The following is a 57,671-nucleotide window of genomic DNA, read 5'->3' on the forward strand; positions in this document are numbered from 1 at the left end:
CGACGTGCTCACCCGCCTGCCCAAGATGCTCATCACCGAGGTTCCCAGCATCACCCCGCAGGCTTGGGCCAAGGCCCAGCGCCAAGCGCCCGACCTCAAGGCCGCATCATAAGTTGCATAGCGTGAAGCTATGCAATCTACGCGAGCCCGCCGATCGATTGCGTCGTCAACCAAATCCGCATGGAGCCACGGATACCGCTTACGTTGGCACGGTCTTCGGTGCTGAACCGTCTAATTGCACCGGCGGGACTCTCACCCGCGTTGGCATTCCCTTCACGGGCGCACCAATAAATGTCGCCTGACCCCTATTTGCTATTTTCCTATTTTCTCTGACCCCTATTTTCTCCGGCATCGCCATCGCTCAGGCTTCATCAAGCTGCCCCGTAAGACATCGATGTTCACCAGTCACACCTTGAACCGTAAATCTCATACAACCGCGGCACGAGCCGCTTCGCTAAGTCCGGAGTGATTATGTCCACGCCTTTCTTGCCGCCTAGCTCGATGCGATCATAGTCGGTCGGCAGCACCTTCCAGCGCTCTTTTTTTGATTCGTCCCTCCACTGCGCACCAAATTTGCGCTTTCCAACTGCGACTGGCGCTGACGCAAAGGGATGGCTATCAAGGTTCAAGACTGTCTTGTAAATTGAGTAATCAAGCAGTTTGTCCGGATCTTCTTTAACGTCCAAATACGCAGCATTTGTCGCACCCACAACTCCTTCAGTGTACACGCCGAAATCTTCGTCATCCAGCGTCCCCTCATGGAGTAGAAAAGCGGCGGTCAAATGTGCCGGTGTAAACAAGGCCTCCTCACAGCGCGAATAAATTTGAATGAACTCCAGCAATTCCTCCAGTTGCATTGGCTCAAGGGACTTCTCCAATGTGGTATAAGGATTAGGCGACGCAACAGCCTCACCTATAAGTCTCCAGAATAATTTTTCGTTCATTGCGAGTTTTCCGCGTGTTTCATGAATGACTGCTGCAGCATCAGCGTCACCGAATCCGGCGCCCCAAACGCATTTCCAACCAATACTCCGAGGTACGCTCCGGTTGCCGGGTTGGGATTACGTTGATACATTTGCAATTGCTCGTGAATTTCATCCGCTGCGGCCTGATTTCCTCCAGTCACCTCACCAGCAACCATGAATGCCAATCCTATTGCCAGCCCGTAAGCGGTGCCTCGTCCTGGCTTTAGTCGCACCTTTTCAGACGCCGTCCATTTGCCTTCGATATTGACTTCAGTCCGCGGTTTTCCGGCCATCTTGGGTTCGAACATCTCGGTGTATTGCGCCGCCTTTTCTTCACCGATAATGCCTTTGCCCAGGCTGCCCTCCTCCTCACCGATTTTGTTGATGACTTTGTAGTCGGGATACTTCTCCATGGCTGCTTCCAGTTGCGCTCGTTCCATGGATTTCACGGTGTTCGCACGGGCGGAATTCTCGGGAATCCCGTTCTCCTTCGCAACCTGCTTCCATTTATCATCCACGACAACATCGTCATAGGTCCTGATGGTACCCTCTTTATCCAGCAACTCCCTGGCCTGATGTCTTGAGTTCTCGTGTCTGGATGGAGTTCCTCCCTCGGCCATAACACCCGGCCCATTCACCTGGCCAACATACAACTCCTTCGACTCGTGATTGATAGCCGTATAAACTTGTCCAATTGTTTCTTCCGCCAACCCCTCTGGATCAAACCTGGTCCAAGGATTCTGTCGGACATAGGCATACACATTCGGGCCGTCGATGAAGCCGGCCGGATCGCGGGTGATGAAGGTGCCGGTCTCGAGGTCCCGGTAGCGCATGCCCTCATCAAGCAGGCCGGTGGGGTCTTCTTCCTTGGTGTTGGCCTTTTGGCGATCCTGGGTGGTGCCGAATTCGGCGGGACGGGTGCCGAAGGCTTCGTAGCTGGCCTGCCAGGTGACGGCGCCGCTGCTGTCGGTCCGAGCGGTGACATCACCGCGGCGGTCGTAGTGGTCGTAGCTCGGGTTGCCGCCACGCATGCTGTAGAGGACGCCGCCCACTCCGCCGCCCCAATCGCTGCCCCGCACGTACTCTACGGAAAGTTGAGAGGTGAGCGGTGAGAGTTGAGAGTATTCCTGGACGCTGGTCCCGCCACTGAAGACCATTTGCGTCGTGCTGGCATTCTCCGTCCGCGCTACCCGCCGGGTGCGGTAGTCGTAGACGTAGCTGTAGGTGCCGGGGACGGTTGAGAGTTGAGGGTTGAGAGTTGAGAGACTCAGACTCACCAAGCGGTTTTCAACGTCGTAGCGATAAACGTCGGTCGTGCCGCTCACCGTCCGCGATATCCGGTTGCCATTGAAATCGTAACCGTAGGAGGCGCCCTTGCCGGCGGTATCGCTCCAGGTGGTCAGCTGGTTGAGATTGTTGTAGGTATAGGTCGCCACCACGCCATTGGCCGTCTTCTTGAAGCGGTTGTTGGCCGCGTCGTATTCGTAGCTGATGTTGCTCACCAACTGGCCGCTCGGTCCGGTGATGACCTCGCTGGTCAACCGGTCGGCATTGTCGTAGCCCATGCTCACCGTGCGCGGGGCGACCCCGGCGGTGTATTCGGTCGAACTGCGCAGGTTGCCCACCCCGTCGCAGAGCGACAGGTAATGGTAGAGAGTCCCCCGGGCGGAAACTCCCTCTTCCTCATACGCCCGTCCAAGGCCGTCGTAAGACGTCGTCACGGCATCGGCATTGGGCAGCGTCTTGATGACCACATTCCCGCCCAAGTCGTAACCGTAGGTCGTCGCGCGGGCCCCTTCGGTCAAGGTACTCAGACGATTGAGCGCATCGTAGGTGGAGAAGATGAGCCGTCCATTGCCGCCACCGGCCAGCCCATACTGCACCCCCAGCCGGTTGCCGGCCAGGTCGTAGCGATAGGTGTGCGTCGCGCCATTGCTCGTCTCGGTCAATACCCGGTGCAGGGCATCGTAAGTGTAGCCGGCGTCGGCCGTGCTGCCCTTCGCCGGTTCGGTCACCGACAACAGATTACCCGTCAGATCGTAGCCATACGTCCGATTATCCGTCCCCGGCGCCGGGTAGGTCACGGAAGTCAGCCGATTCCGCAGATCGTAGCCATAGCTGGTGAGTTGCCCCAGCGCATCGGTGCGCGAGACCTTGTTGAGCGCATCGTAGCCCAGCGTGGTCGTTTTCCCGGCCGCATCGGTGGTCGTCGTATTCCGGTTCAAGCCATCGTAGGCAAAGGTCGTCTGTTGATTCAGCCCGTCCTTGACCGAAATCCGGTTGCCAACCTCATCGTAGCCATAGGTGACGGTGATATTCGCGGCGTCGGTGGTCGTTTGCAGACGATTGACAAAATCATACGTGTTCGTGGTCGTATGATGGTTGGCGTCCGTCACCGTCAGCACGTTGCCCACGGCATCATAGCCCTTCGTCGTCGCGGGACGGACAGCTTGCGCCCCTCCCACCAGCAACACCGGAGGCGCCGTCACCGTCACCGGTCGGTTGGCTTCGTCGTAGGCCGTCTCCGTGGTAAACCCACGTGCATCCTGGACCCAAAGCACATTCCCCACGTAATCGTAACCGGTGTAAATCGTCGGTCGCGAGGCTGCCCCGTTCTCCGCATTCGTCACGGAGGGCTGGTCTTCCTCGATCTTGCGATTGCGGACGTCGTAGACGTAGTCCCATTCATTACCCAAGGGGTTCTTCGTCGAGATGACGTTGCCGGCATCGTCATAACCCGTGTGGGTCGTCGGCTGCTTCAGGTGTCCGGTCCGATCGACCTGTTCGGGGTTCAACCCATCGTCCACGGCCGGTCCGAGCACCTCGACCGGCCGGCCGGCAGCGTCATACTGCGTCTCGGTCACATTTCCCAGCTCATCCTGGACCAACCACTTCAGGCCCGTGGAGGTGTAGGTCGCAAATGTCTCCGTATTGTCCGCATATTTCACATGCGTCGGCCGATTCAGCGCATCGAAATCCGTCGTCGTCGTATGCAGGAGCGGGTCAACCACCGAGGTGGGATTGCCCACATTGTCATAACCGGTAGTAGTTGCGGAAAACAGTGGCGGAGTCAGCCGGTATTGAACGCTCTTACCCGTGGCGTGATACAGCTGATCATAGGTCATCGTCGTCACATAGCCGCGCGGATCCTGGATCGTCGTCGGCTTGAACCCGGAACTGTCGAAGGCGTGGGAACCTGAATTTGGACCGCTATAATCGTAAGTGGTGGTATGGTTAAGAGCGTCCGTAACCGAGGTCAGACGCATCAGACCGTCATATCCAAACGTGGTTTGGTTACCATCCGGGTCGATAACCGATTGTTTGGGTTCGACGGCATTCCTATAACCGTATTGCGTCACGACGTCACCGGCGGCCACGGTCCGGGTTTGTAGGGTCACCCGATTCAGGGCGTCGTATGCAAAACTGGTTTGATGGCCATTTTCATCTACCTCATGCCATTTTGTTCCATTCGCATAGTACTCGATCGTTTTTGCCGAACCATCAGCATACACGACCCTCGTCAGCCGATTTCGTGCATCGTATTCGAAACCGGTAGTATTCCCTCTCGGATCCGTCGCCGAAATCTTATTCCCGTTGTTATCGTAGGTGTAAGAAGTCGTCAGTTTCAAGCCGTCGGGATCCACGACTTCCTGCTGCACACGCCCATTCCCATCGAGGACATATTGCGTGACCAAATCATGCACCCAATCCGCCTCCCCAAAGCTGCGCACGGTTTTTAGGGTTACGACGCCCGGGAAAGTGTCGCTGTAGGCAAAATCCGTCTCCTGCACCAGCGGGGTGTCGTCACCGTGTTGATAGACGTATTCGCTCGTCCGCCGTCCGGAGGGGTCTATGTCGTAGGCTTTCTTGCGGCCATTCTCATCCGTGACCGAGGCCATGATCCGGTAGGGCCCATAGGTAAATGATTTGGTGTTCCCCGCCGCATCGGTTTGCGAAGTCGGATCCGGATAGAAGGTGGCAAATCCGGCCCAGGGGAAAACAGACGCATAAAGACCTCCGGCGGGAGCGGAATATTGTTCCGTATAAGCATAGCTCGTCGTGTTCGTACTGAGATCAGTCACCGCGGCCAGCGCCAAACCAGCCTTGGGATCGAACTGAAACGACTCGCCCTTGCCACCCCCATAATCGATGCTCATGGATTGGTAGAATACCACTCTCGGTGGCGGCCCAGTGCTCACGAGTTCTCCCACGGTGAAGATCGTGCCTCCTCCCCACGAATAGGTAATGCCATTTCCGCCGGCATCCGTTATCACTGACTCACGGAGACTGTCATCAGACAAAACCATCTGGATCTGGCCATTCACTGGCGGTACCAGGGCCACTTTCGACGCACCTTTCGAAAACGTCGCGTGCCCCAGCCCTCCTGGAAGTAAAACCGATGTCACATACGAAGAACCACCCGTCTCCTGAAAGGGACCGCTTTGGGTGTCCCAAGCAAAGCGAGTATTGTCGAATGCGTAGGTAAATTCATACCCATTCCCGTTGGGATCGGTAATTTTCGTAACATCGATATGATACTTGTCGGTCGGATGACTCTGCGTGACATCGATCGGCGACTGGTCTGGCTCGATAGTTAGAGCAGCATCGTAATTGGTGACCTGGCCGTCCGGACCGGTCACGCTGGACAAAACGGTTTCGTTAAAAATGATGTCGTTGTAGGTGTACTGAAGGGTTTTATACCCATAGGAATATTGGTTCCCGTTCGGGTCCCAAACATGGGTGATGTGCCCACTGGCATCCTGGTCAATGGAAAGGACCAAACCCGAACTTGACGTGATCGTCTGTGGGATTAGCGTCGTCGCGTTTGGGGGATAGGCGTAGGTCAATGTATTGCTTAAGCGATCGGTAATGGTCAAAACAGGATAAGAAATTGTCACAGTCTCACCGGTTCCAGCATCGCGGTCCCCCTTGATGTCCTGCGTGATCCCCTCCGTCGAAAAGACGATTTTCGTTCCGTATCGATCGGTAAACGTGGCTCCGTCCGAAGAAAGCGTGGTCAAATAGTCGCTATTTTCGCGGCTATCGGAGGGAATGGGGACGTAAGCCTGCCCACCGCCGGTGCCGACGCGGACAAAGCGGTGCCGGGCGCCATTCTGGTCCACCACAGAGGTATAGGCAACTCGATCAGAACCCACACCGACCTCTTTGTGTGCGCCGAGATTGGAAGTCCATCCCGCTCCAAATGGGCGGTCGAAGCGCTCGTGCGGCCGAAGACCGCTCTTCATGTTCCATACCTCGGAAGAGGTGTCGCGACGGGCCGAAAGGGTCAGATCGCTTCCAGCCAAGGGCACGTAGACATCCGTGGTCGAGTGCCGCAACTCAAGGGTAAGAGCATCAATATACGTTTCTTCTTTTTCTTCGTCGGACTCCGCCGTTTGTTGCGGTTTTTCATCCGCCAAAGGACGTCCGTTCAAACCGATCTTGCGATAGCGTGAGCCCGAAGCTTCGTCGAAGGGTACGGTGTAGACATTAGGAGACGGAGGAGTGTCTCCGACAGTGGCGACTTTCGTGAAAGTGACATGGTCCGTGCCGAGGTCTACTCCCGCCCAGTCTTGAGAAACCGTAATCGTGACCGATTCCCCCACCGCCGCCCAGCCATCGGGCGTCACTATCAAATGCGGCGCTGTCTTGAAGACCTCCCCATCGTAAACGGGGTTTCCCGAAGCGTCAGTGACAGCGAAGTCGCCGGGATCGGAGATTTGCACCGTCCAAGTGCCTCCGACCGCGGCCACGGTTTCGACGTCAACCGTCCCATTCAGCCCATTTTGGCCAGTTGCATCCGGCGACCGGACCACCGGCGAGACGGTCTTGCGCATTTGCGAGTTCAGAACGACGGCAGTAACCGCGTTGGGGTCGGGAGAGCTGGGATCGCCGACGTAGCCCGTTCCGGCCAGGTTGATTCCAGTGGTAAGCCAATAAGTGCCTATGGCGCCGTCCGGCTTAAACACGTCTGGCTTAGTCGTAGGGTCGATGCCGATCACACCGCTCTCCGTGTTCGTTCCGCCGGTGATTGTGTCAGTTCCCACGATCTGCGGAGGCGGCGGATTATCGTTCCACGTCTGAAAATCCTCGGGATCCAGTCCAGGCGGTGGTAACTGCACAAAGATCTTGTATACCTTCAAACTCGCCGGCGCAGATGGGCAGAGGCTGGCTTTGTAATAGTTTTGACCGAAACCGATTTGATCATTGTCGGTATTTCTGCTCCGAAAGGTTGGCGCATAGCCAGCCGTCCAGTCCCGGGAGTCGGCATAGACGGCAGAATTTTGAATCGTATCCTGGAAAAATTGGTCCGGAGTATACTCGTTGTCCAGATCGACTGTCAGAGTTTGGCTATTTCCTGTTCCCCCTCCCGTCAATTCATACTCGTAGTGTGTTTGCGTCGTAGTTTCTGTCCCAAGCCCGATTTGCTCTAACAAATCAAAGCCGCCCCAGTCAGATCCGTCCAACGTCCCCGTCCAAGTTCCGTCTTGATTTTGAGTCGCGGAACCGTCGGTTTCCTTGGTGGAATTTTGACTTTTTACAATTTCCGTATAAGTTTCGTTGTTACCGGTGTTATATGTTATTGAGCCGTCGAGGGACATCGTTTCTATCGAGCTGCCGCTTTCCGTGATAGTAGTATCGCTATCCGGCTTTTGCGTGTCTTCCTCTTCGGTATCGCGTTTCAGATAATGTGTAACCGGAGTTCCCGCAAAACTCTTGAAGCCAGGGTTCCCACGGGTAACGTTATTCGTCTGCGAAAGCCAACCTTTAAAGAACGGGACTGAGAACGCAACGCTGTCTGAAGCAACGGTCTTCCCATCGGCCAAAGTTACGACGATCTTATAGGTATAAGATTGATTCGCAAGGCGATCTCCGTCATAAAAATCCACCGTCGACGGGTCAGCCGCACCCACCGTTTCCCATCCGTCAACTCCCGTACTACGCAGAACCGTGACAGAGACAGCCGTGCTTTGGAACACAGTCCACTCCAAATCGGCCATCGTCGGATCATAGGTGGTAATCCCCGTATCGAAGTCAGTGTTTAAGGTGCCACTTACCGTCAAAACCGGTGGAACCAGTTTACTCTTGCCCGTGTCAGGAATGGAACCATCGGGATTCGGATCGAGTTGCGGGCCTGCGCCGCCCCCTCCCGGCGAAGCAGTCCCGTAGGTGGGAGGCAGTGCAGTATTCCCTCCATTGCCAAGCCGTCCGGGATGCGCATTCGGGTTCGACATCCCGCCTTCGATCGACCGCAGGATCGCCGGCAGAAGGCTGCCGTCCGAATTCAGAGCCACGTCAAAACTAAACGCCATCTTCAACTGGCCGATATTGGCCATGACGTAATTCGGAGTCTTGTCCCCCGCCCCGGCCTGGTTCCACGGATCGTTCGGATTCCAGGGATAGTCATAAGCCCAAGTGCCCGGATAGCCGTGCAGGATGAGATTGAATTGGGTGTTGTAACCCACCGCCAGCAGCCGCCGGTAAAACGGGGCGACCACGGCTTTGAGTTGACCTAGATTAATCGGCGCGTAGTTGGCCGCGCGAAACGCGGCGATTTGCTCCGGGGTGTAATTCTGCCCCGCCCGCGGCTCAAAGCCGGCCACCAAGGCATTGATTTCATTGCCCGCTCCGCCGACCGCCGCCAGCTTCTGGTCGAGATGCTTCTTGGCCTGGCTGGCGACATACTTTAGCTGGCCGAGATTCGCCGGCGCAAAATTACTCGGCGCCGCCCCCGCGCCAATGATGCGTGTCTGGGCGCTATCATCCACCCACCAACCCGGGATCGTCGCCGCGTATTGCGGCACGATCAGTTGCGCCATGACCAAGCAGATGACAAAAAAACGAAGAATCCGTACGAGCACCATATGCCAGGCTGGTTTTTTCGACCTTAATTGCCGAAGTCGCCCATGAGGATGTCCCCTTGCGGGGCAATCCGGATGGCGCCGTTGATGTAGGACACTCCTTCGGGATCGAAAATAATCGTCGGGGTCGTGCCATCCGTTGGGGCAAATAACGAGAGCCGGTTGGACGAATCCAATTGCATGACCGCTTGGTGATTCGCGGAGCCATCGGTTATCGCATGACTCCAGATCCAATTCGCCGAAGCCAGCGAACTACCCAAACGGAACAAAGCCTGTTGCCCGCCGGCGGGCGGCGTAAAGGAGAGCAAAAGGCCGGGATTCGAAGCTTGGCTCAGGTCCAACCAGCTTCCCAAGGTGAAGCTGTTCCCATGCACATCGAGGCTGCCGGCCACGTCGGTAAAACCGCCACTATTCGATACTCCAGTCGAAGCCGCCAGATTGTGCCCGCCAGTATCCGTGGCCGTGATCGTCGCCGTGTTGCTGCTGCCATCCGCACCAGTCACGGTCACGGTATCGCCCCCACTGCCGAAGGCGAATTGGTGGGTCGTCGCGTTGTAGCTGCCCGTAATGGCGGCCGCTCCCGCACCCGGAACATAACTGACCGAGCCGTTCTGATAAATCGTCAGACTTTGGCCCAGCGGTCCCGTATACACATCCCCAGGCGTGCCCGCATTCGTGAGGGCCGCTGATGCCAGCGAATCATATTTCAGCGCGCTACCATTCACCGCTATTTGTGGCGGATTTCCATCCGTAGGGACGCTTGACGGAGGCGACACGCTCACTATCGCACCATTCGTCACATTCGTGAAACCAATCAAACCGTCCCAATTTCCCTGGAACGAACTGCTCTGACCATACTTTCCGGTCACAAACCCCTGAAAGCCCGTGCTCGCATCCACCCAATTCCAACTCAACACCACTGTCAGATCATACGCGGATGCCCGATAGCTGACTCCACCGTTGCGCGGAAAACCAGCACCAGAATCATACTGGCTCCCAGAAACCATCGCGCAGATGATACCGTTAATGTAAAGCTGCTGAGGATAGATATTCGTCGCTGGCCAGCCGCCAATCGCGTTGATCATCGTTTCACCAGACGCCGCCTGGAACTTGTAGGGCGGAGCTGTGTAGTTGCCGTTCTCATCCTGCACCAAATAAACTCCGTCCGAAAGATTGGCATATTTCACGCCCCAAGAGGCAGGTCGGCGAAAAGTATACACCGTCGACATGGACGCTCCCGTTCCAACAATATTGTGTCCGGGGCCGTCGGAACCAAAAAGAAACGTCATTCCCAAGCTAAGTTCCCCTGGGAGTAGATCGCCATTGGAATCCAGCGCTAGAATGTCGGCCGTGCCGGGCGCACCCTGAAAATTAAACACCCCGGGAGAAGTCCACGTTCCGCCGGTAGAAAATGAACCGTGCAACGCCACTACTGTATCATCTGAAGCGACTATCACGGTGTAATCCCCACTGCCGTCGCCCGCATTCCAATAGACGCTCTTTCCATCTGCTGTAGTGAAATAATATGAAAGCAGATGGTTATCCCAGGAAATGAGCGCAGGCCCATTGGTACTACTTAAGGTTGCCGGCGAAAAGGTGATGGCCACCCAACTCGGCAAACCAGAAATGACCCCGGAACTCGGGTCTATTGACCCGGTAAACAAAGTTCCATTCCAGTAGCCCCAAATGGAAGAACTCGAATAGTAGAGTGTATTGGAACCCCCAATATTGGCCGAAAGGGTAATCCCCACCGTCTCGCCAGTGGCCGAATCCAGATAGGTGACATTTTCGGAAAGGCTCCCCGTACCAGGCGAGTAGCTCGTCGTCTCATAATCATACTCACGGCCGTTCACATACATCGCCTGGGCGAGATCGATGAAAACGTTGGAAACGGGCCACTCCCCCCTCCCATCGAAGGTGACGTTCGAGGAGCCGTCATAAAAATACCAAGGCGAAGAGCCTTCTTGAAAGAATGTGGCGCCAATATTCTCCAACCGAGCCACATATGCCGTCCCATTGTAAAATGGGCCGGCAGTGGCCCAACCCTGAATCGGACTGTGATCAATGACCGTGATTCCGGGTAAATTATCGAGGAAGGTGACGCCGTCCGCCGCCACTGCAAACGCCGCGGACGGTTGGGGACCTATCTGGTGGCTCGAAGGGTCGTAGATCCCGTACCAAGTACCATTGTTATCGTAAACATTATACGACGAATCAACGATCCAGTTGCTATCGTAAATATCTCCGTAGAGCGTGACATCTTCGCCGTTGATGGGAACAACCAAATAATCCGTCGTCCCGGTATAACTGACAAAATCACTTCCATAGACGATCTTCGGCGGGCCATAGGTCTGCGCCCTCGCCTCCAAGGAACAAAAGCCGAGAAGCACGACAGCCAAGGCCAGATACACCGCGAGGCGTCGCGGGAGAGTGCCGTCCCGGTTGCGAGGCTCTTTCCAAGCGCTAGACTCCGGAAAGCATCGAGGAAAAAAGGGCGTGGAGGTCATCATCGTATGGAGAAATGAAGTACCAATCGTAACGAGCGGGAGTTGATTACGCAGTGGAGTGAACATAGGTGCGCGAAGGACGTTGGGTGTTGCCGGGGAGACTGCCAGACGGGGCGCTGCGGTGTGGGGGCTTCTGCAGACAGGGCACGCAGCCGAAGAACCTTGAGGAACAACCGGCGAGTCGGCTCCGAAGAGTGTGAAAGCGAAAGGGCAACGGATTCATTGCCCAGCCTCTCCTGCAGGGAAACACTCCGTAGGGAAAAGCAGGAGGAACAAAGAAATAGCTGGAGCACCCCAAGTCCGCCGGACGTTGACCATCTTACCATTTGCCTTACAATCTATGTAATGGGCCTCCATGAAACGGGCTGGATTTAATCCGATCGATCGCAATCCCGTCAACCATTTTTAATCAAAAATGTTATGTAGGTATTACTCTGCAATTATTTTGCCGTTGGCGGAAAATGTCGCCAAACGGCGACATGATGCCTTGCGAGACCATGGGGAGACAGGAGCAGTCAACCATGGGCTGCTGCCCAAATGGTGACTGCTGCTAGTCGCTGAGATTTAAGTCACGGGATAGAGTTTTTGCGTTCCTTCGCCAGTGGAAGAAAAGCCCGAATCGACCCGATTGCTGGCAGTTGCCCCGAAGTGAATGCTTTTCCCGAATTTTCTCTACCCCCTTCCCGAAACGCCCATTTGGCTGGGGAGGCTTTCAGCTTTTAATTGCTCGAGGCGACGAAGGCATACGAAGCCTGATCGAATTCAAACCGGACCACTATGAGGCTCACAATAATCAGGATGTTTGCCCTTTTCGAAATGGGGCAGACGGCCGCGGCAGTCCAATCTTGTCAGCGCGCGGTCCACCTCCAACCCGACTAAAGTTCTGCTCACGACAACCTTGGCAATGCATTACGAAATGCAGGGAAACTGGACGGCACCGTCGCGGCCTTCCACCGGGTGCTCCTCTTGAAACTGGAATTCGTCGACGCCTGAAACAATCTCGGCGTGGCCCCCCGAATTCACTTGCGTTTGGGCGCCGCAAACTATGGTTGGTAAATTCTATCGAATGCGCCCCGTAACAGTCCACGACATGCTGGAAGTCGCTCGCCACCACCACAGGGCCGGGAGATTGGCGGAAGCCGAGCAACTTTACCGCCAGATCCTGGCGTTGCAGCCTCGTCATGCAGAGGCACTGCATCTTTTAGGGGTTCTTGCCCACCAGGTGGGCCGCAACGATCTCGCGACAGATTGGATTCAGCAATCCATCGCTATAGATGCCAACAATATGGCCGCTTATTCCAGTCTCGCCCAGGTTAAGTGCGCCCAAGGGCTATTGGAAGACGCAGCAATCACGTTGCGACAAGCGGCCCAAAAATGTCCCGCCTCGGCGGAGATTTACGGAAACCTCGGGGTGATACTTCTTCATCAGAAGCACTTTGAAGAAGCGATTCTCGCTCTGCGTCGCGCCATTCACCTCAATCCCGATTTTGCAGACGCATTCAGCAATCTCGGCGCCGCACTTGCACAAACAGGAAACCTCAACGAGGCACTCGGCGCGTATCGTCGCGCGATCGCTCTCAAACCCAATTTCGCGGAGGCCCACAATAATTTTGGCAACGCGTTGCGGGAACTCGGAGAATTAGCAGGCTGCTGAAAAAGCGGGGAATTTTGAGGTGAGGCCACTCAAATTCACGAAAAGAGGTTAGTTTTTGCGTTTTGCGGTGGCCGTGCACCGCGTTTTCTCGCCCCGTGCGCCAACTCCGGGCGCACTCCGCCACACCCGGGCGCTCACGCGCCCACCTCCGTGGGTGGTGGGGCCGCCATCATCGCTTCCAAGTTGAGTTTGGCCAGGCGCAGTAAGTTGTAGGTTGCTACCACCATTTGCCCGCAAAAGTGGGTCCGCTCCACACCGCGATAGCGCGTCTTGCGGAACCCGCCGGTGGTTTTCATCCAGCCGAAGATTTCTTCGATCCGTTTGCGGATGCGCTGACTGGTTTGGTAGCCCTTCTTTTTCGTTCGCCCATCAAAGCCTTCAACCCGTCGGTCTTTGACTTCGGCGACGTGCGGGGCCACCCCCAGTTCGCGGCAACCCTGGACGAAGTCCTTGCTGTGGTAACCTTTGTCCGCTCCCACCGTGCGGGGCGCAAACTCCCGGTCGGGCAATTCCCGGATTTGCGCCAGCGCTTGGCCGCTCTCGGTCACCCCCACCGAAGGCGTGACCTCGAAGTGCACGCACAAGCCAGTGCGATTCTCCATGACCGCGTGACCGGCAAAGCAGAGCTTGGCTTCTTTGCCCGCACCCTTGCGCAGTAACTTCGCCTGCGGATCGGTCGTGCTCTGATGGGTGTCATTGCTGCGTTTCTCCCCATGGAAGTCCTGCCACGGATTGCCTGCTCCAGGGCCCTGCGGCGGCTCGTCCTTCGGGCGAAAGCTCTTCATGCTCGCCCACGCTTCGATCAGGGTTCCGTCCACGCTGAAGTGCTCGTTGCTCGCCCAGCGTCCCGCGCGCGCCAACTCCACCACCCGGGCGAAGAAGATTTCCGCGGCGGCATGCCGGATCAGCCGCTCCTGGTTCTTACTAAAGCTACTGGCATCGAAGATCGCTTCCTCTTCATCGGGATTGATCTCCAAAAACCATTGGAAAAGCAGGTCATAGCGCAGCCGCTCACAAAACTGCCGGTCACTGCGCACCGTATAGAGGGCCATCAATACTTTGGCGCCCAACAAGCGCTCCGGCGGAATCGAGCTCCGCCCGCCCTCGGCATAAAGATCATCAAAGTAACTATCCAATTCCCGAAAGACTTTCCCGATCAGACGCTTGATCTCGCGAATCGGATGCCGCTCCGGAATCCGGCTCTCGACGTTGAGCAAAGTAATCAGGCTGGTTTGGGCAGTGGAACGTCCTCGCATCCCTGACCAACCCGCTCGCGCAGGTAAGGTTGTACTTTTTCTGACGAACTCCTTCTTTTTTCAGCAGCCTGTTAGAGCCTGTTATGCACTTTGGAGAAGGGCGAAGAGTCCGCTGAGCATGAGGGAGACGGCGGCGATCCAGTTGAATCCGGCCAAAGTTTGACTGAGCCGTTCATAGTCTCGCGCCAAACGGCGGAAGCGCCCCAGCCAGGCAAAGGTGCGTTCGACGACCCATCGGCGGGGCAGCAGGACAAAGCCCTTTTTGGTTTCCTCCAGTTTGACGACCAACAAGTCGATGCCGTGCTCCTGGGCCTGCTGCGCGGCTGCTTGACCGGTGTATCCTTGATCGACAAAAGCGACCTGCACCGTCTGCCCACTGGCTTCCTGGACCTGCCGGCACAATTCGCCAACCTGGGCACGCTCCTGCTCGTTGGCTGGGGTGACGGTCAGCGCGAGCAGATGACCCAAGGTGTCCACGGCCGCATGAACTTTCGAGCCGCGTTTGCGTTTGTAGCCGTCGTAACCGGCCCGGGCACCGCTCTCGGGGACCGACTGCAAAGTGCGTCCATCGAGAATCACCGCGCTGGGCGCGCCGGCTCGCTCCTGCAACAGGCGCAGCAATTTGCGCAGATCGGCGGCGAGGCTCTCGAAGACTTGGGCGCGCAGCCAGCGCCGTCCATGCTGATAGACCGCGTGATAAGGCGGAAAATCCGCCGGCAAATAGCGCCACTGCACACCGGTCTTGGCCACATAGCGCAGGCCATTGAGGAGTGCCCGCAAGGGATATTCTCGCTGCGGCGCTTCTGGATCCATCAAGGTCACATACGGTGCACAAAATTCCCACTCCGCATCGCTCACGTCGCTCGGATAATGGGTCGTGTAATCTTTGGAGGTTTCGGCCATCCCCAGCTTCCAAAGCTAAACCATTCACTCGTACCAGCAAAAAGTGCATAACAGGCTCTAGGCCGGAAGCCTCAGCCAGTTGACTCGGCCATTTTTCCAGACGATGGTCCGGCACAGAGGAGCAACGTGGATCGACTCCCAAATTCTAAGAGGACGCGAGGAATTACCTCCGGCCACATGTCGGGGATCTCGTGAAAAGAATACCTCCAACTAGACCACCTCGTACTCAAATGGATAGGTGATCCGAACATCGCGTAAGATAAACCCGTTCGACTTCAGATACTCATATATGTCGCGAAACAGGGCCTGCCCCTTGTAAAGGCTCCGCAACTGCGTTTCCAATCGAATGCCCAGAACGTTTTGCAGTTTGGCCCCGAAACCGCGCAGGACATTATACTCAAATCCCTGTGCGTCGATTTTCATGCGTACGCATTCGCGCCCGTAAAAGCGGGCGAAGAGATATGTGTCGCCGTCGAGTGCGTCCAGGACGCAGCAGACAGGACTTTCTCGTCGTCGTCGGGACTCGCTAACCCAATTCAGGCTTTCTGGCTCTCACACCACTGCCACCACATCGAACGGTAGCAGGCTTCGATCTGTCGGGCGAAATGAGGGCCGTCCATCAATACCGATTTTTCCATTCGTTGGCGCAGTGTAGCTCGGAGTTCTCTCAGGCGTGGAATGTCGTTTGCGAGTTTCGTGGCGATCTCAACGTATTGATCCTCGGTGAATGCGACCAGTTCTGGCAGGCCGAGATTGTTTAATTGGCTCAAGCCCGCGCGGGAAACGGGCCGTTCACCGCAGAGGCTTACTACCGGCACCCCCATCCAAAGCGCATCCAAGCTTGTGGTGTGGCCGTTGTAAGGGAATGTGTCGAGGACGATGTCCAAGCGGTGATACAGTTCCAGGTATTCTTTACGCGGGCGTTGGGTAACGAATTCTATACGCTCTGGCTCGACGCCTTCTTGTGTGAAAAACTCGGACGTTCGTTGGCGATGGCTGCCTTCGTGGGCCAGGATGATTAAGCGGGAGTTATTCACCGCTGTGAGCACTCGTGCCCACAACTTGAGAAGCGGCTCGTTCACCTTGCAAAAATTGTTCAGGCTGCCAAATGTGATCCAGTTCGTGTTAACGGCTGACGAGCCATTCGCTTCAAGTTCGATGCCACACGGGTCGTAGCACCAAAAGCTGTCAATCAGATAGACATGTTCGTAGTCGGCAGTCTTCACGAGGAGACCATCCGAGTTCGGCGCCGCGCCTTGTTCGAGCCACTTATCACTGATCCGATAATTGATCGCTCTGACGCCGGTGCTTTCTGGATATCCGGCAAAACTAACTTGTATAGGAGCGGGTCGCTGCGAAAACGTTCGCAGTCGATTTCCACGCATATGCTGGGTAAGGTCCACGAGGATATCCACGTTATTTCCGCGAATCATGGATGAAAGATCTTCATCGCCGGTGTCTGCGATGTTATACCAATTGGAGGTGTGATCACGCAATCGTGCGGTCATGCCGTCGGTCATTTTGCTATTTGAATAGCAAAAAATCTCAAATCTCTCTGGGTCATGGTGCCTGAAGAGGGGGAGGAGATTTTGTCCTACGACATGCCCACGAAAATCGGGAGAGACGTATGCAACTCTCAACCTTCGGCTAGGATCGCGATTTGCCTCGTATGCGGGTTCGGTGGAGGGCGATGGAATTGCGATCTGAGTATTCCAGAGACGCTGTTCCTCTCGGATTTGCTCTTCGTTCCAGTCGGGACTGAAAAGGGAAGTGTAAATGATATTGGAGCGGAGGTGCGTAACGGACGAGTTTGACGAGAGGCCTCGACGATAGATGGCCAGCGCTTCGTTCACTTTGCCGCAGTCCCTGAAAACGTTCCCTAGATTGGTTATGGCCTCCATAAACATCGGCTCCAGGGTGAGGGCACGCTGATATTCGTCGACCGCTTGATCAAGGTTCCTCTGGTCTCTAAAAACGTTTCCCAAATTGAAATGCACGGTTGCATTGTCAGGTTGGAGTTGGAGCGCTGACCGAAACGCAGCAATTGCCTCGGCGAACCTGTTTAACCCCGCGAGGGCGACGCCTAGATTACTTTGGGCATCCGCAAAATCTGGATCAAGTGCGAGCGCGTGGTTGCATGCCGTTGCGCCTTCGGTGAACAACCCCTGTTCGATCAGCGTTGTGCCTAGATTGTTCCACGGCTGCGGAGCATTGGAATTCAGTTCGAGCGCACGACGGTATGCCTGTGTGGCTTCCTCGAGACGACGCTGCTCGGCGAGAGCCATTCCAAGATTATGGTATGCTTCAGGGAATTGCGGTTTTAATGAAATAGCATTTAGGTAGGCCGTGATCGCCTCGGCCGATTGCCCGGCCTTTGATAGAGCTGTGCCCAGGTTATTGAAAGCTTCTGCATAGTTCGGCCTGATTTGAATGGCTCTGCGATATGCAGCAACCGCGCTTTCGAAGTGTCCGCGTCTGGCCTCCGCATTTCCGAGATTGTTGTGAGCTTCCGCGAAATCTGGCTTGTACCGAATTGCACAGGCATAGGCGTTTATAGCCTGGTCGAGTTTGCCGCATTCCATCATGGTGATGCCCATGTTGTAGTAGGCCTCCGCATACTCCGGCTTGAGGACGATCGCTTTGCAAAAGGCCGCAAGAGCTTCTTCGAGCTTACCTTGGCTCCGCAGGGCGTTCCCGCGATTGTAGTGAGCCTCTGTGTAATCGGGTTTCAAAAGAATAGCGTGGTCGTAAGCCGCGATCGCTTCGTCAGTCCGGCCCTGCGCGGCAAGCGAATTGCCAAGGTTAGAATACGCCGCGGCATCCTCCGGATTTAATGCGATCGCCCTTTGCAGCAATTCCTGGCCCGTCTCATGCATTCCCAATTGGACCCGCAGAAGGCCAAGAAAATGAAGTGCCCTCACATGGTCGGGGCAAGCTTGGACAACCTTTCCGTAAAAAATCGCCGCTTCATCAAAATAACCAGCGCGGTGATATTGCTGGGCTAATTCAAAAGCTTCTCGAACCGAAAAATTTGGCATGTAGATTGCCTCAGCGTTAAAGGATGAGTGAATCTGTTTAAAAGGCAAAGGGAATGTGGGCGTTGGGGGGGAGCGGTGGAATGGGGTAAGGGGGCAGTCAAGAATGGTACTAAAGTAAGAACGCTTACGAAGATTCAAACCTTCCCCGGCTTATTAGCGGGTTCCGCAGTTTCGCACTGCTGTCGCCACGAATGGACAGACGCTTGGAGCGGCAAAAATGTTCAACTCGGGCATGTTTTCCGAGTTGTGGCCAATACAGGTTTTGCGGACGATCAGACGAAAATTCGTTCGAAGCAACTCAGTGGGATGCTTTAGATCGGGAGCGTCAGCCAGTTGACTCGGCCATTTTCCAGACCAATTGTCCGGCCCGAGGGGATGTCGTGGATCAGTTCCCAAATTCTAAGAGGACGCGAGGAATTACCTCCGGCCACATGTCGGGGATCTCTTGAAAAGAATACCTCCAACTCCACCACCTCGTACTCAAATGGATAGGTGATCCGAACATCGCGTAACATAAACCCGTTCGACTTCAGAAGCTCGTAAATGTCGTGAAACAGGGCCTGCCCCTTGTAAAGGCTCCGCAATTGCGTTTCCAATCGAATGCCCAGAACGTTTTGTAGTTCGGCCCCGAAACCTCGCAAAACGTTATACTCAAATCCCTGTGCGTCGATTTTCAAAAATGTCGGCACGGGAACTGTTCCGGTCGCGATGAGCGTATCAAAACGACGCATCGGCGCGGTGCCAGTACTGACAACCCGAAATATATCTCGATGCGGAAGACCGGCGAGGGCGTCCAAATCTGGTTCGAGAAATGATGAGTTGGCCGCGAACGCGGTGACGTAAAAAGGCCTCATGGCGTCGACGTCGCCCACCCCAAAGGCAAGATACGTGTCATTGGGGCTTATCGCCTTCAGTCGCTCGCACTCTGCGGGATCGATCTCAAATCCGATAATCTTCATTCGCTGTTGATCTCGCAGCATTTTGAGCAGGGGACTGTCTACGCCCCAGAGGGCCCCGACGTCGGCGTAAATGAGCGGAGCAGTAAGTTGTTCAGAAAGAGCAAGCACGGCTTGAATACGCGCTTTGAGATGATTCCGTGAGGCAAGATCGAGAACCGTTTCCATCTACTGTATCTCCGAACAAATGTATTGAGTAGTCAAGTCGTCGCCTCGAAGCCTGAATCCCCCTTTAGAACCGGTGGGAGGACTCGTTGAAATTTCCCCAAAAGACCGTTCTTGGACGCCTGAAGGGACTGAGTTCTGGTTTGAACTCGCATGGAGACGAGGTTCGGGGGTGATTGAGCCAAAATAGAGGCATACGCATTCGCGTCCGTAAAAGCAGATGAAGAGAGATGTGACGCCATCGAGTGCGTCTAGGACGCAACAGACAGGACTTTCTCGTTGTCGTCGGGACTCGCTAACCCAATTCAGGCTTTCTGGCTCTCACGCCACTGCCGCCACATCGAGCGGTCGCAGGCTTCGATCTGTCCGGCGAAATGGGGGGCCATCCATTAAGACGGACTTTTCCATTCGTTGGCGTAGTGTGGCGCGGAGTTCCTTCAGACGTGGAATGTCGTTGGCGAGTTTGGTGGCAATTTCGACGTATTGATCCTCGGTGAACGCCACAAGCTCGGGTAGGCCGAGATTGTTCAGTTGGCTCAGGCCGGCACGGGAAACGGGACGTTCGCCGCAGAGGCTGACTACCGCACTCTCATCTAGCAGGCTGCTGAAAAAAGAAGGAGTTCGTCAGAAAAAGTACAACCTTACCTGCGCGAGCGGGTTGGTCAGGGATGCGAGGACGTTCCACTGCCCAAACCAGCCTGATTACTTTGCTCAACGTCGAGAGCCGGATTCCGGAGCGGCATCCGATTCGCGAGATCAAGCGTCTGATCGGGAAAGTCTTTCGGGAATTGGATAGTTACTTTGATGATCTTTATGCCGAGGGCGGGCGGAGCTCGATTCCGCCGGAGCGCTTGTTGGGCGCCAAAGTATTGATGGCCCTCTATACGGTGCGCAGTGACCGGCAGTTTTGTGAGCGGCTGCGCTATGACCTGCTTTTCCAATGGTTTTTGGAGATCAATCCCGATGAAGAGGAAGCGATCTTCGATGCCAGTAGCTTTAGTAAGAACCAGGAGCGGCTGATCCGGCATGCCGCCGCGGAAATCTTCTTCGCCCGGGTGGTGGAGTTGGCGCGGGCAGGACGCTGGGCGAGCAACGAGCACTTCAGCGTGGACGGAACCCTGATCGAAGCGTGGGCGAGCATGAAGAGCTTTCGCCCGAAGGACGAGCCGCCGCAGGGCCCCGGAGCAGGCAACCCGTGGCAGGACTTCCATGGGGAGAAACGCAGCAATGACACCCATCAGAGCACGACCGATCCGCAGGCGAAGTTACTGCGCAAGGGTGCGGGCAAAGAAGCCAAGCTCTGCTTTGCCGGTCACGCGGTCATGGAGAATCGCACTGGCTTGTGCGTGCACTTCGAGGTCACGCCTTCGGTGGGGGTGACCGAGAGCGGCCAAGCGCTGGCGCAAATCCGGGAATTGCCCGACCGGGAGTTTGCGCCCCGCACGGTGGGAGCGGACAAAGGTTACCACAGCAAGGACTTCGTCCAGGGTTGCCGCGAACTGGGGGTGGCCCCGCACGTCGCCGAAGTCAAAGACCGACGGGTTGAAGGCTTTGATGGGCGAACGAAAAAGAAGGGCTACCAAACCAGTCAGCGCATCCGCAAACGGATCGAAGAAATCTTCGGCTGGATGAAAACCACCGGCGGGTTCCGCAAGACGCGCTATCGCGGTGTGGAGCGGACCCACTTTTGCGGGCAAATGGTGGTAGCAACCTACAACTTACTGCGCCTGGCCAAACTCAACTTGGAAGCGATGATGGCGGCCCCACCACCCACGGAGGTGGGCGCGTGAGCGCCCGGGTGTGGCGGAGTGCGCCCGGAGTTGGCGCACGGGGCGAGAAAACGCGGTGCACGGCCACCGCAAAACGCAAAAACTAACCTCTTTTCGTGAATTTGAGTGGCCTCACCTCAAAATTCCCCGCTTTTTCAGCAGCCTGCTAAAGCTTCCCACTCAGTTGCTTCGAACGAATTTGCGTCCGATCGCCCGCAAAACCTGTATTCATCAGGACCAGAGAGAAAATGCCGGGGAAGGGACTCGAACCCTTAAGGATTGCTCCACCAGATCCTAAGTCTGGCGCGTCTGCCAATTTCGCCACCCCGGCTTATCTGATTATGAAGGACTTGTGCAATTTCGAAGGGTCGAAATTGTCCGTGTGCCACTTTGACGTCCTGCCACGCCCCGACAGGCCGTGCACAGCTCCCTGGGAGCCGGCGCGCCGAGTCTGGATTTGGCAGGTCGTTCATGAGTGTTCCATTCCTAGCCGTCCGCGACACCAACCGCAAGCGCATCCGTGGTCTTTGGCAGCGCGGTGATAAATTCCACCTGCCGGTCCGGCTCCCGGGGAAAGTCCACACCCGCAAATTTCCGCTGCAAGCCGTTTCTCTTTCCGAAGCCAAAGAAGCGATGGAGGGAAAAATATCCTGCTGAATATCCGCCTCCGGCTTGGCAAGAGCATCCAATATTGCCGCACGAACTCCTGAAACAGTATTTCCCGACGCTCAAGAGCCGCTGGGTGCTGCCGAACCCAGCGGCTAAACCAGCCTAAGAAATCACCATTTAACGGCTCATCTTGGGCAACCCGTCGAGTCCGCAAGTCGTGGTGAATCCCCCCTCCTCTCAAGAACCGACCTTGACCCAGTGCTTCAGCCCTGCCGCGGGCGATGTGCTGCGCGTGGGGTCCACCCGCCGAGGTTTTCTCCAAACTGGGCTGGCGGGACTGGCGGGACTTTCCCTTCCCGCTCTCCTCAGGCAACACGCCATGGCTGCGGCAGGCGGAAAGGCGAAGAGTAAAACGAATGTCATTCTTTTCTGGCTGTCCGGTGGACCGAGCCATCTGGATATGTGGGACCCCAAGCCGGACGCGCCGCGGGAAATCCGCGGACCCTTCGGCCACATCCCCACGAAACTCCCCGGCATCCACGTTTGCGAGCATCTTCCTCTGACGGCGCGGCTCATGGACAAGCTAACGCTCATCCGCTCGGTGGATTGCAGCGCCAGCGATCACACCCCGATCACGATGCAGGCAGGTAATCCGCTGGCCCGGCGCACCAATGACGGTAAAGACGGCGCGGGTTATCCTTCCATGGGGTCGATCGCCGCAAAATTCCGCGGCTCGAATGCCCCCGGAATACCGGGCTTCATCGCCCTGGCGCCATCCTTGAAATCCGATGTGTGGGGCGCCGGCCACATGGGCAGTGCTTACGAGCCGGTGGATGGCAAGGATTTGGCAGGGCGGCTCGCGTTGGTCAATGGACTTACCGTCGAGCGGCTCGGCGACCGCCGCACGCTGGCCGAGCAAATGGACCAGTGGAAGCGTCAGCTCGGAGCCAACCCGGAAATCACCGCCACCGATCAATACACCCAGCAAGCCTACGATGTGCTCCTCACCGGCCGGGCCCAACGTGCCTTCAATCTCGATGAGGAGAAGCCGGCGCTGCGCGATGCGTACGGTCGCGACAGTCTCGGCGAGAAGGCTCTGCTCGCGCGGCGCCTCGTCGAGGCCGGCGTGACCTTCGTCACGGTCAGCGGGGCTTGGGGCTATTTCGATCATCACGGCGACAATGTCCAGTGGGGCGGTATCGAAAAGGGGCTCAAGCCTCTCCTCCCAGTGGTGGATCGTACTTTGCACGCCATCGTCACGGATTTGGAAGATCGCGGTTTGCTGGACAGCACGCTGGTCCTGATGATGGGCGAATTCGGCCGCAGCCCGGTCATCAATGCACAGGCGGGCCGCGATCACTGGCAACGTGTCATGTCGATGGTCATGGCGGGCGGTGGCTTGCGTCACGGTCAGGTAATCGGCAGCACCGACCGCAAGGGTTACGACATCGAAAGCCGCCGGGTTGGTCCGTCCGACCTGGCCGCCACGGTCTTTCATCATCTTGGCATCGAGCAAAACTCCCAGTGGATCGACCCGCAGGGGCGCCCTCGGCCGATCGTTACCGAAGGCGGGCGGGTTATTGAGGAGTTGTTGTAACGATCTTCAGCATCGCTGGAGCGCACTCCACAGCTCTGCACCAGTCGCAGGATTTCATCACTATGATTGCCCGCATATTGCTTCTGTTCCTCGCGATGGCCGCCATGGTTCTCGCCGCGGAGCAACCGCGCGCTACCCTCGGCGATTCTGTCGTGGAGCCGGATTGGACCCAGCGTCTCACCATCACCGTCGGGCCCGCGAATGCGGACCTGGTTGGCACTACGGAAAAGCCGATCCAGGCCGCGGTCGATTACGTCGCGCGGCTCGGAGGTGGCACGGTGAAGATTCTTCCCGGCACCTACCGGCTGCGAAATGCCGTGTATCTGCAGTCCAAGGTCCGCCTGCTCGGCAGCGGCCCGGACACGGTGCTGATCAAGCAGCCCTCTTCCACCACGACGCTCGCGGCGGATAGCGATTGGTTCGATCAGGAAATCACCCTTACGGATGCAAGTGGTTTCGAAATCGGCGACGGCATTTGCCTGCGCACCAAAAACGGCGGCTCTGGCGATGCCGAAACGGTGAAGCGCACCCTCGTCGCGCGCATCGGCAACCGCTTCAAGCTCGACCAGGGGCTGCGCAAGAATTTCTGGCGCGCCGGCGAGTCGAAGGTTTCGACGCTCTTCCCCATTCTCTCCGGCGAAAATCTCGCCGATCTCGCGATCGAGAATCTCGTCCTCGACGGCGACCGCGCGCACAACGAAAACCTCGATGGCAACTATGCGGGCTGCATCTTTCTGCAGGAGTGCAATCGCGTGACGATCCGTGGCGTGACCGCGCGCAATTACAACGGCGACGGAATCAGTTGGCAAATCTGCCACGATGTCCTCGTCGAAAATTGTGTAAGCGAAGGCCACGCCGGACTCGGCCTGCACCCCGGCTCCGGCTCGCAACGTTCGGTCATCCGCGGCAATCGTATCGTCGGCAATCGCATCGGCATTTTCTTTTGCTGGGGCGTCCGCGACGGCCTCGCGGAAAAGAACCATGTCGAGGGCAACGAGACGGGCATCTCCATCGGCCACCACGATACGGACAACATCATCCGCGGCAATGAAGTGATCGATAGCAAGAAAAGCGGTGTTCTCTTCCGGCCCGAGCGCGGCAAGGATTTCACCGGCAACCGCAATCGCATCGAAAACAACCGGCTGGTGGACAACGGCGCGGATAATGGCTTTGCCGTGGACATTCAGGGCGGGACGGAATCCATCGTGCTCGCCGGCAACGAGATCATCGAGACACGCAAAGGGACGCGCACCGCGATCCGCCTGGGTCCGGATACGCGTGACATCACGATGGATGGCAATCGGATCGAAGGTTTCACGAAGAGCGTGGAAGGCGAAAAGCCCGCCGCAACGCACTAAATATGCTCTATTTTTCGGCAGCGACTGCCTGCTGAACGGGGACTGGCGTGAGGGACTTGATCAGCTTGCCCGAGGTCGTGTCCCACACCTGCACGACACCGGTCTTGCTGCCGAGGATGAGGCGGCTGCCGTCGTGGTTAAGAGCGACGCTGAGCACCGGCGCCGGGACGTTGGGGATGGTGATTTTGCGTTGCCGGGTCTCGGTCAGGTAGATGCGGACTTCGGGCGCACGGGTGGCGACCGCCAGCAGCTTACGATCGCCGCTGGTCGCCAGGGCCATGACCACGTCGGGTTGCGCCTCGAAGGTGCGCACGTACTGGGCGCGGTTGCTCACGGGGCGGGCGCCGTTACCCGAGCCTGTCACTTCGACGCCCACGAGGGGCTGCTTAAAGTCGTAGCCGAAGGAGAACCCCCGCCTTTCCGCCGGAGATGGCGGTCAGCGGGTCGGCGGCGACGGCGTTGATCATCTCCGGGGATTGATCTACGGAGCGCAACAGGTTCAGGCCTTCCACGCTGCTGAGCTTCGTGGTCTTGTCGCGGCTGCCGGTGATGAGTTGCTTGCCATCAGCGGTGAAGGCCACCGCGGTCACCCAGTCGCTGTGCAACTCGATGTTTTTGACCGGCGCCTTCTCGTCGACCGGAATGAGGTAAACCGCCCCGGTGGGGCCGCCAACCGCAATCGTCTGGCCGTCGGGCGCGAAGTTGCCCTTGAAGAGCGTGTCGGTGCCCACGCGGCGAGCGGACTCCCGAGTCCCGTCGGCGGCGTGGAAGAAGATGATGCCGCCAAATTGCTGCGGCGAACCACCGGCCACAGCCAGCCGCTGGCCATCGGGACTCAGCTCGACGTGATTGATGAGGTCGAAGTCGGTCGGCAACCGGCGCGGCGTCACGTCGTCATCCACATTGAACGTCACCACTTCGCTGCGGCACGCGACCGCGGCGAACTTGCCGTCAGAGCGGATGGTCACGCTCGAGATGGCCGGGGCATAGGCGTAAAACTGCGGGATGGTCACTGGCGGCACATCGGACTTCGGCGGGCCGTCGATTTTGCCACCTTGCGCGATCCAGTCTTGCAGGACCTTCACCTTGGCGCGCGAGAGCGGCGCATCATTCTGCGGCATCTCCGGCTCGTCGCCGGTGACCTGGTCGATGAGTTCGCTGTCGTCCGGCTTGCCAACGACGAAGAGCGGGCCGCTTTTGCCGCCCTTCAGCAAGGCGGCGACGTCATCGAGGCGCAGTCCGCCCTTCTTCTTTTGCTCGCTATGGCAGCCGATGCAGTGGCGCTTGAAAATCGGCCAGACCTCGCGCTGAAAACTCACGTCGGCGCCACTGGCGTGGACGGCCCAAAATAACCCGAGGATGAGAGTGAGACGACGCATCACGATTATTGCAGCATGGTGAAGTCGCGGCTGTTGAGCAGCGCCCACATCAGGTCCTGCGCGGCCTCGTTGCGCTTGTCACCCGCGTCGGTGATGAACTGCGCCGCGATGGTGTGTTCCTTTTCCGTGGGCCGGCGCGCGAGCGACCAGAGATACAATTGGTCGATCAATTCATCGTCGTTCGGTTTTTTGGCGAGCAACAGCGCCGGCCGGCCGGCGGGATTCGTCACGCGGTTGAGGATGGCCTGGCCGTTGATGAAGTGCAGGGCCTGGAGCATGTTCGTGCTCAGGTCGCGTTCGCACTCGCAGGCATCCATGCGCTGCGGTTTGCCGAAGATTCCGAGGAAAGTGCTCTGGACGTTTCCATCCGGGAATTGCGCGGCGGTGAACCCCGCGGGGACACCGCCGAAATTCTCCTTCACCCCGGTGGCCTGCACCACCGAGTCCAACATGGCCTCCGCTGGAACACCGCCCGGAATAGCGTGGGAGAAATTCATATCATCGTGCGCGTTGGTCTCGTTGGTCAGCGAGCTGCGCTGGTAGGTTTCGGACATCACGATGACTTTCATCAGGTGGCGCATGTCGAAGTGATGCTCCACGAATTCCTTAGTCAGCGAATCGAGCAGCGGGCCGTTGATGGGCGGATTCGTGGAGCGCAGATCATCCACCGGATCGATGATGCCGCGGTGGAAGAAGTAGCTCCAGATGCGGTTGGTGAGGCTGCGGGCGAAGTGCGGATTTTCCGGCGTGGTCAGCCAGCGGGCGTACTCGGCGCGCCGGTCGGTGCCGGTGTCCAGCTTCGGCTCGCCGCCACCGAGATAGCGCGGAGGCTGCACCTTGGTGGTGCGCGGGTTGGTGGAGTACGGCGCGGCCAGGTTCACCAGGATGGTCTTCGCGTTCACGACCCCCACCTGGTGCGGGTCGGGCTTGATCGACACCTGGTTGAAGAAGCTGTGCAATCCGTAGTAATCGCCCTGTGTCCAATGCTCGAACGGGTGTGGATGACACCGCGCGCAGAGCATGCGCACGCCGCAAAAAACCTGGGTCACCCGCTGGATGGTATCATCGGGATCCTTGCTCACCGCGTAAAAGGCCGAGGCGGGATTGTCTATCGAGCTGCCGCGCGCCGTGATGACCTCGCGCGCAAATTCGTCAAGCGGCATGTTGCGAGCGATGGCGGCGCGAATCCACTCGCGGAAAGCGTATACGCCGCGGTCGCTGGAGGTGTTGCGGGAGTTTTGCAACAGGTCACCCCACTTGAGCGACCACCAGTCCACGAACTCACTGCGCTCCATCGTGGTCTCGATGATCTTCTCGCGCTTCGCGGGATCCTGATCCGCGACAAAGGCCAGCACCTGCTCGGGCGTGGGTTGAATGCCGATCAGGTCCACCATCAGCCGGCGCAGGAAATGTTCGTCGTCGGTCACCTCGGAAGGCGTGATCCGCAGGTCATTCAACTTCGCGACCACGTCCCGGTCGATGATATTGTCCTGCGGCACCGGCGCCGGCTTGAAGCCTTTGTCCGGCGGCAGCACGATCAGATTAGCCCACGGCGAAAATCCCCTCGTAGCGCGCGACGATCGCGGTCTCGCCAAGGCTGTTCACGCTTACCAATCCCACGTCATCCACCTTGGCCACGCGCTCGATGTTCACGTTGAAAATGCCCGTGCGCGAGACATCCCGCACCGAGCCGTCGCTGTATTGCGCGACGAGCTGGAACTGCTGTTTCGTTTTCGGAAGGCTGACGATCTTTTCCGGATGAATGGTGACCGAGACGAGCTTGGGCAAGTCGGGCGGATCGTCCTTGGCGCTCTCTGCGATCCAGCGCCGCAGCGCCTCGTGCATCACGCTGCCGCGGTCCATGCGCACGCCGCCTTCGTGGGGTAAATCGCCGAGGGGCTTGAGCAGGAGGAGACTGGCGTCGGGGTTATTCCGGTTGATCCGGCGCTCGGCAAATTCGTCCGTGAGCGCGAGATAGTCCTTCTCCGGATCCGCGCCGCGCAGGGAGAGCTTGAAGCCGTTTTTTCCGAGGGAATAACCGTGGCAGGCGCCCGCGTTGCAGCCGGCCTTGGAGAGCACCGGCATGATGTCCTGACGGAAGCTGATATCCACCGGGGTGCTCGGGAGTTGCACCGTCACCGCCACGGTCGCGATGCGATCGCCGGCTTGCGCCGTGATGGTGGCCTGCCCGTTGGCCACCGGCTGGATCCAGCCGGTGGAATCGACCTGCGCAACTTGTTCGTTGTCGCTACGAAAGGTCGCGTCCGAGGTAAGATCGACATCGTAACCGCGCTGCGTCCGCCCGCGGACGAGCACAGAGTGCGGGCGCTGGAGATTGGTGAGAGTCACCGAGGAGGGAGTGGCCTCGAGGTTGCCGGTGAGATCCGGAGGAATTGCGGCGACGGCTGGCCAGCTCGGCAGCAGGGCGCAGAGAAAAAGAAGGCACGGTCTCATATCAAGGTTTAGTGGGGCGGCGCGGCAATGGGGAGTTCCGCCTGGAACGGGCGTCTCGCCTGCCGCTTTCGGCGTATCGCTGGAGACAGGTGTGCCACTCCCCTTCCCGGGCGACAGGATCGTCAGTGTCACCGGGTTATCGCGGCTGCGCACCTGCAAGGGACCAAAAGGCTTGCCGGTGCCAAAGATTTTCGGGCCGGCATATTCGCCCGGTTTGAAAGTCGGCGGGATTTTCAAGGTGAATTTGAAATCCGTGGCGCCGGCCTTGACGGTGACGGCGGGCGGCGCCGCGATGCCGGGAGGGAGATCGGACATGGTCAGGAGAATATCGCCCACGGCGCCTTCGAGTCGTTCGACCTTGCCGGTGATCTCCACGGTGGCTCCGGCTTTTGGGTCGAGCTGGATCGGCGCCGGCGCATGGGGCTTCACGGCCAGAGGATTCACCACCGGAATCTCCTGCACCGGTGTGTAGGCCACCGCCTCGACCGTGCGTCGGTCGCGCTTGAGCAATTCGGCCTTGAAGGCGATCTGGTGCGGGATCTCCGGCAATTCCGCGGGAACCGCCACCGCAACCTCGACATCGTTCTTCGCCTTCTGCGCCGCTTCGTCTGCCGCCGCCTTCGTCTTCTCGATCGCGGCCTGTGCTTCTTCGACTTTCCCGGCGAGCGCTTCGGCAGCGGTGTCGTCTTTGTTGGCTTCAACTGCTTTCTGTGCAGCGGCGAGGGCGGCTTGCGCAGTGGCGATGACGTTGAACGCTGCTTGCGCGTTCTTGTCCTCCTCAATGAGTACGGCCTTTTCTTCGCGGAGATTGAGGGCCGCATTTTGCGCCGCGACCTTGCCGGTTTTTCGTCCCTGGCTGGTGAGCAGCGTGAGCCGCACCGGGCCATCATGACCGGGCGGCCGGGTGCACGTCACCGGCAGCACGAAGCGTCCTCCCAGCGGCACCTTCTTTTCAGCCACCGCCGCGCCCCATCTCACGGAAAAGGCGACATCCGATTTGGCAGCGCCAGCCAGCGCGACGCTCTGCGCGAGCCATGGCTGGAACCGGCCCAACTGGATGCTCTCCACGCTGGCCGCAGCTTCGCCATCTTTCCCTCGGCCCTTGAGGCCGATAATGAGCGGAGGCAATGGGGCGTCGCTCGAAAGCGTAACCAGTGTGGCAGTGGCTTGGGCGGGCACGTTCTGCCCGGAGATCTTCACGCTATCCGGCAGATGATCGAAGACCAGGTCGATCGGGCCATCGTAACCGGCGCGCACGGCTTCGACCTTGAAGACATTCGAGAGGCCCGGCTCCAGCGTGTGGCTGTCTTCGGTGAGCGCCAGTGTGAAGCCGGCCGGATTCTCCTGCCCCTTGCGCGTCGCGGAGAGCCGGTAAATGCACCGGGGTCCGGCGTGGCCGTTGACGTCGCGGACCACGGCAATGAGCTTGGTGACCCCCGGTGGGACCTTGTATGTGAGGCGCGGGTCGGGGCCGTCGGGCGTGTCGTCGTTGATGGCCAGGCGCGCACCCTTTGCATCACGCAGTTCCAGTTCCGCGTCGATCGGCGAACCGAGCGTGTCGGCCGCGACCGCAATGTCCACTTCGGTCTCCGGTTCCACGGTCAGTTCATAGGCATCCGTTTCGTTGGATTTCGAGATGCGCCCATTGACCGCGACGGGTAACGCGCCCAGCGCTTGCGGCGCGGTGCCGTTCCGCTCTTCCACCAATTCGCGCAAGTCGCTCAGTAAGACCGGGGCCTGCGGCCCGCTCGCGTTCGCGGGTTCCGGCCACGGCGCCGGCACCGCTGGGTCTTCCGTGGTGGACGACACGCGGACCGTGTGGGTCTCCCCGGTGCGCCCCACCAGCTCAACCTCCGTGGTCACGCCGCGCTGGACCGTGGAGGGGAAGGCAAGATCGGCATAGGACCACTGGCCGATTTTCAGGCAGACTGTCCGGGCGCTGCGGCCGCGTATTGCAAGTCGTGGATTTGCAGGCGGTACTCGCCGTCCGCCGGCAGTTTCGCCTCGAGCCGGGTATCCCCGCGTAGCTCGGCCATCGGCAGGCTGAACTCCACGAGCTTGTTCCCCGGGCCGTACAGATTCAGCACTGGGCGCACCTTGCTCTCCAGCCGTTGCGCCTCCATTTCGCAGATGACTTCCTGCCCCATTTTGCCGTGGAAAGTGACTTCCTTCACCTCGCTGCCGGCGAGCGTGCCGTGCAAGGCGACGGGCAGGGCATCGACCTTGGCGGCAAATGGCTTCTGCCCCAGCGAATCGGTGGCGAAAATCCCGCGCGCGGACACGCCATGGTCCGTGACGAGCCACCAGTTTTCGAAACCCGGCTGCGCGCCCGGCGCGAGCTCCACCTCGAGCGTGATCCGATTCGGACTGGCGCCGTTCTTGAGAGTCTGGCGGGCGAGCCGCGCGGTGGTGAGCAGGCGGGGATTCGGCAATAAATCGGTCCCGGTAAACGTGAGAGAATTCACTTTGCCGATCTGCAATCCGCGCACGTCGAGACTCGTGACGACTGGCGGCGCAGCGGACAGCGCGAGCGCGGCTCCCAGGAAAAAGACCGCCCCGGCTCCAGCACAGCGAAGGTTCGGAAGCACGCTTCTCATTCGGCTGGCGGAAAAGATCAGGCGAACAGCTCGTGGATCGGCTCGGAGTCGATGAGACGCACCGGACGGCCGCCCGGTCCGGGCAGCATCGTCGTTTCGAGGTCGATACCCATCGCCTGGTAAATGGAGGCGATCACTTGCGGCGGTTCCACGGGGCGATCATGCGGCGCGGCGCCGATCTTGTCCGTCGAACCGATAACGCGCCCGCCGCGGATCGGGCCACCCGCGAGGAAATTCGTGAAGGCCGAGGGATAATGATCGCGCCCACCGCGTGCATTAATCTTAGGCGTGCGGCCAAATTCGCTGATGACCGCGATGACCGTTTCCTCGAGCATCCCACGCTGTTGCAGGTCTTCGAGGAGCGCGGTGAAAGCGAGGTCGAACTGCGGGCAGAGCACGTGCTCGTAGTCGGCGTAGGTGTTGTTCAGGCTGCTGCCGTCGGCGTGCATGTCCCAGCAGGAGATGCCGAAGACGGTGTCGAACTGGTTGACTGTGACGAAGCGCGTGCCGCGCTCGATGAGCCGCCGGGCCATCAGGCAGCTTTGGCCGAAGGTATTGCGCCCGTAACGGTCGCGCAGCTTTGGCGACTCTTCGTTGAGATCGAAAGCTTTCTTGGTTTCCGGGCTGGTGAGGAGATTGAAAGCGCGGGCATACGCGGTGTCGCGCTCCAGAGTGCCACTCGTCTCGACCTGCCGTTGCACGTCGTCGATCTCGTGGAGCAGCTTGCGGCGCGCTTCCACGCGCAGGTCCGACTGGCCGGCCGGCGATTCCAGGTCGGCCACCTTGAAATCCGACCGTGCTGGATCACTGCCGAGGATGAACGGCTGATGGGCGCTGCCTAGATAGGCGCTCTCCTGGCCGTGCGGCGTGGTCGTGCCGGTGTTGCCGATGCCGGCGGGGAGCACGATCGAGGCGGGGAGATCGCCGCGCGACCCATAGACCCGCGAAATCACCGAGCCGATGTGCGGCTGCTTGTTCGCGGCATCGAAGTCATGCCCGGTCATCATCCAGCGCTGGCCGTTTTCGTGCGAGGCGCCGGTACTGTAGTGGAGGCTCCGGATGAGCGCGACCCGGTCCATGATCCGCGCCATGCGTGGGAAATGCTCGCAGATCTGCACACCGGGAACGCTGGTGGAAATCGGCTTGAACTTACCGCGAATATCCTCCGGGGCGTCCGGCTTCATATCCCACGTGTCGAGGTGCCCAGGCGAACCGACGAGGAAAAGGGTGATGCAATTGCGAATCTTCGCCTTCTTCTCGTCCACTACGCCGGCGGCCTGGAGATGGAGCCAGTTCGGCAGGCTCAGGCCGGCCATCGCCGCCGCCCCGACCTGCAGGAAGCTGCGCCGGGTGCCCCCGGAACAAAGAGGTAAATACTGGTTTCCGATGTGCAACATATTGGGGGGCTTTTGGGTTGCGGCGTTGGACGTTAGATCGTGTAAGAGACCGGGTCAGAAATATTGATGTATTTGCTCTCGGTGAACTTGCCGTCCTTATCCTTCTTGTAGTTCACGTAATAAAACTGCTGTAGAACGACCTCGTACTTTCCCGGAGTGGTATCCGGGTGCTCGTAGGTGAGGTCCAGCCCGGCTACCATCGTGGCAATCTCTTTCCCGTCCCGCTTGATTTGCCACTGTAAACGCGTGCCCCAGTCGTTGGTGACGTCACTTCGGGTCACTGCTTTTCCGGCAAGCTGCAGCGTGGCTTTGGGTGTGCCTTCCAGTTTTTGGTCCATGGTAATGGGGGGATGGTTGGGAAGAAACCGACGAACGTTCGATGAACGCTTATCCTGGTTAGTCGGTTTTGTTAGGAAGTTTGTCCCCTCCCCCTGGAACGATGGTTAAGTTTGCCTCGAACTGCTGACCAGCACCAGCGTACCGGTGCCCGCTTGGGTCAGGCCGCCAGACCGGTAATCGTGGAAGCGAAGTCTGTGCCTTGGGTAACGTCGGTTTCGCCGGGGAGTCGCCGATTTTCGACTTGTCCGGGAAGTTTGATCCTATCGTGCCGCTATCGCCGCGATGGGGAGTGAGAAGCTGAAAATCGCGCCGATCTCCCGATGGTTGCGCGCTTCGATGCGGCCGCCGTGGCTCTCGATGATGCGCCGGCAGATGGAGAGTCCCATTCCGAGTCCATCGGCCTTCGTGGAAAAAAAGGGATCGAAGATGTGGCTCAACCGATCCGGCGGGACGCCGTGGCCGCGGTCCCGAATCCGCACCACGACCGTCTCCGCTTCCGTCCGGGTCTCCACGTCGATGGCACGATCCCCCGACGCGTTGCTGTTCATCGCCTGGGTCGCATTGATGAAAAGATTGACCAGCACCTGCTGCAATTCCACGCGGGCCACGGCCACGGGAGGCAGGCTCGGGGCGAGCGAGAGGTGCAATCCCACCCGCTCTCCGATCATCTCACCGCGCAGCAATTCCAGCACTTCGATGACGAGGTCGTTGAGGCTGTACGATTCGCGCGTCGCGGGGTGCTTTCTGACCATCGCCCGTAGATTGTGGACCACCCCACCAGCGCGTTTGTCGTCGCGCACGATATCGTCGAGGATCGCGTGGAGTTCGTCCGGATCACTTTCTCCATTCTCGAGAAAGCGCCGTGCGGCCTGGGCGTTGCTGAGAATGGCCGCCAGCGGTTGATTCAACTCGTGGGCGATCGCCGCGGCCAATTCGCCGAGGGAAGCAATGCGCATGGCGTGGGCCAGCTCGTCGCGGAGTTGCTCTTCGCGCATTTCCGAGCGCTGCCGCGCCACGACATTGCCGATAATCTGGGCGACTAATTTCAACTCGGCGATCACATCGTCCCGCCACTTGCGCTCCGCTTGCAGCGTGGCAAAGGCGAGCGCGCCAAAGGTTTTGCCATTGGCAATGAGCGGAAAGGTCAGGCATGACTTCGTCCCTTGTTGGGAAAATACCTGAACATCACGCGCCGCCCTCGCAGGGAGTTCACCGACCGTCGAGAAGCAGACGCATCCTCCTCGTAAGAGTTCGTCATGAATCCACGGCAGACATGCCCCCATCGAAAGATCCGGCGGCAGCGGCGGAAGACCATCCCGTTGCCAGTAATGGGTGACACTCATATCCGCCCCGTGCTCCCCCAGTTGCCAGAGCATGCTACGGTCCAACCCGAGCGCCTCCCCGACGAGACTTTGCGTCGTCTGGATGGCGGCATCCACTTGCGCGGACGGCACGGCGACGAAACGCGCGGATAGATCGGCGAGCAGCCGCTGGAGCCGGTGCATTTCCGAGAGCTCGTTCTCGACGCGTTTCTGCTCGGTAATATCCGCGCCAATCACGACGAACTGCCGAAGCTTTTCCTCCTCGTCGAGCAGCGGCACAATCGTCGCCGAAATCCAGAAGCTCGTGCCATCCTTGGCGTGGAACTGAATCTCTCCCCGCCAGCGGGAATCGTGCGCCATGCAGTCACGGAGTTCGTAGAGCAATACATGTGGATAGCGTTCGGAGACGATGGCCCGGTAGTCCTGTCCCACCAACTCGTCGCCGGACAATTGAGAAATCGCACAGAACCGTTCGCTGACGAAAGTAATGCGCTCCTGCGCATCGACAATAACCACGATGGCATGCTCATCAAAGGCCGCCTTCACGTCCGCTGACTCCCTGAGCCACATCGGGAGCGCATCGCGTTCAACGGTCTTCATCATCCGTTCCTCAGTTTTACACTTGGGACGTTATCGGCCCGACGCCGGCCGTCTGGGCGACGCGCACGAGGTCCACGACGGAAGTGACACGCATCTTTTCCATCACCCGCCCTCGATGAATCTTGACCGTCTTCTCCGCGGTGCCGAGGTCGGCGGCGATCTGCTTGTTCAATAATCCCGCGATCACTCGCTGCATGACTTCAAATTCGCGCGGCGTGAGTGAATTCAGCAAGGCGCGCGCGGAGCTGCGTCGCGTCCGCGCGTCGCGCGCTTCGAGAGAACGGATCAGGCCACGCTCCACGGCAGCGAGCAATCGTTCGTCGTCCACCGGCTTGGTCAAAAAATCCACCGCCCCCGCTTTCATCGCCCCGGCGCAAGTCGGCACGTCACCATGGCCGGTCAAAAAGACAATCTGCGCGTCGCGGTTGGCGAGCGCCTGCTGCAATTCCAATCCGTCGAGTCCAGGCATGCAGAGGTCCAGCACGAGACAGACAGGACCGTCGTGCACCAGACGATCCAGATAGGCTTGCGCCGAACCGAATGTTTCTGCTGGCACGCGTGCCGAACGGAACAATCGCGCCAGGCTACGCCGCACGGAGTCGTCATCATCTACGATGCAAACCAGTGCATTTTCGAGCGTGCCACAGCTGGGGAGCTTTGCCGACATAAGCTATTGACTGCTTAGTCCCTTAGTTACAGTTAAGGGCCATACCTGATTTATAACTCCCACAGGGAATTCAGGTCAAGAAATAGCCATGGGCGTGTTTCCACGCATCGGACTTTGGTCCTATGGACGGAGACAGGCACGGAGGGCACGCTGGCCTTCCCAGTTTCAATCCATCTCCTCGCATGAAAACAGTCGCCTCCGTTGCTGCCGCCATCGCCGCGTTCGCGAGTGTGGGCCTGGCTGATGATGGGCAATCCCAGACTGAGGAAGGCAACGCATAAGGCCCGTGAACTGGCTCTCGGATTTACACCAGACACAGCCGATTGCCTACGCCATCGGTGTGCTCGCCTCGGTCTGTGTCCTCGGCATGGCGCTCGGCAGTCTGAAGTTCCGTGGCATTGGACTCGGCACCTCGGGTGTTCTCTTCGCCGGCATTCTCGTCGGTCACTTCGGCGAAGACGTTGATCATCACACGCTCGACTTCGTGAAAGAATTTGGACTGATTCTGTTTGTCTTCACCATCGGATTGCAACTCGGCCCGGGTTTCTTTGCCGCGCTGCGCGAACAGGGCGTGAAGATGAATGTCCTCGCCGCGGCCATCGTTATTCTCGGCGCAGCCGGCGCGCCGCTCATCGGTTGGCTTGCCCATTTCGATTCCGCCGCGGTGCTGGGCATTTTTTCGGGCGCTTCGACCAACACCCCTTCGCTGGGCGCTGGCACACAGGCGCTCAGCTCCATGCCGGACATCGATCCCGATCGACTCACTCTGCCGGCGCTGGCCTACGCTGTCACCTACCCCACGGCCATCGTCGGCATCATCGGGACATTGCTGATTCTGAAGCACCTCTTTCGCATCGACCCGCGGCGCGAAGCGGAGAGTTTTGCCCTGGCTCATCGCAGCACCGCCCAACCGCTCGAACGACGGACTGTCGTCGTCACCAATCCCAATCTCAATGGTGTCCGTCTCGACGCAATTCCCGGCCGCATCGAGTCGGGAGTCACCATTGCCCGCGTCCGGCACGACGGCGAAACCTGCGCCGCGACCGATGCCACCGTGATCCACCGCGGTGATCGCCTCGCCGTCGTCGGCACCGCGGCCGGCCTGGAGCAGATCGAGCGTGTCATCGGCCCGCGCACCGAGGAAGACCTCGTCCTTTCTGAAAGCGACATCACCTTCCGCCGGATCGCTGTCACGGCCCACGAGGTGTTGGGAAAAACGGTCGGCGAACTCAACCTCGACGACCGCTTCGGCGTAGCCGTCACGCGCGTGACCCGGGCCGACATCGAGATGTCCGCCGTACCCGGCTTGCGGCTGAAATTCGGCGATCAGGTCCAGATCGTCGGCACCGAGGCGAATCTCGATAAAGCGGCCGAGGCGCTCGGCAACTCGTTGAAGGACCTCAAAGAGACCCACTTCATCCCGCTTTTCATCGGCATCGCACTCGGCATCGCCCTCGGCACATTGCCGATTCCCTTTTTTGGAATGCCCCAACCGATCAAGCTCGGACTGGCGGGCGGTCCATTGATCGTGGCGCTGATTCTCGGACGCGTCGGCCACATTCGAAGGCAGGTCTGGCACATGCCCGGTGAATACCAATCTCACCTTCCGTGAATTTGGCATCGCGCTCTTCTTCGCTTCGGTCGGTCTCAGTGCGGGAGCAAAATTCTTTGCCACCGTCTTCAGCACCACGGGTTTGCAGTGGCTGCTCGCCGGCGCGTGCGTCACAGTCCTGCCGCTACTCCTCGTCGGCATCCTGGCCCGCACCGTGTTGAAGATGAACTTCATGGATTTGAGCGGACTGCTCGCGGGGAGCATGACCGATCCCCCCGCCCTCGCCTTTGCCTCGAATATCGCGGATTCCGATGCTCCGACGGTAGCTTATGCCACCGTCTATCCCCTTACCACCCTCTTGCGCATCCTCTCCGCGCAGGTGCTCGCGATCGTCCTTTTCCGATGAATACACCTACCTTGGGCGAACCACGCTTCATCTCCACGCTGAGCCACACGATCAGCGATGACCTTCGCATTCCCGAGCGGATCATTATCGGCGCGGATCCCGGCGAGCAGTTCGAGCTGGCCGGGCCGCGCGCGAAATTGTTCTTCGATGCGAAACAAACGCGGGCCGGCATCGTAACCTGCGGCGGACTCTGTCCCGGCCTCAACAACGTCATCCGCTCGCTCTTCCTCGAATTGCACTACGACTACGGCGTCGCGGAGGTGCTGGGATTTCGCGGCGGCTACAGCGGGCTCGATCCGGCCTCCGGCGTCGAACCGGCAACGATCACGCCAGCATTCGTGGACGGCATCCATCAAAAAGGCGGCACCATCCTCGGCTCATCGCGTGGACCGGTGGATATCGGCCGGGCAGTCGACAATCTCATTGCCCGTGGCGTGAATATCCTTTTCACCGTCGGTGGCGATGGAACGCAACGCGGCGCCCACGAACTATATCAGGAAGCGCGCAAGCGCGGTCACGCTCTCGCGGTCGTCGGCGTGCCGAAGACGATCGACAATGACGTGGGCTTCGTCTCGCGGACTTTCGGATTTTTCAGCGCGCTCGAGGAAGCCGCCCGCGTGCTCGACTGCGCACACACCGAGGCGCGCAGTGTCCCAGGCGGCATCGGTTTGGTGAAGCTCATGGGCCGGCATTCCGGGTTCATCACCGCGGGCGCCACCGTCGCCAGCCAGGATGTGAACTTTGCCCTGATTCCCGAAGTGCCGTTCGATCTCGACGCCTTTCTCGCGGCGCTGAAACAGCGCATGCTCACCAAATCGCACGCCGTCATCGCCGTGGCGGAAGGCGCGGGGCAAGATCTGCTCGCCGCGAATCCTCACGCGCGCGACGCTTCCGGCAACGTTCGCCTCAAGGACATCGGCCTGTTTCTGCGCGAAAGGATCGAGGCATTTTTCAAAGCGGAGGGAATCCCCGTCGTGATGCGTTACTTCGACCCGAGCTATCAGGTCCGCAGTCGCCCGGCGAATTGCGAAGACGCCCTGCTCTGCGATCTCTTCGCGCGCCACGCCGTGCACGCGGCGATGGCCGGCAAGACCGGTGTCGTCATTGGTTTCCTCCACGAACACTTCATCCACGTCCCCATCGAACTTCTCGCCACGCACACCAAGCGCCTCGACCCGGCCAGCGGGTGGTGGCGCTCGGTCCTCGCCGCGACCGGGCAACCGGCGCAGTTCGCCTGAGGACGGGAACACCATGCCGCGCCGCATAGGACCAAGGTCCCATCGCCAGTCGCGCATTTGCAGTGGATGATCGCTGGTGGCTTGAGTGTCGATGAGAGCCGACACCGTGCTCTCCGTGATCCACCGAACCCCATCCGAAATTATGCTTCCCGAGAATCTCAACATGGGTGAACTCAGCGAAGCCCGGCGGAAAGCCGTGGCTTCATCCATTCGACCGATCAGCATTGAGGAACTCAAGGAACTCGAAGTAGAAATCTTCCCCTACCACGACAGCGCCTGGCGGGAACGCTTCTCCGATTTCCTGCAGGAAAATCATGGCGCCACCTTTTATCACGCCACGACTCAAGACCACCTCCACATTCTCTACTGCCACAGCAAGGAAAAGGGCATCTGGTATCTCCCGGGAAGCGGGCTCGGCCCATTGCAGGAAAAAGGGCTCAAGATTTTGAAGAAGATCGTGGAGAAGACGTAGCAGCGTGAGGTTCCGCCCGCGGTTGGCGGACTATGGGATCACCGCGAGGACTGCTTTTCCGCGACCAGTGGGGCGCGACACCTTTCCGAAATACGCCGCCGAAGCCTGATCGAAAGGCAGCACACCATCGAAGAACGCTTTCAATTCACCGCGGCTGAGTAACTTCGCGATATCGATCAATTGCTCTTGTTTCGGCTCGACGATGAAGAATGCCGCCTTGGTGCGCTCATCCTGGGCGCCTTCGCTACTCGAGGCGATCGTCACGATGCGGCCGCCGGGTTTGAGCACGCTCCATGAACGGCGAAGTGTCTCACCACCGACGGCGTCGAAAACGACATCGACCTGGTCGACGATATCCTCGAAACGCTCGGATTTGTAGTCGATGACATGGGCGGCTCCGAGTTGCTCCAGAAAATCGGCGTGCCGCGATGATGCCGTGGCGAAAATCTGCGCGCCGCGGCGCCACGCAAGTTGGATCGCGAAGATTCCCACCGCACCCGAGCCGCCATGGACGAGTACGCGCTCGCCGGCTTTCAGCTTCGCGCGGTCATAGAGTCCCTGCCAGGCAGTGAGCGCGCTGATCGGGACAGACGCGGTCTCCGCGTGGCTCAACCCTTCCGGCTTCGGAGCGATGCTCGCCGGGGAGGTCAGGCAATATTCGGCCGTGGCACCGTCGGCAAACCAGTCGTTCATTCCATATACTTCCTCCCCCACCCGGAAGCGTCCGGCCTCTGCGCCGACCGCCGTGACGACACCGGAAAATTCGTGTCCCGGGACCGCGCCCCGGCGCACCTCACCCGCCTTCGTATGCGTCGTGGGATACCATCCCATTTCGGTCGGGGTGACACCCACCGCGTGAATGCGAACGAGGACATCCGCAGCCGTCACTTGCGGGACAGGGAGTTCGCGTTCGACCAGAGCGGGGTCGCTGACGGAGTCATTAAAACAGAAGGCTTTCATGTTTTTCGGCGGTGCAGATTTGAAAGTTGGCCCAGGATTGCGGCCAGAGAATTCGCCAGAGGATTGCACGCCCGCTCTCGGCGGCAAATCAAACTCTGGCGAAACCTGCGCGGCCCCGTGCTTCCAAGATCTACGAACAACCTAAACCTGCATACCGCCATGCAGGCCATCCACGACGAAACACGGGGGCCAAACCCAGGACAAAACCGCGTACAAGATTATCTCATAACTACGTCTTATTACGCAATTAATGGTTCTTATGGAAAATACCCGCTAATTCCGCTTCGAGAAATACAGACATTCACGTATACGAACGCGTGTTTCGATACATAGAAACCCGTATTTTTACATCACCTACATGAAGTTCGCTGCCTTCACGTCGGTTCGCCAAAGTGGAGTTACGATTATCGAGCTCCTCGCCTCGGCGTTACTTATCTTTATGGGGCTCGGCGCGATTTTCGCGATGAATACGGAAAGCCTGCGCATCCTCTATAGCACCCGGATGCTGGCCAATGGCAGCCAGGTTTTGCAGGAGCGCATGGAAGCGATGCGCAATCATCCGTGGCCCGAAGTCGCGAATGCCCAGGCGCTCGCCAGGCTTTTCCAAACACCCACCTCAAGCCAGGGCGACCTCGGCAGCACCAGCGTCACTGAACTCGTCACCGTCTCCATCCCCGACACTCCCGACGCTCCGAAGACGGACAACAGCTCTTTTCAAGTTCGCCGTCATAACGGGACGGTGACTGTCGTCCAGTCTGCCGACCTCACGGCCCAGCCGCTCTTGCTGGTCGACATGAGCATTATCTGGCAGGAACACGATGGCACCAAGCAACGGGCGCTGCGAACCATCATCGGAAGAACCGGCCTGACCCGCAGTGGCATTTTCGGCAGCGCCTTTGGCCGGCCGGTGACCACCAATTCTCCCACGACACCGGCGCCATGATGCGATGCCGCGCCATATCCGGCTTCACCTTGGCCGAAATGATCATCGCCATGGCCGGCACGACCGTGATCGTCGGCGCGCTGCTCTTCAGCTCAGTCGAGCTCCAGAGATCGCTGCACGCGAGTGAGAGCTATGCGTCCAATCAATCGGACCAGCGCCGCCTGCTCGACTGCCTGTCGCGCGATATGCGTCGCTCCATCGGCGTGGCGACGACGACGACATTGAACGGCAGCACCGGCACTCGCCTCGCGAATGCCACGGCGACCATCGAGGACAATACCGCGCTGCTCCTTACCCTCCCCGGGTATTACCAGAGCAATACGCCGACCGATACGAATTACGACCAACCGCTCTCCGTGGTGACGACCAATAACTACGTCGACTACGGCTCGGGCACGGAACACGCACCCGGCGTGCCGGTCATCTTTCGCAAGGAATACATCGTGGATGAAGGGTGCATGTGCTTTGTACGCATCGAGGGCGACTCGCAATCCATCATCGTGAAGCATGCGGAAAACTTTCATCTCACGGTGGCGATGTCCGCGGACGGATGCTCGGGCACAGTGCAGGTCACTTATCTTTCTCCCCGGTTCGGTTCCAAAACCCTCATCACCATGCGTGATGAAATCCTGTTGCGAAACATTCGCCTCGATTGAAGACCGTCATGAAAACCCGCAGCACTCCCCGCCAGGCCAGCGCTCTCCTGATCACGCTCGGCGCCCTGGCGATTCTTTCCATCGCAGCCGCTTACACGCTGCGCCGGGTGACTCCCCGTTTTCAAATGAGCTCGCAGGCCGCAGCGTGGCAGGAGGCGCGACTGGCGGCGGAATCCGGCATCGACGTGGCGCTGGCAGACCTCTCCCGCAACGCCACCGGCACCCAGGACGGCAATTGGCGGGGCTGGCAGCAGAAGCAACCAAACGGCCTGATCGGCCCAGTCCTCTCGAACACGCTCGGCCTCGTCAACAGCCTGCTCTCCCTCCTCGGTGGCAGCCCGGTCAAAGTCTCGTCGCCGATATTCCTCGATAACCTCCAAAGCGTCTCGCCCGGCAACCGGCCCACGAATGTCGATGTGCAACTCTGGGCGGTCTACCCCACCCCGAGCCCGTACTACCGTTGGTTTCGCCTGCGCGCGATGGCCACATGTGCGCTGCCGCCCACGGCGACGAGCACATTCGACTCTCTCGAGGCCACGCTGCGCCGCTTCAGCCTCCGCGACGTCCGCCCACAATTGAAGAAGGACGATGTCGGTACCCCCATGAACGTGCCGACACCAAACACCTCGCGCGTCGTCGAAGTGCTCGTCGAACCGGTGCTGCCCTTCGAGTTGGCCATCCTCACCGACCAATCGCTCAGTCTCGGCACCAGCGGAACGTGGACCGTGGATAGCTTCGATTCCCGCGATCCGATGAAATCCGGTCCCGACGGGCTCTACCCCGGTAAGGGCAGCGCACAAGTGCAGAGCCACGGAAACATCGCCAACAATGCCGGACGCCAGGCGGATTCGATCTACGGGCCTTTGATTTCTGCCAACGGCTGCGTGGTTCACGGTGCTGTGGCCACCAATGGGGGCGACGACCCGGTGACCGACGGACACGAAAATATCGCGGGAGCAACGGGGATCGACGCCTCACAGATTCGCAGCGATTTCTATCGCGAGATCAAACCCATGGCCCGACCCACGAGCGGCATTTTTCTGCCGCCGCCCAGCATCATGCCATTTTACGTCGCCGACGACGAATCGCATCCGACCCAATATCTCGTCAGCGGCGATCTGCACAACTTCGGCGTCGCCCCCTGGACGGGCCGCGGCAACGGCGCTCTCATCATCATGGTCAACGGCAACTTCGACGTCCCGACCAGCACCGTCAGCATTCCGCCCAATATCACGGTCCAGATATTCGTGCGAGGAAACATCGACTTCCACAATCGTCCGATCAATCAAGGCGGATTGGCCGGACAGCTGCAAATCTACGGCGAAGAAACCAACGGGGAGCCGAGAATCTTGCGCGCCTTCGGCAATGCCAAAATCAATGCCGCCTTTTATGGACCGCAATATGATGTCCACCTCATGGACGCGGTCGATTGGACAGGTGCCATCGTCGCACGTTCGTTCGAGATGGTCGGCGGTGGCAATGGCGGCTTTCACTACGACGAAGCGCTCGGCGTGGTCGGTGCGCCCATCGGCTTCCGCATCGCGCGTTACGTGGAAGACGTGCGCGAGTAGCGCTGAATTACTGCAAAACGAGAAAGGCGATCTCGCCGGGCGCGAGTTCGAGCTTTTGCTTCCACTCCGCGTGGCCACTTGCCAGATCGCTCATCTCGCCCTGCTCGTTCATCCGACGAAGTTTCACCTCTTTATCGAGCATATGGCTTCGTAAAACCGGATCGATCGGCACGCTGACGACCTGCTTCTTGTCATCGATATTGACCAGCACGATCGCAATGCTTCCATCGGCGTGCGAACGCGTCACGCTGTTGAGAATCGCGGGCCCGCGCACGATCTGATTCTCCACCGATTCGTGGAACTCGACAGTGGGTAAATCGGCAGGCAACGCCAGCGGATGCAGGTATTCGCCGAAGCGCAGCCATGGCAATCCGTGATCGGTATAAGCCGCGATGGACTTGAGGAAAGCGAACTCCTGAGCGTGCTCCGGTTGGAGCAAAAAGACCTTGGGTGAGTCGGTGTAGATGCGCCCGGGAATCGTCCCCTCGAGAAACAACGTGGCTAATTCCGGAATGAGGCTCCCGCCGCTCTTGCCCGGAGCGAGCGCACGCCCATGACCAAGACTATAGTCGCCCCAGACGGTGCGATAAATCGGCACGTAATTCGTCATCACATTCACCGAGTAGAGGTTCACGTCGAGCAGATCGCGGAAGGCTTCGATCGGATCTTCGCCGGAAAGAATCGCTTCCCGATCGACCTCACGCACGGCATTGCGAACCCGCTGCACCAAAGCGCGCTGACCGCTGATCACGGTATTGCCTCCACCAATCGGATGACCGTGGTCCGCCGCAAAACATTCCGGCGCGCCTTTGCCGAAGCTATCAAGATACACGCCGGAAAATCCCCACTCACCCACGGCGCGGCGCGATAGGTCCACCAGGCGCTTCTGCCACCATTCAGTGGCGCGACACATCGCGAGGAGTTGCGGTTCGCCGACGCCATAGGACACGCGATTGCCCAGCCGATCGTGCGTTGCCGCCCGGTCAGCCTCGGCGGCATCGGAGTCCGGAATGCCGGCGTCGTAAATCATCGATTGAATGTAAGCCTGCAGATGCACTCCTTTTCCGCGCATTTCACGCACGGCCTCGACCAGGCCAGGCTTCGGCGGCAACACATGGCCGAGACCGGATTCATTCAGCGACTGGCCCGCTTTCGGAGTTTCAAAACAGCCATACCAGATACCGAAAAACGGCCGCCCGCTGAAGGCCTCGCTAAGCGATTGCAGAGCCGTAAGATTGTTTGCCACCGTGCGCGCCGGCTTGGTCGTGGATGGTCGCGTGACAATTGGCGCATGCACGAGCCAATCCGGCAGATCGTGCCGCTCGGCCAGCAGACCGCGACTGGCCCACACTTGTTTCGTCCACCACATGCGGTATTCCCGTGCCGCATCCCACCAATCGCCATCGAATGGCCCAGCGACGATCTCATACGGCATCGCAAATCGCTTCACAGCCGCGCCACGATTCGCCGGGAAGTGCTGCGCGGAAATGACTACCGCGTCCGCTTCGGGACGATTCCGCACGGCAAAGGTTTTCGTAAAGCCCTCTCCGTCCCGCGCGCTGAAATAAAAACCGCGCCCCGCCTTTCGTCCATACGCGGCGAGGAATTGGAATTTCGCCGAGGGCCCTGGATACGGAAGCTCCACATCCCCGCGCGGTGCTGCTTTCCCAAATCCTCGCGTTTGCCCACGACGATATGGCACCACCATCTCATTGCTCGTTGGGTCCGCATCGAGTGCTGCGACGGCGAACTGCGGAAACGTCACGCTCCAGATTCCAGGATTCTCCGCGAGCGCCTCCACGTCGATCTTCCAACGCACGAGCGACGCTCCCACATCCAGCGCGGCGAACACCACCACTCGCGCCGTGGGTGTCTCGTAAGTCACATCGACCTGCCCGGCTTGCCCCTCGCCGCCTCTGCCAAATGTCACCTTGGTCGCTCCATCCGGCACAATGATCCCCGGCTTGTCCTTGGCCGTCGCAGGCATCGTTTCGATCGTCCACAGCGGCGTTTTCGGTGCGTCCGCCAACAGGTTGCGCTGGCCCACCGGCCAGATGCCCACCAACGCGCCATCCGCTTTGCGAAAGACGAAGCCGACCTTTTGATTAGCGGAACCAATGTAGCCCTCATGCTCGACGGGATACACCTGCTCACCCGGCGAACGGAACAGCCACGGCGGCGGTGCGTCCTTGGACCATGTCTCGGCATCATCGGCCCATCCGCAACGCAGACCAGCCACCACAAAAAGAACAACCGCGAGGAGTGAGGGGGAACGGAACACGGCAGAAGCTGAGCTGGAACGACCACCGCAGACAATCCGCGATTTGCTCTGCGGATTGGTCGGATCCGCTCACGTCGCTCTGCGAACTTTTACCTGGCCGGCGCCGCTGGCACCAACTGATCGTGCGCTTGAAAGTGGGGTTCAATCCGCTCTGCCACTTCCCGTACGCTAACTTCCCGGCCACACTCGCGCGAAACACTCGTCATCTCCACGCCCACGATGCCGCAGGGCGTGATCGCGGTGAACGGCGCGAGGTCGCCGGAGACGTTCAGCGCAAAGCCGTGCATACTGATCCAGCGGCGCACTCCGACACCGATGGACGCGATTTTCCGTCCCCCGATCCAGACACCGGTCTGCCCCGGGCTGCGCCCTGCGGCGAGTCCATAATCCCCCAACAGCGCGATGAGTGTTTCCTCCAGATTGCGCAGGTAGCGGTGCAAGTCCTGCCCACGCACGCGCAGGTCGAGAATGGGATAGCCCACCAATTGTCCCGGCCCGTGATACGTCGCCTGCCCGCCGCGATTCGTCTGCACCAGCGGATGCGGCAGCGCCGCCGCATCGCGCAGGCTGGATTGATCCGGAGTCCGCCCAATGGTGTAAACCGGCTCGTGCTCGAGCAGTAGCAATTCATCGGGTGCGGAAGGATCGGACGCTTTGCACGCGACGAGTTCTTCCTGGAGCGCAAGCGCATCGGAATATTTCACGCGGCCAAGCCAGCGAATCGAAAGCATGCTGCTATTCATACGCCGAACCCGCCCCACGTCATCCGCGAAATCGCCCTGCCCTCAATAAGAGAATGAATCGCCACAAAGAGGCACAAAAAACACAGAAGGGGCCATAGCAGCAGCAATCGTAGCTTCATCAGAAGGGTATCGGTTTGCGCCACCCGCCACCCGCTCGCGCACGAAGAATTTCTCTTTGTGTCTTTTGTGCCTTTTCGTGGCCATCACTGCTTCTGCTGCAGCAACTTCTCCCCCTTCGCCTTCTTGGCCGCCGATCCCTTGTAATCGTAATGATCGAAGGCGTCGCCATTGCCTAAAACGCGCGGGTCCTTCTGATCGCGCAGGAATTTCTCCAGCTTCGCCGCGAGCTGCTTCTTCGTCTCGGCGTAGGCGGGGTCGTTGGCCACGTTCGTCACGCAACCGGGATCGGTCCCCACCCGGTAGAGTTCCTCCTCCGGCCGTTTCGCCATGGCGAGGTTGTAGTATTTCAGTTCGCCCTTCTTCTGCTGTTCGATGAGCAGGCTCTTCGTCGGCGAGTCGTCGATGTCGGCGTAATTGCTCTCGGGATCGACTGCCGGCCAGCGGTCGGGCTTGAAATTGTGCAGGTAGAGGAAGTCGTCCGTCCGGATTGTGCGAATCGGATAGCCGACATTCCCCGGCCGCCCGACATCCTCGCGCTCCCGTCCAGTGACGACAAAATTGCGCGTGGGATCCACCCGCCCCGATTTATCCGAAAGCAGCACGTCGAGAAAGCTGCGCCCGGTCATCTGCGGATGTGGCGGCGCGCCGATCAGCGCGAGATAGGTCGGCGCAAAATCCGCGAAGCTGATGAAATCCGTCACGACACGACCCGGCTTGATCTTCGCGCCCCAGCGAATCGCCAGCGGCAGATGATGCCCCATCTCGTATGGATTCCCCTTCACGCGCGGGAACGGCATGCCGTTGTCCGAGGTCACGATCACGATTGTATTCTCCAGCTCCCCTGCCTTCTCGAGAGCGTCGAGCATCAGGCCGAGGTGCTTGTCAAACCATTCGATCTCCAGCGCATAGTCGAGCAGGTCTCCGCGCACGATGTCGTCGTCGGGCAGAAAATCCGGCACCTGAACATCGGAGAGCTTCTTGCCTGCACGCACGCCCGAGCCGAGTTCGTAAGGCCGATGCGGCTCATGCCCGCCATACCAGAAACAAAACGGCTGCCCCGGTTTTCTCGCCGTGAGGAAATCTCCGAAGTTTTTCGCGTAGTCCACCTTCCCGATACCGGTCGTCGGAGGCCTCAAGGAGAATTTGTTGAACGGATCCCCCGCGGGGTTGCGTTTCCACCCACCGGCCTGCCAATCGCCCGGCGCCCAAGGTTTGCCGGTGTATCCCACGAGGTATCCCGCCTGCTCCTCGAGCATATCGGGGTACCCCTTGAACTTCGCCGGGAAGATCCCGTTGTGATCGCACGCCTCCTCGAGTTGCCAGGTGTACATCCCGGTGATCAGGCAAGCCCGCGACGGGCTGCACTTCGGGTTCACCGTGAAGCAGTTCTGAAACAGAATTCCTTCCCGCGCCACTCGATCGAAGTTCGGCGTCTTCACGAACGTGCAACCATACGCACTGGCGTGCGGCCACGACATGTCGTCAGCAATGCAGAAAAGAATGTTCGGCTTTTTTGCCGGCTCCTCCGCTGCCATCAGGCCCATCGCCATGGCCACGAAGCACAGGATCGAGGTGAATGTCTTCATGGCGCCGTGATTTATTCCGGTTTGGCCGGCGTTTCTTGCAACAACTTCTCGCGAAAGCCCGGCTGCGCCTTGCCACCGACGATGCGTTCCGGCCAGTTCTTCTTCACCAACTCGTGCAGCTCCGCGACAGTGCTCGCGGACTTCGGATCCTCGGCCAGATTGGTCAGCTCGTGCGGATCGGCCTCCTGGTCGTAAAGCTCGCGCCCTTTCGCGCCGTCGTCCCATTCCGTGTAACGCCAGCGTTCCGTCCGGATGCTGTAGCCGGGGAATTTACCCCGCTCCACTTGCGTGTAAGCGGCGTGCGACCAGGTCGCGTTTGGATTTTCGATCAACGGGCGCAGGCTGTATCCCTGCAGTCCCGGCGTCGGCGTCAGCCCGGCGAGGTCAGCCAGCGTCGGATAAAGGTCGACCAACTCCACCGTGCGCGGGGAAGCCTGTCCCACAGTCTTCTGTCCCGGAACGCTGATGATCACCGGCACGTGCGCCGCTTCCTCATACAGGCTCATCTTCATCCATAGGCCATGCTCACCGAGGTGATAGCCGTGATCGCTCCAGAAAACGATGATCGTATTGTCGCGCAAGCCCAGCCGATCCACCGCATCGAGCACGCGCCCGATCTGGGCATCGACAAACGAGATCGCCGCGTAATAGGCGCGCTTGCACTCGCGCGCCTGGTCTGGCGTCACACCCATGTACGGCCAGGGTTTGGTCGAAGCGAGAGACGGCTCCAGCGCGTTCTTTTTAAAATCCGGCGCGATCTCGGGCAACTTGATCGCATCCATGGAATACATGTCGAAATACTTGCCCGGCGTGATCCACGGGCAATGCGGCTTGTAAAAGCCCACGGCGAGGAAGAACGGCTTGTCCTTGTGCGCCTCCAGCAAACGGATGGCTTCGGTCGCGACTTTCCCATCGGTGTGTTCTTCATCCTTGCCTTCTTTATCGGCGAGGAAGGCCATCGCCGCGCCGAGCCCTTTTCGCTGCGGCGTGTAATTCATCACGTCCGGCTCGAGCGCGGTCTTGTCGCGGCCCGCGGGATTGACGTGCTCCTGCCACGAAGCGGGATCGTCCAAGCCGCTCGTGCCGATGTCGTTCGGATTGCCGTAATGATAGATCTTCCCGACGCGTCCGGAGTAGTAACCTGCCTTCATGAACATCTGCGGCAGTGTCACCACGTCCGGCAGATCCTGCCGGAAATGATACTGCAAATCGAACACCCGCGTGGTGCTGGGCCGCAGCCCCGTCATGAGCGATGACCGGCTCGGCGAGCAGAGCGGATACTGGCAATAGGCGTGCTCAAAGCGCACCCCCTGCTTCGCCAGACGATCGATGTTCGGTGATTTCACCAGCGGACTGCCATAGCAACCGAGGTCGTTGTTCATGTCATCGACCGCGATGAAGAGCACGTTCAGTTTCTTATCCGCGGCATGCAGGGCCAATGCCGCGAAGCACAGACCGATCGCGAGGAGTGTCTTTTTCATGGGGGGAATGCGTGGGGTTGGGAAAGTTTAGTCTGGCTTGCGGTCTCTCACCGGCAACACGGATGCGGGAGGATCCTGCTCCGGCACTTTCAATTCCGTCCGCAGCCTGGCCAGTTCCGCCTCGAGTTGCTTCTGCACATCGGCGTATTCGGAATTGCCGTAGACGCTCTTCAGCTCGTGCGGATCTTTTTCCAAATCGAACAATTCCCAGTAATTGAACTCCGGCTCGTAGAAATGGACGAGCTTGTAACGATCGGTCACGACCCCGTAGTGCCGCGCCACCTGATGGACCGCCGGATGCTCGTAGTAGTGGTAGTAAAAGCTCTTCCGCCAATCTGCCGGCGTCCGGCCATGCAGTACCGGCACCATGCTGTGCCCTTGCATCTCGGCAGGCACGGGCGCTCCGGCAGCATCGAGGAACGTCTCCGCAAAGTCGACATTGGAAACCATGTCCTTGCACACACTGCCCGGCTTGGTCACACCCGGCCAGCGAATGAGCAACGGCGCGCGCAGCGATTCCTCGAAGATCCACCGTTTATCGAACCAGCCGTGTTCGCCAAGATAGAAGCCCTGATCCGATGAATAAATCACGATGGTGTTCTCCGCGAGACCGGCCTCTTCGAGATACTGAAGAATCCGGCCCACGCTCTCGTCCACGGATTTGATGCAGGCAAGATAGTCGTGCATGTAACGCTGGTAGCGCCAGTGAGTGAGGTCGTCGCCCTTCAGGTTGGCTTTGCGGTAGGCCTCATTGCGCGGCTCGTAGTAGGCGTCCCAGGGTTTTCTCTGCTCCGGGGTGAGCTGCGGCGGAGGAACGAGCTTCATGTCCTTATCGTTCATCGTCTGCTTGATCATCATGTCCTGCTCGTGCTCCGCTTTGCCGCGGCCTGAGTAGTCATCGAAGAGCGTCTCCGGTTCCGCGTATTTCCGGTCCCCGTCCGTATCGAGATACTTGAGATTCGGTTCCCATTCACGATGCGGCGCCTTGTGGTGGCACATGAGCAGGAAGGGCTTCGATTTGTCCCGGTTCTTCATCCAATCGATCGCCGTGTCCGTGATGATATCGGTGACGTATCCCTCCATCTTGATGCGCTGGCCGTTGCGGATCATCGGCGGATTGTAGTACACCCCCTGCCCCGGGAGGATCTGCCAGAAATCGAAACCGGTAGGATCCGTCACGAGATGCCACTTGCCGATCATGGCAGTCTGATAACCCGCCGCCTGCATCAGCTTCGGCATGGTCATCTGCGAACCATCGAACTTGTTTCCCGAGTTATTGAAGAAGCCATTGAGATGGCTGTATTTACCGGTAAGCACGGTCGCGCGGCATGGTCCGCAGATCGAATTCGGCACCAGGCAGCGGTCGAAGCGCATGCCTTCCTTCCCGAGCCGATCGATATTCGGCGTCTCGTTCAGATGCCGCGGATCATTGTAGGCGCTGATCGCCTGATAGCCGTGATCGTCGGCAAAGATGAAAACGATGTTGGGCCGCTTCGCCCCGGCGTCTGCCGCCGTAGCCGCGGAAACAAAAACGAGGGTGAGAGCCGAGACAGTGAACCTGATCAACTTGGTGGGGAGCATGGGTTTTTGAGTTCTGGCAGGTGCTACAACCCCTCACTTCGCCGGAGGTTGCCAAGGAACGCCTCCGCCCCGCTGAATCTGGCGGCGCAGGGCGACACTGAGATTTCGGTAGGTGCTCTTTTCCTTGTTCGCGAGATCGGTGGTTTCTTTCGGATCGTCCTTCACATTGTAGAGTTCGATCGGGGCAAAGACGTTATCACGCACCAGTTTCCAGTCACCCTGCCGCAATGCCTCCGTCGCATCGCCCTGGTGCAACAAACCACCTTCGCGCCAGACGAAATAAAGATCCCGCACCGGTTCCGGCTGCGTTTCGCCAAGCAACGTCGGCAGAAAACTGACCCCATCGATATTTGGCGGAGGCGTTTGCCCGACGATCTCGAGCGCGGTCGGCAGGATATCCATGAGCAACGCCACACGATTCGAGTGTGTTCCCGGCGCCACGTGACCAGGCCAGCGCACCATGCACGGCACTCGCAAGCCGCCTTCGTACATGTGAGTCTTCCCGCTGCGCCACGGTCCATTGTTCGCCTCGTTCGACAAAACACCGCCGTTATCACTGGAGAATAGGACGATCGTGTTCTTCGCGAGCCCGGTCTCGTCGAGTTTGGCCAGCACCTTGCCGATTCCATCGTCGAGGTGCTCGATCAGCGCCACGAGCTTCGCCCGCTTTTCCGAAAGCCCCGGCTCGCGTGCTTTCACTTTTGCGAGCCAGTCGGGCTTCGGCTGGATGGGGTCGTGCGGCGCGTTGTAAGCGAGGTAGAGGAAGAATGGTTCCTTGCTCTTGCTGCGTTCGTCGAGGTAGCGAAGCGCCCAGTCCGTAAAAACATCCGTCGCGTGTCCTTCCGGGGATACGACTTCCTGGTTGTGGCGCATGAAATTCTGCCCATGGCGCAGGTGCGTCCAATAGTCATCCATCATGTCGCCGAGGAATCCGTCAAAACGATCGAACCCGCGTTCGGTCGGCGTGTTCGGTGAATTGATGCCCAAGTGCCATTTACCCACGATGGCCGATTGATAACCCGCCGGCTTCAGCAACTGCGGAAACAGCCTCACGCCCTGCGCAAGCCAGCCCCAATTGTTGTCCTGGTCCTCCTCGCGAATCACTCCGGGCACACCGACCCGATTGGGAAAACAACCGGTCATCAACGCCGCACGCGAGGGCGAACACACACAGCTATTGGCGTAAAAGTTATCGAAGGTCAGCCCTTCATGGCAAAGGCGGTCGATATTCGGGGTCTGAATATCTTTTGTGCCGAAGTCGCTGTATTCGCCGCGTCCCAGATCGTCGGCGAGGATAACGATGATATTCGGTTTCGATGCGTCCACGGCGAAGGCGCTGCAGGTGAGCGCCACGGCGAACATCATGGACCCAAACAAGGCGGTTAGTTTCATCGATTTAGCGTTCTGGTTATCCAATCACGGAGCCGTCGGGGCAGTACCGTTGGCGTCGACTTTCCAGCCCCACTTCTTGATGTATTCATCTCCGGGGAGGAATTCATCGTTCTCCTGCCGCAGCTTGCGCCTCAGCCAATCGTCGAGCTTCGCCTGCAATTCCGTATGGGCCGGATCGCCGACGAGATTGTGCATTTGCAAGGGATCTTCCTGGTCGTCGAAGAGCAGCCACGGCCCGTTGAGATCGCGGGCATAAGTATAGCGCGTCGTACGGATGGCCCGATACTCCTTCCCGCCCTTGCGACGGTCCCATTCTCCAAATGGCGCGGCACAGGTCAGCACCGTCGCGCCGTCACCGGGATTCGCGCCTCCCTGCAAATACTTGCTGTAATCGAGCCCTTCCACGGATTTGGGAATCGGCACGCCGCACAGGCCAAGCAGCGTCGGCATGAGGTCTTCGGAATTGACCGGCGCATCGAGTTCCCGCGGCTTGTCGCCGAAAGCGCGCGGCCAGCGGAAAAGCAGGGGCACGCGGGCACATTCGTCATACGGCTTTTGCTTTTTCATCAATCCCTGCGAACCGAGCATGTCGCCGTGATCCGCGGTGAAAACGAGGATCGTATTCTCATCCAGACCGGTTTCCTTCAACGTCGCGCGAATCTCGCCGATGCAATCGTCCAGCGCGCTGCAGTGCGCATAATAGCCGGCGAGATTTTTGTGCGCATACGCCATCATCGATTCCGTCACGTTGCCGCGCAGGGTCAATTTGTTCGGGTCGTAGAGCGCCCGATATTTTTCCGGCGCGGTGAGATACGGATCGTGCGGCGGTCCCCACGCCAGATAGAGCACGAAGGGCTTTTCCGATTTGGCATGCTCGCGCAGATACTGCAGCGCATCGTGCGTCTGATCGATGGCATCGTAACCGGACCAGTGGAGTTTGTCCGACGTATCGCCATAGAAAATGGAATCCGTATAATTGTGCGTGCACTCGAGCACCTTCCAATAATCGAAGCCCTGCCGGCGCTCGCGTGGAATGAAGCTGAGGCGGCCATGGCCGTCCACGTGCCACTTCCCAACGAAAGCCGTATCGTAACCCGCATTACCCAGGACCTTGCCGATCGTCACTGCGTTCGGATCGAGCGGCACGTCGTTGATGAATACCCCGTGCGTGAGCGGACGCTGGCCGGTGAGCATCGAGGCCCGCATCGGCGAGCACACCGGCATCCCGGAAACGGCGTTGAAACAGCGAACGCTGACTTTGGCCCAACGCATCGAGGTTCGGCGTTTTGACGTTGGGATCGCCGGCGAATCCAAAGCCTGTTCGCGCCATTGGTCAGCGATGACGAAAAGGATATTCGGCTTCTTCTCCGCGGCGGGCGATGGCATGGCCACCAGCCAGCACAGCAGCGACAAGAGGAATGTCCCCGCGACTCGGCGCGACGACACTGATTGAATCGTGGAGGATTTCATATTAGTCCGCATTGCCCGATGGCGCCTTGAAATCACGCTCTTTCCAAAGCTTGATCGGCACATCGTTCTGCTGCCTGGCGCCCGGAGTGGTTCGGCCGTCGGCGACAAATTTTTCCATCAACCGGATGAGGCGATCGACGACTTCGGTATGTTCGGCTTCGACGTTCTTCCGTTCGCCGATGTCCGCCGACATATCGTAAAGCTGCACCGCCGGCAGCTTGTTCGCCGCCGCAGTCTTGGGCCGCGGATCGCTCCAGCCGCCGGAACTCGGGCAGAGCTCGAGTTTCCAATTCCCCTGCCGAATGGCGAAGGAACCATTCACCGAATGATGCACGACCGCTTCATGGATCGGTTTGTCCGCCTTGCCCTCCAGGACTGGCAGCAGGCTCGCGCTATCCTCCGCCGCGTTGTCCGGAAGCTTGATCCCCAGCACATCCGCGCAGGTCGCCATGAAATCCGTGAGGCACACGACTTGATCCGAAGTAGAGCCCGCCTTGATCTTAGCCGGCCAGCGAACCAGGAACGGAATGTGGTGGCCGCCATCGAAGATATCCGCCTTGTGTCCGCGGAAGACATAGCTGGGGTGATGCCCCTTCTCGGCGAGTTCCGCGAAATCCGCACTCGGCGAGCAGCCATTGTCGCTCGCCATGAAAACGATCGTGTTGTCCGCCAAGCCTTTTTCTTCGAGGACCCTCAGGACTTCGCCGATTGCCCAGTCCGTTTCCATCACGAAATCGGCATAAGGACTGATCCCACTCTTCCCCTGCCACTCCGCGCTCGGCGCAATCGGCGTGTGGGGAGAATTTAGCGGTAGATAAAGGAAGAACGGTTTGCCGTTCTGGGCGTCATTCGTGCGCTGGCCGATGTAATCCACCGCCTTGCGTGTGAGCGTCGGCAGCACGTCTCGCGGTTCAAAACCTGGCGCCGCGGGACCCGGGCGGGTGGGATGACTCTCGCGCCCCTCCGTAAACGGAAACGATTTATCCACCGTGGGGAGCACCGTCACGTGATCGTTCTCGATGAAAGTGTATGGCACCATGTCGAGAGACGCCGAGATGCCGTAATAGTAGTCGAAGCCAACGCTGTTCGGCCCATTCTTGATGGGCGCAGCGTAGTCGACGTTGTGCACCTGATCCGGTTTTTCCACGCTCAATTCGGTCACGTCCTTGCCCGGCAATTTTGCCCAATCCATGCCGAGGTGCCATTTGCCGATGCAAGCTGTGGCGTAACCGTGCTCCTTGAGCATACTCGCCACGGTCATGCGTCCCTGCTCGATCAATCGCGGGCTCAACCCGCCAAGCACACCGCTCTGTAACGGTGAGCGCCAATTGTAGCGGCCGGTGATGATGCCGTAGCGCGTGGGCGAACACACCGCCGAGCTCGAGTGGGCATCGGTGAAGATCATCCCCGCCTTGCCGAGGCGATCCATATTGGGCGTCGCGATCTTGCCCTCGGCATTCAGGCATTTCACATCGCCGTAACCGAGGTCATCGCAGAGAATATAGATGATGTTCGGATTGGCCGCGTGCGCGCGCGGCAAAGCCACGGCCACGGCCAGCGAGCAAACGGTAATAGCAAAGCAAACACTGCGGGGGAAGAGGTGCGGGATCATGGGCAAAGGAACGGGTGGAGAATCGAGCAAACCCTCCAGGCAACGGAGGGTTGCAGCTTTCTCTCAGCTTCCCACCGAGATGCACTCAAATTCTTAGCAAGAACGGAGGCGATTCGGAGACCAATGTCGCGCCACCCAAATACGGCAAATAAGAGGCGGAACACCGCAGTGCTCCAAGACGCTGTCGCATCCTTCCGAATCCAAGCTAATATCCTTGGCGATTGTGAAATAACCCGCGCTCCCTCTTTGCGTGTCATTCTTGCTGAGCGGAGTGGAAGGAGTGTAACGACTGGAACGCAGTCGAAGAACCCCGCCGCTTTACCAGAAACAATCGCCGGTGGAGCGACGGGGTTCTTCGACTCCGCGCCCCGCCACCTCACCACCGGGGCGCTCCGCTCAGAATGACACGCGAAAGGAAACGGTTTTATTTCACAGTCTCTTAGGGCTTTGCGCCCATCGCTACTGCCTTCGGCGCTTTGCGCACCTTCAACAGCACCGGGAAGCTCGATTCCAATCCTTCGATGCTCTCATTCGCGCCGGCGTTGCCGGTCACGACTTGAATGAGGCGATCCTGCTCGGGCACCCATTTCGCGCAGCTCAGGAAAACCTCGCGCTCGTTTTCGTTCGCGCGAATCTGCACGCCGTTCAGGCCGATGCTATCCACGATCACTCCATGCGGGAGGTTTTCGACATCGAGGGCAATGATCGCTTCATTGCCGTGGCGATCGACGCGCAGCCAGGCCGAGACGCGATCTCCCGGCGCAAGCGTCAACTCGTACGGCTTGGCCGGCACGGTCTTGCCGTCACCAGCCGGCTTGCCCGCGACATCCGGTTCGATAAAGAGCACCTGCCTGGCCGGCGCGACCACGGAAATCGGATCCAGTCCGAGCACCGGTTTGCTCGTCTCTTTGCCATTCACCATCGCGGTGGCGGACAGCTTCATCTTGCTGAAATCGGCCGCACCTTGCTTCGCCCCTGGCAATGCATAAATGGACCCCGTGGCGCTGAGATGCCCAGCCTGTACCACAACCGGGGTCGTCACATAGAAACCGTCCGGCACATTGCTCACATCCACGCGCACGTCCCCTTCCCAATCGTCCTTGCGGTCGACTTTCACCACGAATTGCTCACCGCTGCCCACGGGAATGTTCATCGCCCCTTTGCTCGCCAGCGCAACCGTGAAATCCGGCTCCGGCGGCCGCACGATGAGTCGATAGGTGAACCGCTCGCCGCTCCAGCCACGAGTGTCCGTCACACGCACGATGTAGCGCCCTTTCGCCGGCGCGGTGAAGAGCAGCCGCGAATCCTTCCCAAGCTCCCGCTCGCCGTCATCGTCATTCGCATAATTCAACGTAAATACCGGCAGCCCGTTCTGCACGATCTTCGAGCCGATCGGCTTCGGCTCCACGACGTAGCATGGCTCGTCGAGCCCGTGACCCGCGCCGCTGGTATCGAAATAGGCGCGGCGCACGTTATTGCGGGTGTAGAAGACCATGTCCGCATCCGGCCCGCGCGCCAGGCGACTGATCTTCACGATCTCGCCGTTGAAATACATGTAATCGTTCAGCTCCATCTCCGCGAATTGCCCGAGTCGAATGCCCGCCGAACTCGCATCCGCACTGCGCAAGGTGAGCCACGAATCCTTCGTCGCCTGCAGTAACATCCGCGGCACCGGTTCACCCTTCGTATCGAGCACTTCGATCTTGGTATCCGCGGGCGAGCCGAGCATGGCGGCGCGCGTCTCGATCACCAGTTGCTGCCCCTTCTCCGCCTCGAAACTATAAAGATCCGCGTCCGGCGTATCCGGCTGGTCTTTGACATAAAGCCGGCCATTGACCGAAGCGGGAATCGTAATCGGCTGCGCATGGCCTGGCGTATCATTCGGCTCCTGCTCCAGGATCTCCGGCATCGTGCTGGCCAGCACCCGCATGCTCACCCGGCTGCGATACGCGTCCGTGTCCAGCGGCAGCTTGACCTCGCCATCCGCGCCGGCCTTCACCTTCATCGTTTCGCCGGCGAGGTTGTAGCCCACGAGATGGATCGTCGCGTCGGAATTTGCCGGCACCGACAGCGGCCACCAACCAGTGACGTACGGGAGTACGCCCGCGGTCAGCCGATAAATATGCGCCGGCGAACCCTCCAGCGTGATCTCCAAAACGCGCACGGTGTATTCGCCATCGTGCGGCGCCGTGAAGGCGAGGAAAGGATCCGCG

General features: G+C 59.2%; 39 protein-coding genes and 1 tRNA gene (1 of these 40 running past the window's edge). 11 read left to right on the top strand and 29 right to left on the bottom strand.

Going from position 1 to position 57,671, the window contains the following annotated elements; genetic code table 11:
• Positions 1-398: 398 nt before the first annotated feature.
• The 3 genes from CFE428DRAFT_RS21230 to CFE428DRAFT_RS21240 all read right to left on the bottom strand — a co-directional run bounded on the left by CFE428DRAFT_RS21230 (position 399) and on the right by CFE428DRAFT_RS21240 (position 11,337).
• A complete protein-coding gene (locus tag CFE428DRAFT_RS21230; protein WP_042725491.1) occupies positions 399-944 on the bottom strand; it encodes a DUF4240 domain-containing protein in 546 nt (181 codons plus the stop codon).
• A complete protein-coding gene (locus CFE428DRAFT_RS34135; protein WP_162145297.1) occupies positions 941-8,785 on the bottom strand; it encodes an RHS repeat-associated core domain-containing protein in 7,845 nt (2,614 codons plus the stop codon). The genes CFE428DRAFT_RS21230 and CFE428DRAFT_RS34135 overlap by 4 nt, the downstream gene beginning before the upstream one ends.
• Before the next feature lie 68 nt (positions 8,786-8,853).
• Positions 8,854-11,337 (bottom strand): autotransporter outer membrane beta-barrel domain-containing protein, encoded by a 2,484-nt coding sequence (locus CFE428DRAFT_RS21240; protein ID WP_042725492.1) that lies wholly within the window; start codon positions 11,335-11,337, stop codon positions 8,854-8,856.
• A 1,087-nt stretch (positions 11,338-12,424) separates the two neighbouring features.
• Here CFE428DRAFT_RS21240 and CFE428DRAFT_RS21245 point away from each other — a divergent pair.
• Entirely contained in the window at positions 12,425-12,988 is a 564-nt protein-coding gene (locus tag CFE428DRAFT_RS21245; protein WP_162145298.1) for a tetratricopeptide repeat protein, read from the top strand.
• 134 nt (positions 12,989-13,122) lie between these two features.
• Here the strand turns inward: CFE428DRAFT_RS21245 and CFE428DRAFT_RS21250 are convergent, their stop codons facing one another.
• The 6 genes from CFE428DRAFT_RS21250 to CFE428DRAFT_RS21275 form a co-directional block, all read right to left on the bottom strand.
• A complete protein-coding gene (locus tag CFE428DRAFT_RS21250) occupies positions 13,123-14,244 on the bottom strand; it encodes an IS5-like element ISCfl1 family transposase (RefSeq protein ID WP_006981710.1) in 1,122 nt (373 codons plus the stop codon).
• A gap of 81 nt (positions 14,245-14,325) precedes the next feature.
• Complete coding sequence (locus tag CFE428DRAFT_RS21255) at positions 14,326-15,147, bottom strand: IS5 family transposase (RefSeq protein WP_006981711.1); 822 nt, start codon at positions 15,145-15,147, stop codon at positions 14,326-14,328.
• Between the two features lie 210 nt (positions 15,148-15,357).
• Positions 15,358-15,687, bottom strand: coding sequence for an FkbM family methyltransferase (locus CFE428DRAFT_RS39980; protein WP_131990207.1), 330 nt, complete (start codon positions 15,685-15,687; stop codon positions 15,358-15,360).
• Positions 15,684-18,233, bottom strand: coding sequence for a tetratricopeptide repeat protein (locus CFE428DRAFT_RS21265; protein ID WP_237705540.1), 2,550 nt, complete (start codon positions 18,231-18,233; stop codon positions 15,684-15,686). The genes CFE428DRAFT_RS39980 and CFE428DRAFT_RS21265 overlap by 4 nt, the downstream gene beginning before the upstream one ends.
• A 263-nt stretch (positions 18,234-18,496) precedes the next feature.
• Positions 18,497-19,309, bottom strand: a complete 813-nt coding sequence (locus CFE428DRAFT_RS21270; RefSeq protein WP_006981714.1) for an FkbM family methyltransferase — start codon at positions 19,307-19,309, stop codon at positions 18,497-18,499.
• Between the two features lie 318 nt (positions 19,310-19,627).
• Complete coding sequence (locus tag CFE428DRAFT_RS21275) at positions 19,628-19,906, bottom strand: O-linked N-acetylglucosamine transferase family protein (RefSeq protein ID WP_083805274.1); 279 nt, start codon at positions 19,904-19,906, stop codon at positions 19,628-19,630.
• Between the two features lie 68 nt (positions 19,907-19,974).
• On the opposite strand from CFE428DRAFT_RS21275, the gene CFE428DRAFT_RS21280 reads away from it, so the two are divergent.
• Complete coding sequence (locus CFE428DRAFT_RS21280; protein ID WP_006981710.1) at positions 19,975-21,096, top strand: IS5-like element ISCfl1 family transposase; 1,122 nt, start codon at positions 19,975-19,977, stop codon at positions 21,094-21,096.
• Positions 21,097-21,324: 228 nt separating this feature from the next.
• Here CFE428DRAFT_RS21280 and CFE428DRAFT_RS21285 read toward each other — a convergent pair.
• Positions 21,325-21,406, bottom strand: a tRNA-Leu gene (locus tag CFE428DRAFT_RS21285).
• A gap of 657 nt (positions 21,407-22,063) precedes the next feature.
• On the opposite strand from CFE428DRAFT_RS21285, the gene CFE428DRAFT_RS21290 reads away from it, so the two are divergent.
• Together CFE428DRAFT_RS21290 and CFE428DRAFT_RS21295 are read left to right on the top strand one after the other, a co-directional pair.
• Positions 22,064-23,281, top strand: a complete 1,218-nt coding sequence (locus tag CFE428DRAFT_RS21290; RefSeq protein ID WP_006981716.1) for a DUF1501 domain-containing protein — start codon at positions 22,064-22,066, stop codon at positions 23,279-23,281.
• A gap of 62 nt (positions 23,282-23,343) precedes the next feature.
• Positions 23,344-24,639: a right-handed parallel beta-helix repeat-containing protein gene (locus tag CFE428DRAFT_RS21295; RefSeq protein WP_006981717.1), complete on the top strand. Its 1,296-nt coding sequence runs from the start codon at positions 23,344-23,346 to the stop codon at positions 24,637-24,639.
• Positions 24,640-24,646: 7 nt separating this feature from the next.
• Here CFE428DRAFT_RS21295 and CFE428DRAFT_RS21300 read toward each other — a convergent pair whose 3' ends face one another.
• From CFE428DRAFT_RS21300 to CFE428DRAFT_RS21340, 9 genes are all read right to left on the bottom strand, one after another.
• Complete coding sequence (locus CFE428DRAFT_RS21300) at positions 24,647-24,973, bottom strand: WD40 repeat domain-containing protein (RefSeq protein WP_157447590.1); 327 nt, start codon at positions 24,971-24,973, stop codon at positions 24,647-24,649.
• 52 nt (positions 24,974-25,025) lie between these two features.
• Positions 25,026-26,018, bottom strand: a complete 993-nt coding sequence (locus CFE428DRAFT_RS21305) for a c-type cytochrome domain-containing protein (RefSeq protein ID WP_006981719.1) — start codon at positions 26,016-26,018, stop codon at positions 25,026-25,028.
• A 5-nt stretch (positions 26,019-26,023) separates the two neighbouring features.
• On the bottom strand, positions 26,024-27,553 hold the full coding sequence (locus CFE428DRAFT_RS21310) for a DUF1549 and DUF1553 domain-containing protein (RefSeq protein ID WP_006981720.1): 1,530 nt from the start codon (positions 27,551-27,553) through the stop codon (positions 26,024-26,026).
• A 7-nt stretch (positions 27,554-27,560) separates the two neighbouring features.
• Positions 27,561-30,335 carry an Ig-like domain-containing protein gene (locus CFE428DRAFT_RS34140; protein WP_006981721.1) on the bottom strand — a complete coding sequence of 925 codons (2,775 nt, stop codon included), beginning with the start codon at positions 30,333-30,335 and terminating at the stop codon, positions 27,561-27,563.
• 56 nt (positions 30,336-30,391) lie between these two features.
• Entirely contained in the window at positions 30,392-31,060 is a 669-nt protein-coding gene (locus CFE428DRAFT_RS21320; RefSeq protein WP_157447591.1) for a hypothetical protein, read from the bottom strand.
• Between the two features lie 26 nt (positions 31,061-31,086).
• On the bottom strand, positions 31,087-32,466 hold the full coding sequence (locus tag CFE428DRAFT_RS21325) for a DUF1501 domain-containing protein (RefSeq protein WP_006981723.1): 1,380 nt from the start codon (positions 32,464-32,466) through the stop codon (positions 31,087-31,089).
• Positions 32,467-32,498: 32 nt separating this feature from the next.
• The gene (locus CFE428DRAFT_RS21330; protein WP_006981724.1) at positions 32,499-32,804 is read right to left on the bottom strand and encodes a hypothetical protein; all 306 of its coding nucleotides are present in this window, start codon (positions 32,802-32,804) and stop codon (positions 32,499-32,501) included.
• 261 nt (positions 32,805-33,065) lie between these two features.
• Positions 33,066-34,730, bottom strand: coding sequence for an ATP-binding protein (locus CFE428DRAFT_RS34145; RefSeq protein ID WP_049975707.1), 1,665 nt, complete (start codon positions 34,728-34,730; stop codon positions 33,066-33,068).
• A gap of 13 nt (positions 34,731-34,743) precedes the next feature.
• The gene (locus CFE428DRAFT_RS21340) at positions 34,744-35,394 is read right to left on the bottom strand and encodes a response regulator transcription factor (RefSeq protein ID WP_006981726.1); all 651 of its coding nucleotides are present in this window, start codon (positions 35,392-35,394) and stop codon (positions 34,744-34,746) included.
• 286 nt (positions 35,395-35,680) lie between these two features.
• On the opposite strand from CFE428DRAFT_RS21340, the gene CFE428DRAFT_RS21345 reads away from it, so the two are divergent.
• From CFE428DRAFT_RS21345 to CFE428DRAFT_RS21355, 4 genes are all read left to right on the top strand, one after another.
• Positions 35,681-37,006, top strand: a complete 1,326-nt coding sequence (locus CFE428DRAFT_RS21345; protein ID WP_006981728.1) for an aspartate:alanine exchanger family transporter — start codon at positions 35,681-35,683, stop codon at positions 37,004-37,006.
• Entirely contained in the window at positions 36,981-37,352 is a 372-nt protein-coding gene (locus tag CFE428DRAFT_RS40570; protein ID WP_006981729.1) for an aspartate-alanine antiporter-like transporter, read from the top strand. Before CFE428DRAFT_RS21345 ends, CFE428DRAFT_RS40570 begins: the two co-directional genes overlap by 26 nt.
• Entirely contained in the window at positions 37,349-38,590 is a 1,242-nt protein-coding gene (locus CFE428DRAFT_RS21350) for an ATP-dependent 6-phosphofructokinase (protein ID WP_006981730.1), read from the top strand. Before CFE428DRAFT_RS40570 ends, CFE428DRAFT_RS21350 begins: the two co-directional genes overlap by 4 nt.
• 142 nt (positions 38,591-38,732) lie before the next feature.
• The gene (locus tag CFE428DRAFT_RS21355; RefSeq protein ID WP_131989812.1) at positions 38,733-39,062 is read left to right on the top strand and encodes a hypothetical protein; all 330 of its coding nucleotides are present in this window, start codon (positions 38,733-38,735) and stop codon (positions 39,060-39,062) included.
• Positions 39,063-39,092: 30 nt separating this feature from the next.
• Here the strand turns inward: CFE428DRAFT_RS21355 and CFE428DRAFT_RS21360 are convergent, their stop codons facing one another.
• On the bottom strand, positions 39,093-40,022 hold the full coding sequence (locus tag CFE428DRAFT_RS21360) for an NADP-dependent oxidoreductase (RefSeq protein WP_006981732.1): 930 nt from the start codon (positions 40,020-40,022) through the stop codon (positions 39,093-39,095).
• Between the two features lie 358 nt (positions 40,023-40,380).
• On the opposite strand from CFE428DRAFT_RS21360, the gene CFE428DRAFT_RS21365 reads away from it, so the two are divergent.
• From CFE428DRAFT_RS21365 to CFE428DRAFT_RS21375, 3 genes are read left to right on the top strand one after another with little or no spacing between them, the layout of a single operon-like run.
• The gene (locus CFE428DRAFT_RS21365; RefSeq protein WP_006981733.1) at positions 40,381-40,965 is read left to right on the top strand and encodes a type IV pilus modification PilV family protein; all 585 of its coding nucleotides are present in this window, start codon (positions 40,381-40,383) and stop codon (positions 40,963-40,965) included.
• Entirely contained in the window at positions 40,962-41,621 is a 660-nt protein-coding gene (locus CFE428DRAFT_RS21370) for a PilW family protein (RefSeq protein ID WP_006981734.1), read from the top strand. The genes CFE428DRAFT_RS21365 and CFE428DRAFT_RS21370 overlap by 4 nt, the downstream gene beginning before the upstream one ends.
• Positions 41,622-41,629: 8 nt before the next feature.
• Complete coding sequence (locus CFE428DRAFT_RS21375; RefSeq protein ID WP_006981735.1) at positions 41,630-43,192, top strand: DUF7305 domain-containing protein; 1,563 nt, start codon at positions 41,630-41,632, stop codon at positions 43,190-43,192.
• 7 nt (positions 43,193-43,199) lie between these two features.
• Here the strand turns inward: CFE428DRAFT_RS21375 and CFE428DRAFT_RS21380 are convergent, their stop codons facing one another.
• The 9 genes from CFE428DRAFT_RS21380 to CFE428DRAFT_RS21420 all read right to left on the bottom strand — a co-directional run.
• Positions 43,200-45,473 carry a DUF6259 domain-containing protein gene (locus tag CFE428DRAFT_RS21380; RefSeq protein ID WP_131989813.1) on the bottom strand — a complete coding sequence of 758 codons (2,274 nt, stop codon included), beginning with the start codon at positions 45,471-45,473 and terminating at the stop codon, positions 43,200-43,202.
• A gap of 89 nt (positions 45,474-45,562) precedes the next feature.
• Positions 45,563-46,216, bottom strand: coding sequence for a lipoyl(octanoyl) transferase LipB (lipB, locus tag CFE428DRAFT_RS21385; RefSeq protein ID WP_006981737.1), 654 nt, complete (start codon positions 46,214-46,216; stop codon positions 45,563-45,565).
• Positions 46,217-46,419: 203 nt separating this feature from the next.
• Positions 46,420-47,922: a sulfatase family protein gene (locus CFE428DRAFT_RS21390; protein WP_006981738.1), complete on the bottom strand. Its 1,503-nt coding sequence runs from the start codon at positions 47,920-47,922 to the stop codon at positions 46,420-46,422.
• 11 nt (positions 47,923-47,933) lie between these two features.
• The gene (locus CFE428DRAFT_RS21395) at positions 47,934-49,403 is read right to left on the bottom strand and encodes a sulfatase (protein ID WP_006981739.1); all 1,470 of its coding nucleotides are present in this window, start codon (positions 49,401-49,403) and stop codon (positions 47,934-47,936) included.
• A 27-nt stretch (positions 49,404-49,430) separates the two neighbouring features.
• Positions 49,431-50,984 carry a sulfatase family protein gene (locus CFE428DRAFT_RS21400; protein ID WP_006981740.1) on the bottom strand — a complete coding sequence of 518 codons (1,554 nt, stop codon included), beginning with the start codon at positions 50,982-50,984 and terminating at the stop codon, positions 49,431-49,433.
• A 33-nt stretch (positions 50,985-51,017) separates the two neighbouring features.
• Positions 51,018-52,376 carry a sulfatase family protein gene (locus tag CFE428DRAFT_RS21405; protein ID WP_006981741.1) on the bottom strand — a complete coding sequence of 453 codons (1,359 nt, stop codon included), beginning with the start codon at positions 52,374-52,376 and terminating at the stop codon, positions 51,018-51,020.
• 24 nt (positions 52,377-52,400) lie between these two features.
• Positions 52,401-53,846 (bottom strand): sulfatase family protein, encoded by a 1,446-nt coding sequence (locus tag CFE428DRAFT_RS21410; protein ID WP_006981742.1) that lies wholly within the window; start codon positions 53,844-53,846, stop codon positions 52,401-52,403.
• A 1-nt stretch (position 53,847) separates the two neighbouring features.
• Positions 53,848-55,458 carry a sulfatase family protein gene (locus tag CFE428DRAFT_RS21415; protein WP_006981743.1) on the bottom strand — a complete coding sequence of 537 codons (1,611 nt, stop codon included), beginning with the start codon at positions 55,456-55,458 and terminating at the stop codon, positions 53,848-53,850.
• Between the two features lie 439 nt (positions 55,459-55,897).
• Positions 55,898-57,671 carry the final stretch of a c-type cytochrome domain-containing protein gene (locus CFE428DRAFT_RS21420; protein ID WP_006981744.1) on the bottom strand. The gene runs 1,913 nt beyond the window's last position, so 1,774 of the gene's 3,687 nt are visible here — the last part of the coding sequence; its start codon lies off the right edge, out of view — the gene reads right to left on this strand; the stop codon is at positions 55,898-55,900.

The organism is Chthoniobacter flavus Ellin428 (assembly GCF_000173075.1).
Classification (GTDB): domain Bacteria; phylum Verrucomicrobiota; class Verrucomicrobiia; order Chthoniobacterales; family Chthoniobacteraceae; genus Chthoniobacter; species Chthoniobacter flavus.

Excerpts from the sequence above, each read along its gene's own strand:
- CFE428DRAFT_RS21230 (WP_042725491.1), bottom strand. The coding sequence starts at position 944 with ATGAACGAAAAATTATTCTGGAGACTTATAGGTGAGGCTGTTGCGTCG.
- CFE428DRAFT_RS34135 (WP_162145297.1), bottom strand. The coding sequence starts at position 8,785 with ATGGCGCAACTGATCGTGCCGCAATACGCGGCGACGATCCCGGGTTGG.
- CFE428DRAFT_RS21240 (WP_042725492.1), bottom strand. The coding sequence starts at position 11,337 with ATGATGACCTCCACGCCCTTTTTTCCTCGATGCTTTCCGGAGTCTAGC.
- CFE428DRAFT_RS21245 (WP_162145298.1), top strand. The coding sequence starts at position 12,425 with ATGCTGGAAGTCGCTCGCCACCACCACAGGGCCGGGAGATTGGCGGAA.
- CFE428DRAFT_RS21250 (WP_006981710.1), bottom strand. The coding sequence starts at position 14,244 with ATGCGAGGACGTTCCACTGCCCAAACCAGCCTGATTACTTTGCTCAAC.
- CFE428DRAFT_RS21255 (WP_006981711.1), bottom strand. The coding sequence starts at position 15,147 with ATGGCCGAAACCTCCAAAGATTACACGACCCATTATCCGAGCGACGTG.
- CFE428DRAFT_RS21270 (WP_006981714.1), bottom strand. The coding sequence starts at position 19,309 with ATGGAAACGGTTCTCGATCTTGCCTCACGGAATCATCTCAAAGCGCGT.
- CFE428DRAFT_RS21280 (WP_006981710.1), top strand. The coding sequence starts at position 19,975 with ATGCGAGGACGTTCCACTGCCCAAACCAGCCTGATTACTTTGCTCAAC.
- CFE428DRAFT_RS21290 (WP_006981716.1), top strand. The coding sequence starts at position 22,064 with ATGGCTGCGGCAGGCGGAAAGGCGAAGAGTAAAACGAATGTCATTCTT.
- CFE428DRAFT_RS21295 (WP_006981717.1), top strand. The coding sequence starts at position 23,344 with ATGATTGCCCGCATATTGCTTCTGTTCCTCGCGATGGCCGCCATGGTT.
- CFE428DRAFT_RS21305 (WP_006981719.1), bottom strand. The coding sequence starts at position 26,018 with ATGCGTCGTCTCACTCTCATCCTCGGGTTATTTTGGGCCGTCCACGCC.
- CFE428DRAFT_RS21325 (WP_006981723.1), bottom strand. The coding sequence starts at position 32,466 with ATGTTGCACATCGGAAACCAGTATTTACCTCTTTGTTCCGGGGGCACC.
- CFE428DRAFT_RS21330 (WP_006981724.1), bottom strand. The coding sequence starts at position 32,804 with ATGGACCAAAAACTGGAAGGCACACCCAAAGCCACGCTGCAGCTTGCC.
- CFE428DRAFT_RS34145 (WP_049975707.1), bottom strand. The coding sequence starts at position 34,730 with ATGATGAAGACCGTTGAACGCGATGCGCTCCCGATGTGGCTCAGGGAG.
- CFE428DRAFT_RS21340 (WP_006981726.1), bottom strand. The coding sequence starts at position 35,394 with ATGTCGGCAAAGCTCCCCAGCTGTGGCACGCTCGAAAATGCACTGGTT.
- CFE428DRAFT_RS21350 (WP_006981730.1), top strand. The coding sequence starts at position 37,349 with ATGAATACACCTACCTTGGGCGAACCACGCTTCATCTCCACGCTGAGC.
- CFE428DRAFT_RS21355 (WP_131989812.1), top strand. The coding sequence starts at position 38,733 with ATGCTTCCCGAGAATCTCAACATGGGTGAACTCAGCGAAGCCCGGCGG.
- CFE428DRAFT_RS21360 (WP_006981732.1), bottom strand. The coding sequence starts at position 40,022 with ATGAAAGCCTTCTGTTTTAATGACTCCGTCAGCGACCCCGCTCTGGTC.
- CFE428DRAFT_RS21365 (WP_006981733.1), top strand. The coding sequence starts at position 40,381 with ATGAAGTTCGCTGCCTTCACGTCGGTTCGCCAAAGTGGAGTTACGATT.
- CFE428DRAFT_RS21370 (WP_006981734.1), top strand. The coding sequence starts at position 40,962 with ATGATGCGATGCCGCGCCATATCCGGCTTCACCTTGGCCGAAATGATC.
- CFE428DRAFT_RS21375 (WP_006981735.1), top strand. The coding sequence starts at position 41,630 with ATGAAAACCCGCAGCACTCCCCGCCAGGCCAGCGCTCTCCTGATCACG.
- lipB (WP_006981737.1), bottom strand. The coding sequence starts at position 46,216 with ATGAATAGCAGCATGCTTTCGATTCGCTGGCTTGGCCGCGTGAAATAT.
- CFE428DRAFT_RS21390 (WP_006981738.1), bottom strand. The coding sequence starts at position 47,922 with ATGAAGACATTCACCTCGATCCTGTGCTTCGTGGCCATGGCGATGGGC.
- CFE428DRAFT_RS21395 (WP_006981739.1), bottom strand. The coding sequence starts at position 49,403 with ATGAAAAAGACACTCCTCGCGATCGGTCTGTGCTTCGCGGCATTGGCC.
- CFE428DRAFT_RS21400 (WP_006981740.1), bottom strand. The coding sequence starts at position 50,984 with ATGCTCCCCACCAAGTTGATCAGGTTCACTGTCTCGGCTCTCACCCTC.
- CFE428DRAFT_RS21405 (WP_006981741.1), bottom strand. The coding sequence starts at position 52,376 with ATGAAACTAACCGCCTTGTTTGGGTCCATGATGTTCGCCGTGGCGCTC.
- CFE428DRAFT_RS21410 (WP_006981742.1), bottom strand. The coding sequence starts at position 53,846 with ATGAAATCCTCCACGATTCAATCAGTGTCGTCGCGCCGAGTCGCGGGG.
- CFE428DRAFT_RS21415 (WP_006981743.1), bottom strand. The coding sequence starts at position 55,458 with ATGATCCCGCACCTCTTCCCCCGCAGTGTTTGCTTTGCTATTACCGTT.